This is a genomic window from Streptomyces yangpuensis (assembly GCF_001005295.1).
In the GTDB taxonomy this organism is placed as follows: domain Bacteria; phylum Actinomycetota; class Actinomycetes; order Streptomycetales; family Streptomycetaceae; genus Streptomyces; species Streptomyces yangpuensis.
Window position 1 is genome coordinate 88737 of the sequence record NZ_LBMK01000004.1, and the last position, 54927, is coordinate 143663.

54 protein-coding genes, 3 pseudogenes and 1 riboswitch (1 of these 58 cut by a window edge) are annotated in these 54927 nt (G+C 72.4%); of the genes and pseudogenes, 31 read left to right on the plus strand and 26 right to left on the minus strand.

What is annotated here, in order from left to right:
• Positions 1-167 precede the first annotated feature (167 nt).
• From AAT21_RS21825 to AAT21_RS21840, 4 genes and pseudogenes are all read left to right on the plus strand, one after another.
• The gene (locus tag AAT21_RS21825) at positions 168-518 is read left to right on the plus strand and encodes an aminoglycoside phosphotransferase family protein (protein ID WP_052757938.1); all 351 of its coding nucleotides are present in this window, start codon (positions 168-170) and stop codon (positions 516-518) included.
• Positions 515-994 (plus strand): GNAT family N-acetyltransferase, encoded by a 480-nt coding sequence (locus AAT21_RS21830; protein WP_046778662.1) that lies wholly within the window; start codon positions 515-517, stop codon positions 992-994. The genes AAT21_RS21825 and AAT21_RS21830 overlap by 4 nt, the downstream gene beginning before the upstream one ends.
• A gap of 79 nt (positions 995-1073) precedes the next feature.
• On the plus strand, positions 1074-1748 hold the full coding sequence (locus AAT21_RS21835; RefSeq protein WP_079025870.1) for a pentapeptide repeat-containing protein: 675 nt from the start codon (positions 1074-1076) through the stop codon (positions 1746-1748).
• 223 nt (positions 1749-1971) lie between these two features.
• Positions 1972-2964, plus strand: a pseudogene (locus AAT21_RS21840) (glycoside hydrolase family 26 protein); the annotation flags it as partial.
• A gap of 12 nt (positions 2965-2976) precedes the next feature.
• Here AAT21_RS21840 and AAT21_RS21845 read toward each other — a convergent pair.
• Genes AAT21_RS21845 through AAT21_RS21855 form a run of 3 tightly spaced genes read right to left on the minus strand, consistent with a single transcriptional unit; the run spans position 2977 to position 5348 of the window.
• A complete protein-coding gene (locus AAT21_RS21845; RefSeq protein WP_030961920.1) occupies positions 2977-3480 on the minus strand; it encodes a hypothetical protein in 504 nt (167 codons plus the stop codon).
• A gap of 54 nt (positions 3481-3534) precedes the next feature.
• Positions 3535-4158, minus strand: coding sequence for a response regulator (locus tag AAT21_RS21850; protein WP_046778663.1), 624 nt, complete (start codon positions 4156-4158; stop codon positions 3535-3537).
• Positions 4155-5348, minus strand: a complete 1194-nt coding sequence (locus tag AAT21_RS21855) for a sensor histidine kinase (RefSeq protein ID WP_046778664.1) — start codon at positions 5346-5348, stop codon at positions 4155-4157. Before AAT21_RS21855 ends, AAT21_RS21850 begins: the two co-directional genes overlap by 4 nt.
• Positions 5349-5875: 527 nt before the next feature.
• Between AAT21_RS21855 and AAT21_RS21860 the strand changes: the two genes are divergently transcribed.
• Positions 5876-6436, plus strand: a complete 561-nt coding sequence (locus tag AAT21_RS21860; protein ID WP_046778992.1) for a GlcG/HbpS family heme-binding protein — start codon at positions 5876-5878, stop codon at positions 6434-6436.
• A gap of 32 nt (positions 6437-6468) precedes the next feature.
• On the plus strand, positions 6469-7887 hold the full coding sequence (locus AAT21_RS21865) for a M1 family metallopeptidase (protein WP_046778665.1): 1419 nt from the start codon (positions 6469-6471) through the stop codon (positions 7885-7887).
• Between the two features lie 67 nt (positions 7888-7954).
• Here the strand turns inward: AAT21_RS21865 and AAT21_RS21870 are convergent, their stop codons facing one another.
• Together AAT21_RS21870 and AAT21_RS21875 are read right to left on the minus strand one after the other, a co-directional pair.
• Positions 7955-8479 (minus strand): GNAT family N-acetyltransferase, encoded by a 525-nt coding sequence (locus AAT21_RS21870; protein WP_046778666.1) that lies wholly within the window; start codon positions 8477-8479, stop codon positions 7955-7957.
• A 93-nt stretch (positions 8480-8572) separates the two neighbouring features.
• Positions 8573-9148 (minus strand): TerD family protein, encoded by a 576-nt coding sequence (locus tag AAT21_RS21875; protein WP_030854704.1) that lies wholly within the window; start codon positions 9146-9148, stop codon positions 8573-8575.
• A 157-nt stretch (positions 9149-9305) separates the two neighbouring features.
• Between AAT21_RS21875 and arfB the strand changes: the two genes are divergently transcribed.
• Positions 9306-9731 carry an alternative ribosome rescue aminoacyl-tRNA hydrolase ArfB gene (gene arfB, locus AAT21_RS21880; RefSeq protein ID WP_046778667.1) on the plus strand — a complete coding sequence of 142 codons (426 nt, stop codon included), beginning with the start codon at positions 9306-9308 and terminating at the stop codon, positions 9729-9731.
• Between the two features lie 116 nt (positions 9732-9847).
• Here arfB and AAT21_RS21885 read toward each other — a convergent pair whose 3' ends face one another.
• On the minus strand, positions 9848-10414 hold the full coding sequence (locus AAT21_RS21885; protein ID WP_079025873.1) for a flavin reductase family protein: 567 nt from the start codon (positions 10412-10414) through the stop codon (positions 9848-9850).
• A 301-nt stretch (positions 10415-10715) separates the two neighbouring features.
• Between AAT21_RS21885 and cdgB the strand changes: the two genes are divergently transcribed.
• Entirely contained in the window at positions 10716-12446 is a 1731-nt protein-coding gene (gene cdgB / locus AAT21_RS21890; RefSeq protein ID WP_046778669.1) for a diguanylate cyclase CdgB, read from the plus strand.
• Between the two features lie 68 nt (positions 12447-12514).
• Positions 12515-13537, plus strand: a complete 1023-nt coding sequence (locus tag AAT21_RS21895) for a CBM35 domain-containing protein (RefSeq protein ID WP_046778670.1) — start codon at positions 12515-12517, stop codon at positions 13535-13537.
• 21 nt (positions 13538-13558) lie between these two features.
• On the opposite strand, the gene AAT21_RS21900 is transcribed toward AAT21_RS21895, so the two are convergent.
• The 3 genes from AAT21_RS21900 to AAT21_RS21910 all read right to left on the minus strand — a co-directional run bounded on the left by AAT21_RS21900 (position 13559) and on the right by AAT21_RS21910 (position 16675).
• Positions 13559-14479, minus strand: a complete 921-nt coding sequence (locus tag AAT21_RS21900; RefSeq protein ID WP_046778671.1) for a 1-phosphofructokinase family hexose kinase — start codon at positions 14477-14479, stop codon at positions 13559-13561.
• A gap of 100 nt (positions 14480-14579) precedes the next feature.
• Positions 14580-15743: an N-acetylglucosamine-6-phosphate deacetylase gene (nagA, locus tag AAT21_RS21905; protein ID WP_046778672.1), complete on the minus strand. Its 1164-nt coding sequence runs from the start codon at positions 15741-15743 to the stop codon at positions 14580-14582.
• Positions 15743-16675 (minus strand): ROK family protein, encoded by a 933-nt coding sequence (locus AAT21_RS21910; protein WP_046778993.1) that lies wholly within the window; start codon positions 16673-16675, stop codon positions 15743-15745. The genes nagA and AAT21_RS21910 overlap by 1 nt, the downstream gene beginning before the upstream one ends.
• Positions 16676-16851: 176 nt before the next feature.
• Between AAT21_RS21910 and AAT21_RS21915 the strand changes: the two genes are divergently transcribed.
• The 3 genes from AAT21_RS21915 (at position 16852) to otsB (ending at position 19369) form a co-directional block, all read left to right on the plus strand.
• Positions 16852-18150 (plus strand): extracellular solute-binding protein, encoded by a 1299-nt coding sequence (locus tag AAT21_RS21915; protein WP_235439082.1) that lies wholly within the window; start codon positions 16852-16854, stop codon positions 18148-18150.
• Between the two features lie 79 nt (positions 18151-18229).
• Positions 18230-18466 (plus strand): DUF3263 domain-containing protein, encoded by a 237-nt coding sequence (locus AAT21_RS21920; RefSeq protein WP_030031449.1) that lies wholly within the window; start codon positions 18230-18232, stop codon positions 18464-18466.
• A gap of 39 nt (positions 18467-18505) precedes the next feature.
• Entirely contained in the window at positions 18506-19369 is an 864-nt protein-coding gene (gene otsB / locus AAT21_RS21925) for a trehalose-phosphatase (protein WP_046778673.1), read from the plus strand.
• A 94-nt stretch (positions 19370-19463) separates the two neighbouring features.
• Here the strand turns inward: otsB and AAT21_RS21930 are convergent, their stop codons facing one another.
• Together AAT21_RS21930 and AAT21_RS21935 are read right to left on the minus strand one after the other, a co-directional pair.
• A complete protein-coding gene (locus tag AAT21_RS21930; protein WP_046778674.1) occupies positions 19464-20822 on the minus strand; it encodes an alpha,alpha-trehalose-phosphate synthase (UDP-forming) in 1359 nt (452 codons plus the stop codon).
• Between the two features lie 46 nt (positions 20823-20868).
• Positions 20869-21846: a glucosyl-3-phosphoglycerate synthase gene (locus AAT21_RS21935; protein ID WP_046778675.1), complete on the minus strand. Its 978-nt coding sequence runs from the start codon at positions 21844-21846 to the stop codon at positions 20869-20871.
• Between the two features lie 185 nt (positions 21847-22031).
• Positions 22032-22189, plus strand: a riboswitch (SAM riboswitch).
• Between AAT21_RS21935 and thrC the strand changes: the two genes are divergently transcribed.
• The 7 genes from thrC to AAT21_RS21970 all read left to right on the plus strand — a co-directional run bounded on the left by thrC (position 22183) and on the right by AAT21_RS21970 (position 28524).
• Entirely contained in the window at positions 22183-23481 is a 1299-nt protein-coding gene (gene thrC, locus AAT21_RS21940) for a threonine synthase (RefSeq protein ID WP_046778995.1), read from the plus strand. (Overlaps the previous riboswitch by 7 nt.)
• 36 nt (positions 23482-23517) lie before the next feature.
• Entirely contained in the window at positions 23518-23796 is a 279-nt protein-coding gene (locus AAT21_RS21945) for a MoaD/ThiS family protein (RefSeq protein ID WP_030027575.1), read from the plus strand.
• Positions 23797-24181: 385 nt separating this feature from the next.
• Positions 24182-24388 (plus strand): cold-shock protein, encoded by a 207-nt coding sequence (locus AAT21_RS21950; protein ID WP_030009783.1) that lies wholly within the window; start codon positions 24182-24184, stop codon positions 24386-24388.
• Positions 24389-24705: 317 nt separating this feature from the next.
• Positions 24706-26325: a chaperonin GroEL gene (groL, locus tag AAT21_RS21955; RefSeq protein ID WP_046778676.1), complete on the plus strand. Its 1620-nt coding sequence runs from the start codon at positions 24706-24708 to the stop codon at positions 26323-26325.
• Between the two features lie 328 nt (positions 26326-26653).
• Positions 26654-27247, plus strand: coding sequence for a hypothetical protein (locus tag AAT21_RS21960; protein ID WP_046778677.1), 594 nt, complete (start codon positions 26654-26656; stop codon positions 27245-27247).
• Between the two features lie 85 nt (positions 27248-27332).
• A complete protein-coding gene (locus tag AAT21_RS21965) occupies positions 27333-27809 on the plus strand; it encodes a hypothetical protein (RefSeq protein ID WP_046778678.1) in 477 nt (158 codons plus the stop codon).
• 112 nt (positions 27810-27921) lie between these two features.
• Positions 27922-28524 carry a phosphoribosylanthranilate isomerase gene (locus AAT21_RS21970; protein ID WP_046778679.1) on the plus strand — a complete coding sequence of 201 codons (603 nt, stop codon included), beginning with the start codon at positions 27922-27924 and terminating at the stop codon, positions 28522-28524.
• Positions 28525-28647: 123 nt separating this feature from the next.
• On the opposite strand, the gene AAT21_RS21975 is transcribed toward AAT21_RS21970, so the two are convergent.
• Both AAT21_RS21975 and AAT21_RS21980 read right to left on the minus strand, forming a co-directional pair.
• Positions 28648-30336 (minus strand): serine/threonine-protein kinase, encoded by a 1689-nt coding sequence (locus tag AAT21_RS21975; protein WP_046778680.1) that lies wholly within the window; start codon positions 30334-30336, stop codon positions 28648-28650.
• Between the two features lie 105 nt (positions 30337-30441).
• The gene (locus AAT21_RS21980) at positions 30442-30861 is read right to left on the minus strand and encodes a protease inhibitor I9 family protein (RefSeq protein ID WP_046778681.1); all 420 of its coding nucleotides are present in this window, start codon (positions 30859-30861) and stop codon (positions 30442-30444) included.
• Between the two features lie 399 nt (positions 30862-31260).
• Here AAT21_RS21980 and AAT21_RS21985 point away from each other — a divergent pair, with 399 nt between their 5' ends.
• Entirely contained in the window at positions 31261-32442 is a 1182-nt protein-coding gene (locus AAT21_RS21985; RefSeq protein ID WP_046778682.1) for a S8 family peptidase, read from the plus strand.
• An 86-nt stretch (positions 32443-32528) separates the two neighbouring features.
• Positions 32529-33929: an outer membrane protein assembly factor BamB family protein gene (locus AAT21_RS21990; RefSeq protein WP_046778683.1), complete on the plus strand. Its 1401-nt coding sequence runs from the start codon at positions 32529-32531 to the stop codon at positions 33927-33929.
• On the opposite strand, the gene AAT21_RS21995 is transcribed toward AAT21_RS21990, so the two are convergent.
• The gene (locus AAT21_RS21995; RefSeq protein WP_046778684.1) at positions 33916-34131 is read right to left on the minus strand and encodes a DUF397 domain-containing protein; all 216 of its coding nucleotides are present in this window, start codon (positions 34129-34131) and stop codon (positions 33916-33918) included. The two genes, AAT21_RS21990 and AAT21_RS21995, sit on opposite strands and share 14 nt — an antisense overlap.
• A complete protein-coding gene (locus AAT21_RS22000) occupies positions 34124-34951 on the minus strand; it encodes a helix-turn-helix domain-containing protein (RefSeq protein ID WP_046778685.1) in 828 nt (275 codons plus the stop codon). The genes AAT21_RS21995 and AAT21_RS22000 overlap by 8 nt, the downstream gene beginning before the upstream one ends.
• 115 nt (positions 34952-35066) lie before the next feature.
• On the opposite strand from AAT21_RS22000, the gene AAT21_RS22005 reads away from it, so the two are divergent.
• Both AAT21_RS22005 and AAT21_RS22010 read left to right on the plus strand, forming a co-directional pair.
• Entirely contained in the window at positions 35067-35285 is a 219-nt protein-coding gene (locus AAT21_RS22005; RefSeq protein ID WP_046778686.1) for a hypothetical protein, read from the plus strand.
• Positions 35282-35587, plus strand: a complete 306-nt coding sequence (locus AAT21_RS22010) for a hypothetical protein (RefSeq protein ID WP_046778687.1) — start codon at positions 35282-35284, stop codon at positions 35585-35587. The genes AAT21_RS22005 and AAT21_RS22010 overlap by 4 nt, the downstream gene beginning before the upstream one ends.
• A 412-nt stretch (positions 35588-35999) precedes the next feature.
• Here the strand turns inward: AAT21_RS22010 and AAT21_RS22020 are convergent, their stop codons facing one another.
• From AAT21_RS22020 to murQ, 3 genes are all read right to left on the minus strand, one after another.
• The gene (locus AAT21_RS22020; protein ID WP_046778689.1) at positions 36000-36587 is read right to left on the minus strand and encodes a GNAT family N-acetyltransferase; all 588 of its coding nucleotides are present in this window, start codon (positions 36585-36587) and stop codon (positions 36000-36002) included.
• Positions 36588-36761: 174 nt separating this feature from the next.
• Entirely contained in the window at positions 36762-38336 is a 1575-nt protein-coding gene (locus tag AAT21_RS22025; RefSeq protein ID WP_079025876.1) for a PTS transporter subunit EIIC, read from the minus strand.
• Positions 38337-38366: 30 nt separating this feature from the next.
• Positions 38367-39296 (minus strand): N-acetylmuramic acid 6-phosphate etherase, encoded by a 930-nt coding sequence (murQ, locus tag AAT21_RS22030; RefSeq protein WP_046778690.1) that lies wholly within the window; start codon positions 39294-39296, stop codon positions 38367-38369.
• A gap of 609 nt (positions 39297-39905) precedes the next feature.
• On the opposite strand from murQ, the gene AAT21_RS22035 reads away from it, so the two are divergent.
• Both AAT21_RS22035 and AAT21_RS22040 read left to right on the plus strand, forming a co-directional pair.
• A complete protein-coding gene (locus tag AAT21_RS22035; protein WP_046778691.1) occupies positions 39906-40280 on the plus strand; it encodes a hypothetical protein in 375 nt (124 codons plus the stop codon).
• 7 nt (positions 40281-40287) lie between these two features.
• Positions 40288-40557, plus strand: coding sequence for a DUF4031 domain-containing protein (locus AAT21_RS22040; RefSeq protein WP_030961872.1), 270 nt, complete (start codon positions 40288-40290; stop codon positions 40555-40557).
• A 113-nt stretch (positions 40558-40670) separates the two neighbouring features.
• On the opposite strand, the gene AAT21_RS22045 is transcribed toward AAT21_RS22040, so the two are convergent.
• Positions 40671-41996, minus strand: a complete 1326-nt coding sequence (locus AAT21_RS22045; RefSeq protein ID WP_079025877.1) for a serine hydrolase domain-containing protein — start codon at positions 41994-41996, stop codon at positions 40671-40673.
• 400 nt (positions 41997-42396) lie between these two features.
• Here AAT21_RS22045 and AAT21_RS22050 point away from each other — a divergent pair, with 400 nt between their 5' ends.
• Together AAT21_RS22050 and AAT21_RS22055 are read left to right on the plus strand one after the other, a co-directional pair.
• Complete coding sequence (locus AAT21_RS22050; RefSeq protein ID WP_079025878.1) at positions 42397-43290, plus strand: helix-turn-helix domain-containing protein; 894 nt, start codon at positions 42397-42399, stop codon at positions 43288-43290.
• A pseudogene (locus AAT21_RS22055) lies at positions 43291-43602 on the plus strand (hypothetical protein); the annotation flags it as partial.
• A gap of 9 nt (positions 43603-43611) precedes the next feature.
• Here AAT21_RS22055 and AAT21_RS22060 read toward each other — a convergent pair.
• Positions 43612-44838 carry a Cmx/CmrA family chloramphenicol efflux MFS transporter gene (locus tag AAT21_RS22060; protein WP_167350616.1) on the minus strand — a complete coding sequence of 409 codons (1227 nt, stop codon included), beginning with the start codon at positions 44836-44838 and terminating at the stop codon, positions 43612-43614.
• A gap of 79 nt (positions 44839-44917) precedes the next feature.
• The gene (locus AAT21_RS22065) at positions 44918-45616 is read right to left on the minus strand and encodes an HD domain-containing protein (RefSeq protein WP_046778695.1); all 699 of its coding nucleotides are present in this window, start codon (positions 45614-45616) and stop codon (positions 44918-44920) included.
• Positions 45617-45771: 155 nt separating this feature from the next.
• Between AAT21_RS22065 and AAT21_RS22070 the strand changes: the two genes are divergently transcribed.
• Positions 45772-46461: a copper homeostasis protein CutC gene (locus tag AAT21_RS22070; protein WP_046778696.1), complete on the plus strand. Its 690-nt coding sequence runs from the start codon at positions 45772-45774 to the stop codon at positions 46459-46461.
• 178 nt (positions 46462-46639) lie between these two features.
• Here the strand turns inward: AAT21_RS22070 and AAT21_RS22075 are convergent, their stop codons facing one another.
• Positions 46640-48613 carry a HelD family protein gene (locus tag AAT21_RS22075; RefSeq protein ID WP_412180334.1) on the minus strand — a complete coding sequence of 658 codons (1974 nt, stop codon included), beginning with the start codon at positions 48611-48613 and terminating at the stop codon, positions 46640-46642.
• Positions 48614-49028: 415 nt separating this feature from the next.
• Here AAT21_RS22075 and AAT21_RS22080 point away from each other — a divergent pair, with 415 nt between their 5' ends.
• Positions 49029-49214, plus strand: coding sequence for a hypothetical protein (locus AAT21_RS22080; protein WP_030662445.1), 186 nt, complete (start codon positions 49029-49031; stop codon positions 49212-49214).
• A 79-nt stretch (positions 49215-49293) separates the two neighbouring features.
• On the opposite strand, the pseudogene AAT21_RS22085 reads toward AAT21_RS22080, so the two are convergent.
• Positions 49294-49467 (minus strand): annotated as a pseudogene (locus AAT21_RS22085) (serine hydrolase); the annotation flags it as partial.
• A 232-nt stretch (positions 49468-49699) separates the two neighbouring features.
• On the opposite strand from AAT21_RS22085, the gene AAT21_RS22090 reads away from it, so the two are divergent.
• The gene (locus tag AAT21_RS22090; protein WP_046778699.1) at positions 49700-50476 is read left to right on the plus strand and encodes a glycosyltransferase 87 family protein; all 777 of its coding nucleotides are present in this window, start codon (positions 49700-49702) and stop codon (positions 50474-50476) included.
• On the opposite strand, the gene AAT21_RS22095 is transcribed toward AAT21_RS22090, so the two are convergent.
• Positions 50442-52082: a DNA repair helicase XPB gene (locus AAT21_RS22095; RefSeq protein WP_046778700.1), complete on the minus strand. Its 1641-nt coding sequence runs from the start codon at positions 52080-52082 to the stop codon at positions 50442-50444. The two genes, AAT21_RS22090 and AAT21_RS22095, sit on opposite strands and share 35 nt — an antisense overlap.
• A gap of 27 nt (positions 52083-52109) precedes the next feature.
• Here AAT21_RS22095 and AAT21_RS22100 point away from each other — a divergent pair, with 27 nt between their 5' ends.
• A complete protein-coding gene (locus AAT21_RS22100; protein WP_157879766.1) occupies positions 52110-53858 on the plus strand; it encodes a recombinase family protein in 1749 nt (582 codons plus the stop codon).
• Positions 53859-53927: 69 nt separating this feature from the next.
• Here AAT21_RS22100 and AAT21_RS22105 read toward each other — a convergent pair whose 3' ends face one another.
• A complete protein-coding gene (locus AAT21_RS22105; protein WP_046778702.1) occupies positions 53928-54593 on the minus strand; it encodes a class I SAM-dependent methyltransferase in 666 nt (221 codons plus the stop codon).
• A gap of 183 nt (positions 54594-54776) precedes the next feature.
• Positions 54777-54927, minus strand: partial view of a TetR/AcrR family transcriptional regulator C-terminal domain-containing protein gene (locus AAT21_RS22110; RefSeq protein ID WP_046778703.1) — the 3' portion only. It continues 467 nt past the right edge of the window; only the last 151 of its 618 coding nucleotides appear in the window; the start codon falls outside the window, past its right edge — the gene reads right to left on this strand; the stop codon is at positions 54777-54779.

The window sequence follows — 54927 nt, forward strand, 5'->3', positions numbered from 1 at the left end:
CGAGGAGACCCTCGTGCGGGGCACCACCCCACACCCGCACACCACCGCCCGACTCCACTCCCGCACAGGACACCGCCGAGCACCGCAGTGCCCCGTGCCCGGGCGCAGCCCGACCCGCACACCACCGAGCAACCCCGCAGGGGCACCGCAGGGGCTAGGTTTGGGGGGTGGACATCCTTGAGGTTCCCCGGGAGTTGGTCGAGGCTCAGGTTCGGTACAACGGGGATGCCGGGCGGGAGTTCGTCGCGGCGTTGCCCGCGCGGGCCGCGGAGTTCCTGGAGCGGTGGCGGCTGCGGCGGGTCGGGCCGGTGATGCACGGGGTGACCGCCCTGGTGCTGCCGGTGCAGCGGGCCGACGGCAGTGGGGCCGTGCTGAAGCTGGTGTCGCTGGACGAGGAGTGCGTGGGGGAGCCGGTCGCGCTGCGCGCCTGGGACGTGGAGGACGGCGAAGAGCGGCTGGACGAGGAGCAGTTGGCGGTGGTGGACGTGCTGCTGGGGCCCCCTGGGGTGCGGGGATGATCCGTAGGGCTGAAGTCACCGATGTTCCTGTCGTCTGCGAGATGATCCGCGAGCTCGCGGAGTACGAGAGGGTGCGGCACGAGGCGCGGGCGACCGAAGAGCAGTTGCGGGAGGCGCTGTTCGGGGAGTGTCCGGCGGTGTTCGCGCATGTCGCGGAGGCGGAGGACGGGGAGGTCGTCGGGTTCGCGGTGTGGTTCCTCTCCTTCTCGACGTGGCGCGGGGTGCACGGGATCTATCTGGAGGACCTGTACGTACGTCCGGGCGTGCGTGGCGGTGGTTATGGAAAGGCGTTGCTGCGGGAGTTGGCGCGTACGTGCGTCGAGCGCGGCTACGAGCGGCTGGAGTGGTCGGTGCTGAACTGGAACGCGCCGACGATCGCCTTCTACGAGGCCCTGGGTGCCCGGCCGCAGGAGGAGTGGTCGGTGTACCGGCTGACGGACGGGGCGCTGGCGGAGCTCGGGGCCAGCACTAGGTGACCTTGAGTTCGGTCGAGGTCAAGGGCCGGACCGGGACCGGAGCCGGGCCGTTGTCGGTGCTGTCGGCCACGATGGGGGCATGGTGCGAAACGGGCGGGAGCAGTCGGTGAAGGCGGCGCGCAGGCCGGAGCTCAGGCTGCCGGATCTGGCGCCCTGGGAAGGGCGGGAGCTGGAGGCGGACGGGGACTACGACGGGCTGGAGTTCGCGGACCTGGACCTGGCGGGGCAGGAGGGGGTCGGGGCCCGGTTCATGGACTGCGCGGTGCGGCGCTGCGCGCTGGACGAGGCGGGGCTGGCGAAGGCGCGGATCCTGGATTCGGTGCTGGAGGGGGTCCGCGGGGTGGGGACCGACCTGTCGGGGGCGTCGCTGCGGGACGTGGAGCTGGTGGACGCCCGCCTGGGCGGGGTGCAGCTGCACGGGGCGGGGCTGGAGCGGGTGGTGGTCCGGGGCGGCAAGATCGATTACCTGAACCTGCGGAAGGCGCGGCTGCGGGACGTGGTCTTCGAGGGGTGTGTGCTGGTGGAGCCGGACTTCGGGGGTGCGGTGCTGGAGCGGGTGGAGTTCCGGGACTGCGCGCTGCGCGGGGTGGACTTCTCGGGGGTGCGGATGGCGGATGTGGACCTGCGGGAGGCCGCCGTGCTGGAGATCGCGCGGGGGGTGGATGCGCTGGCCGGGGCGGTGATCAGTCCGGCGCAGCTGTTCGATCTGGCTCCGGCGCTTGCGGTTCAGTTGGGGGTGCGGGTGCTTTCGTAGAGGGGCCGTCGGGGGTGGTGCCGGTGCGCTGTCGGGTGCGGCGCCGTTGCGGGGGCGCTGCCCCCGGCCCCCCACGCCTCAAACGCCGACGGGGCTGGGATGGGGGGCGGGGCTGGAGGGTGGGGCTAATGGGCGAGTGCGGGGGTGGTTGGGCGGGCGGTTCCGTGGGGTGGTGCCTAACGTGCTGGCAGGCGCAGCGGTGCGCGAGGCCTGTGGAGGTGTCATGTCCCATCGGGGTCGTTGGCTGTCGGGTGCCTGCGCCGGTGCGGTGGTCGTCGCCCTGCTCGTCGTGGGCAGCGTCCTCGACGCGCGGCCGTCGCGGGAGGGGGCCGGGGGAGGTGCGGGGAGCGAGGCCGCGGGGACGGCCGTGGGCGCCTATCTGCACTACGGCTCGCCCGGCGTCGAGCGGATGGCTGAGCTCTCGCGCTGGCTCGGCGGCACCGAGCTGCGTGCCGGGCACACCTATCTGCCCGGCGACACGTGGGCGAACATCGAGGGGGCACCGGATTCCCTGCGCAGCTGGGCGCGCTGGAGGCGGGAGCGGGCCGATCGGCTGTTCGTCCTGAACGTGCCCATGCAGGAGCGCAACGAGGCCGGTGTGCCCGACGGCCGGGTTGCGGAGCTGATCCGCGCCGGCGCCCGCGGTGCGAACGACGAGCACTTCCGGCGGCTGGCCAGGAGGCTGGTCGGCCTCGGGGTGCCGGACACGGTGATCGTGCTCGGGTGGGAGATGAACGGCTTCGGCTACACCCACCGCTGCCGTCCCGACCCGGAGAACTGGAAGGCGTACTGGCGGCGCATCGTGGCGGCCATGCGTTCCGTGGAGGGGCAGCGGTTCCGCTTCGACTACGCCCCGAACCGCGGGGGTGACGCGATCGCCTGGACGAGCTGCTATCCCGGCGACGACGTGGTCGACGTCCTCGGCATGGACTCCTACGACCAGGAGCCGGGCCGTACCTTCGAGGATCAGGTCCGCCAGCCCTACGGGCTCCAGCAGCAGGTGGATTTCGCGAAGGCGCACGGCAAGCGGATCTCGTACCCCGAATGGGGGCTGTTCCGGCACGGGGACAATCCGGAGTACGTACGGGGCATGCTGTCCTGGTTCGCCGAGCACCGGCCGCTGTACCACAGCATCACCGACTACTGCCCGCACGGCGTGTGGCAGTGCGGGCAGAACCCGCGCTCCGCGGCGGTGTTCCGGGAGTTCCTGTCCGGCGGGCGGCTCTGACTACGCCGGGACGCGCGGGAAGCGGGCCTGGAGGGTCCAGATGGCCGGGTTGTCGGCGAGCCCGTCGTGCATGTCGATCAGGTCGGCGAGCAGGTCGTGCAGGAAGTCGCGGGCCTCGCGGCGCAGCAGCCGGTGGCTGAAGGTCAGCGGGGCCTCCTCGGCCGGCATCCAGTCGGCCTCGACGTCGACCCAGCCGAAGCGGCGTTCGAAGAGCATGCGGTCCGTGGACTCGGTGAAGTCGAGTTCGGCGTACTGGCGGTTGGCGGAGCGGCTGCCGCGCGGGTCCTGGTCGAGCTGCTCGACGATGTCGCACAGCGCCCAGGCGAAGTCCAGTACGGGCACCCATCCCCAGGCTGTGGACACTTCCCGGTCCGAGGCGGTGTCGGCGAGGTAGACGTCCCCGCAGAACAGGTCGTGCCGCAGCGTGTGGACGTCCGCGGAGCGGTAGTCGGTCTGCGGGGGGTCGGGGAAGCGCCGGGAGAGGGAGTAGCCGATGTCGAGCACGTACCCGATGGTGTCACGGGTCCCGGGGGCTCCCCACCCCGGCGTCGGGACGGGTCAGGAGGGCAGGAGGCGCTGTTCCTTCGCGATGGAGACGGCGCCCGCGCGGGTGTCGACGCCGAGCTTGTCGTAGATCCGCCCCAGGTGGGTCTTGACGGTGGCCTCGCTGATGAACAGGGCGCGGGCGATGTCACGGTTGCCGAGGCCGCGGGCCAGCTGGCCGAGGATGTCCAGTTCGCGGTCGGTGAGGGTGGGGCGGCTGCCGCGCATGTGGGCCATGACGCGGCTCGCGACGGGCGCCGAGAGGGTGGTGCGGCCCTGGGCGGCGGAGTGGATCGCGGCGAAGAGCTCCTCGGGGCGTTCCGCCTTCAGGAGGTAGCCGGTGGCTCCGGCGCCGATCGCCCGGGTGATGTCCGCGTCCGTGTCGTAGGTGGTGAGGACCAGGACGTGCGGGGGCCGGGGGAGCGCGGTGATGCGGCGGGTCGCCTCGACGCCGTCGATGCCCTCGCCGAGCTGGAGGTCCATGAGGACCACGTCGGGGTGCAGTTTCGCGGCCAGGGCGACGGCCTCCTCGCCGCTGCCCGCCTCGCCGAGGACCTCGATGTCGGGTTCGCTGCCGAGGAGGGCGAGGAGTCCGGCGCGGACCACCACGTGGTCGTCGCAGAGCAGGATCGTCGTCATGGAGCGGGCTCCAGGGGGATGGCCGCGGAGAGGACGGTGCCCTCGCCCGGCGTGGATTCGATGGTCAGGGTGCCGCCCAGCTGGCGGACGCGGGCCCGCATGGCCGGGAGGCCGTGGCCGCGCCCGTCGGCGTCGGTGCGGGGCTCGGTGAAGCCGTGGCCGTCGTCGGCGATGTCGAGCACCACCTGGTCCCCGAGGAAGCTCAGGGTGAGGGCGGCCGTATGGGCGCCGGAGTGCTCCCGGACGTTGGCGAGGGCGCCCTGGGCTATGCGCAGCAGGGCGGACTGGACGCGGTCCGGGAGCGGGGTGGGGGCGCCTTCGAGGTGGAAGCGGACCTCGATGTCGGGTCCGGCATGGAGGGTGCGCAGTGCGTCGGCGAGGCCTGCGCCGTCGGCGAGCTCGGACGGGGCCAGGTCGTGGACCAGCCGCCGGGCCTCGGCGAGGCCGTCTGCGGCGATGCCGGTGGCGGTACGGACGTGGGCGCGGGCGGTGGCCGGGTCGGTGTCCCAGGTGCGGTCGGCGGCCTGGAGGAGCATCTGCTGGCTGGACAGGTTCTGGGCGAGGGTGTCGTGGATCTCCATGGACAGCCGCTGGCGTTCGGCGAGGGTGCCTTCGCGGCGCTCGGTGGCGGCCAGTTCCCGGCGGGTCCGGATCAGGTCGCCGATCAGCGCCCGCTGGGCCTGGGCCTGGCGTTCCATGTGGACGAAGACGGCGGTGGCGAGGGCGGCGACGGCGGGCGGTGCCAGGAGCAGGTTGGGGTCGAAGGACTTGGAGAGCTGCATCTGGGCGGTCACGACGAAGGCGGTGAGGAGGGCCACCAGGACGATGGCGGCGCGCGGGGGGAGGGTGCGCAGGGATGTGAAGAAGAGCGGTACGGCGCACCAGGCGAAGCTCGGCGCGAGGACGACGAGGACCACCCAGGTGGTGACGACCAGGCCGAGCCAGAGGAGGCGGCGGCGGGTGGGGGCGGCGCCGAGCACCGGGCCGAGTACGTAGAGCAGGGCGAGGGTGACGCTGAGGGCGATGACCCACGGGGTGCGGGGTTCGCCGGGGTGGCGGAGCAGGAAGCGGGCCACGGAGGCGCCGAGGAGGAGGAAGAAGGCGGTGTGGGCGACCGTCGCGAGGGTTCGGGTGTCGTCGCGCGGCGGTGCGGGGGTCACGGGGTGCTCCTTGGTCGGGCGTGCGTCCATTGTCGGCTGCGGCGCGGTGCGGTTGTCTGCGGCGCGGTGCCCTTGCCTGCGGCGCGGTGCCGTTGACGGGTGCGGCGCCGTTGCGGGGGCGCTGCCCCCGGGCCCCCGCGCCTCAAGCGCCGGCGGGGCTGGAAGTGTGGGGCTCCGCCCCGGACCCCGCGCCTCAAGCGCCGGCGAGGCTGGAAGTGTGGGGCTCCGCCCCGGACCCCGCGCCTCAAGCGCCGGCGAGGCTGGGATGGGGCGGCGAGGCTGGGGTGGGGCGGCGGGGCTGGGATGGGGCGGCGGCCCCGATGGGGCGGCGGGGCTGGGCTCGCCCGGTCGGACCAGCAAATACCGCGCCGGAGGCGAAGCGCATCGGCCGATCGGATGACCCCCGGGTCAGCCGGTGCGGTGGGCGGGGCGAGCCGGTACGGGGACGGGGTGGAGGGGGTCCGGGGCCCAGGCTTGGAGCAGTGAAGGAGCCGGTCCGCCCGGCCCGGACCGACCGATCCGACGCCGTCACCGCGGCACCGTTCTCAGGAGCAGAGATGAAGACCCGCACCCGCGTTCTCACCGGTACCGCCCTCGCCGTCGCTCTGGGCGCCGGAACCTTCGGTGCCGTGAGCGCCAGCGCGAGCCCCGCCGGCACCACCGCCCAGGCCGCCGCCGTCGCGGCGAAGAAGGACGGCCCGAGCGACAAGAACTTCACCACGACGACCCACCTGACCGTCGACGCCGCCACCCGCGCCGCCCAGGCCGCGCTCCAGGCCGCCGCGGCGGAGAACCAGAAGGTGTCCGTCGCGGTGGTGGACCGCAACGGCAACACCATCGTGACGCTGCGCGGTGACGGCGCGGGCCCGCAGTCCTACGAGTCGGCTGAGCGCAAGGCCTTCACCGCCGTGTCCTGGAACGCCCCGACCTCGGTGCTCGTGGGCCGGCTTGCCCAGGCCCCGAACCTGAAGGACATCCCCGGCACCCTCTTCCTCGGTGGCGGCACCCCGGTCCAGGTGAACGGCGCTCCCGTCGCCGGTATCGGTGTGGCGGGCGCCCCGAGCGGCGACCTGGACGAGAAGTTCGCCAAGGCCGGCGTGGACGCGCTGAGCAAGTAGGACGGGCGCTTTGCCCGCTTAGGATCGGGTGTGTGGAACACCGCGCACTTCAACTCCCCCGCCTCGCCGCTCCTGCCGTAGCCGCCCTGCTCGCCCTCACCACGGCGTGCACGGGAGGCACGGTGCAGGGGCGGCCGGGTGCGTCGGGGCTGCGCGACCCGTACTTCCCGAAGGCCGGCAACGGTGGTTACCAGGTCGAGCACTATGCGCTGGACCTGGACTACGACCCCGCCGACGGGGTGCTGCACGGCAGGGCGGTGATCACCGCGCGCGCCGAACAGGGGCTCAGTTCCTTCAACCTCGACCTGAGCGGCCTGCACGTCGAGGGCGTGGACGTCGACGGTGAGGGGGCCCGGTTCAACCGGACCGGCAACGAGCTGACCGTGCGCCCGGCCGACGACGTGAAGAAGGGCAGGGTCTTCCGTACGGAGGTCGTCTACAGCGGCAGGCCGAAGGCCCTCACGGACGCGGACGGTTCCCGGGAGGGCTGGATCACCGGTGAGGCCGGTGCGGTCGGTGTCGGCGAGCCGGTCGGGTCGATGACCTGGTTCCCCGGCAACCACCATCCGAGCGACAAGGCCGCCTACGACATCACGATCAGGGTCCCGCGCGGCTACGAGGCGGTGTCCAACGGGGAGTTGCGTTCCCGTACCGAAGGTGCGGACGGGCGGACGCGGTTCGCGTGGCACAGCCCGGAGCCGATGGCCAGCTATCTGGCGACCGCCGTGGTCGGCCCGTACAAGGTGACGACGGGCCGGACGCCTTCGGGAGTGGCCGTCTACAACGCGGTGTCGCCGGAGGAGGCGGCCGCGAGCGAGGGGACGCTGGCGCGGCTGCCGGAGATGGTGGAGTGGGGCAGCGGCCGGTTCGGCCCCTACCCGTTCGGTACGGCGGGCGCGGTCGTGCTGCCCGCCGGAACGCTCGCCTACGCGCTGGAGACGCAGACCAAGCCGGTGTACCCGGGCGCGCCCGGGGACGAGTCGCTGGTGCTGCACGAGCTGGCCCACCAGTGGTTCGGCAACTCGGTGTCGCCGAAGAGCTGGAAGGACATGTGGCTCAACGAGGGCTTCGCGACCTACGCCGAGTGGCTGTGGGACGAGGACCACGGCGGGCCGAGCGCGCAGGAGCACTTCGACGCGCTGCTGGCCGGTGACACGGACGTCGACGAGGCCGCCGATGCCGGCTGGGACGCTTTCCCGCCGGCCGACCCGCCCGGGCCGGGGGACATCTCCGCGAGCCCGGTGTACCAGCGCGGTGCGATGGTGCTGCAGCGGATCCGGCAGGAGGTCGGCGACGAGAAGTTCTTCGCGCTGGTGCGCGGCTGGGCCGCCGACCACCGGCACGGGAACGCGAGTACGGCCGACTTCACCGCCTACGCCGAGGAGCGGACGGGCCACGACCTGAGGAAGGTCTGGGACGTCTGGCTGTACGGGAAGGCCCGCCCGAAGTAGTCCCGCCCGGAGTTGGCCCGGTGGCCCGCCTGGAGTAGGCCCGCGGCAGCCCCGGCACCGGACCCGGCTACGCGGGGCCGAGGGGTTTGCGCAGCACCGTGCAGTCGCGGCCCATGCCGAGATCCTTGGCGCGGCGCACGGGGGAGTACCCCTGGGACCGCCAGAAGGCCAGGCCCTTGGGGTTGTTGTCCAGTACGGCGATCTGCACGCCGGTGCGTCCGGCGGCGCGGAAGCGGTCCTCGACCAGGGTGGCCACGGCGCGGCCGTGTCCTTCGCGGTGCGCGGTGGCGTCGATGAGCAGCAGGCCGATCCAGGGGTCGTCGTCCCCGGGGGCGGCGGCCGGGTGGTGGGCGAGGGTGGCGGCGAGGCCGACGAGGCGGCCGGCGCTGCGGGCGAGGAGGATCTCGGCGCTGTCGTGGGCGAGTTCGTCGGCGAGGGCGGCCGCGACCTGTTCGACCGTGATGCGGTTCGGGTCGGGGAAGTCGCCGCTCAGTTCGAAGAAGGCGTGGTTGGTCGAGTAGAGGGCGGCGATCTCGGTCAGGACCGGCCCGGGGAGGGCGCCGTCCACGGGGACCAGCGGTTGGAGGATCACCTGGGGAACGGTAGCGAAGCCCCCTCCCCGGCCGGGAGGGGGCTTCGCCCGCGTGGGTGTCCGTCAGTGACGGACCCGGCGGACCCGGTGGACTCAGACGTTGACGCCGAAGTCCTGGGCGATGCCGGTGAGGCCGGAGGCGTAGCCCTGGCCGACCGCGCGGAACTTCCACTCCGCGCCGTTGCGGTAGAGCTCGCCGAAGACCATGGCGGTCTCGGTCGCCGCGTCCTCGGAGAGGTCGTAGCGGGCGATCTCGGCGCCGCCGGCCTGGTTCACGACGCGGATGTAGGCGTTGCGGACCTGGCCGAAGTTCTGGCTGCGGCTCTCGGCGTCGTAGATGGAGACCGGGAAGACGATCTTGTCGACGTCGGCGGGCAGGCCGGCGAGGTTGACGTTGATGGCCTCGTCGTCGCCCGCGCCCTCGCCGGTGCGGTTGTCACCGGTGTGGACGATGGTCTGGTCCGGGGTGGACTTGTTGTTGAAGAAGACGAAGTGGCCGTCGGAGACGACCTTGCCCATCGCGTTGACGGCGATGGCCGAGGCGTCGAGGTCGAAGTCGACGCCGGTGGTCGTACGGACGTCCCAGCCGAGACCGACCGTGACGGCAGCGAGGCCCGGGGCCTCCTTCGTGAGCGAGACGTTGCCGCCCTTGGACAGGCTGACAGCCATGGGATTGTCCCTTTCCTCATCCGACATGCACGTACAGGCGGTCAAAGTACCGCTGACCTCTATAACGCGACGAGAGGCCGCTCGGGTTCCCGGTGTGAATTCCGGGTGACGGCAAATGCGGGTGACGCGGGCCGGGCGGGCACGGATCATAGGGGGCATGCCTGGTCCTTATGTCATCCGCGGTTCGGTCGTGCTCCCCGAGGGGGAGCTGTCCTGGCGTTTCTCGCGGTCCTCCGGGCCCGGCGGGCAGCACGTGAACACCTCGGACTCGCGCGTGGAGCTGCTGTTCGACCTGGCGGCGACCAAGGCGCTGCCCGAGGTCTGGAAGGAGCGGGCGCTGGAGCGGCTCGCGGGCCGGCTGGTGGGCGGGGTGGTGACCGTACGGGCCTCCGAGCACCGCTCGCAGCTGCGCAACCGGGAGATGGCGCTGGTCCGGCTGGCCGCGCTGCTGGCCGAGGCGACGGCGCCGCCGCCCAGGCAGCGCCGGCCGACGAAGATCCCGCGGGGGATCAACGAGCGGCGGCTGCGTGAGAAGAAGGCGCGGGCCGAGACCAAGCGGGGCCGGACCGGCCGGGACTGGTAGCAGGCCCGGGAGACGGGAGACGGGAGACGGGAGACGGGAGACGGGAGACGGGACTCAGGGCTCCGGGGGCCGGCCGCGGGTGCCGGGATCGGCCCGGGTTCCGGGTCCGGCCCGGGTCAGCCAAGGTGGCGGTAGCGTCCGCGGAAGTACGTCAGCGGCGAGGAGTCCGGGGACGGCAGGGAGGCTGTCAGGACCCGGCCGATCACCAGGGTGTGGTCGCCCGCCTCGATACGCTTCTCCGTACGGCATTCCAGGGTCGCGAGGGCGCCGCTCAGCAGGGGCGCGCCGGAGGCCTCGCCGCGTTCGTACGGGAGGTCGGCGAAGAGCAGCCGGTCGCTGATGCGGCCCTTCATGGCGAAGCGGCCGGCGGTCTGGAGCTGGTGGTCGGCGAGGACGGACACCGCCCACAGCGGCTGCTCCGCCAGCAGGTCGTCCATGCGGGAGCCCTCGCGCAGGCTCACCAGGACCAGGGGCGGGTCCAGGGACACGGACAGGAAGGCGGTCGCCGTCATGCCGACGTCCTCGCCGCGCGGCCCTTCGGCCGTCAGCGGGGGCTCGTGCGCGGTGATCAGGCACACGCCCGCGGCCAGCCGGGACATCGCGGCGCGGAACTCGTCATTGCTCACCCCCTCAGCATGGGGGTTCGCGGCGGGCGGGGCGGGTACAGGGGTCGTCTTCAGCACACGGAAACGCTAATCTCGCCCTCCCGTACGGCACATCGGGCCCTGGTCCGAGTCGCGCCCCCGCCCCTCGGCCTAGGCCCGGGCGTATCGTTTGCTCACGAGAATGAGGGGGAGCGCTCCCAGTCCGAACCGTCCCAGCGCGCACCGTTGTTCATCTCATGTGACTTGAGTCACAGAGGCCAAGATTTGTTGACCCTGTGTACCTGCCGCACAGCTCACTGTGATTCAGTGGACGGGACACCGCAACGAAACGCCGATGACAAACCTGGAGTTGCTGTCGAGGTCTCGGGGAGAGCGAGCAATGGAGACCGAGTCGGAGCCGTACGTCCGTCTTGCGACCCTGCGGCAGCTGCACCGGGTGGTGGCCGATCTCAACACGGCCCGCAGCCTGGCGGACACTCTGCAGACCGTCGTGGACGGCATCGTCGTGGGCCTCGGCTATGAGCTCGCCTGTGTCAACCTCGTTCGCCCCGACGGGGATCTCGTCGTCGCCGCCTTCGCCGGCGACCCCGCCGCCGAGGCCCTCATCACCGGTCGCGTGGGCTCCCGCGCCTCCTGGGAACGCCGTCTGACGATGGGTGAGTGCTGGGACGGGCTCCGCTTCATCCCGCACACCGAGGGCTGGGTCCTCCTGGAGGACGACGTCCCCCAGTGGCACACCGACGGCCCCGATCCGCGCTTCGAGGACGAGTGGCACCCCGAGGACCGGCTCTACGCCCCCATGTATGCGTCCGGCGGGGAACTTCTGGGTGTCATTTCGGTGGACAGGCCGCGCAACGGCCGCCGGCCCGGCGCCTGGGGCCGCGAAGCGCTCCAGATGTACGCCTTCCAGGCGGCGATTGCGATCAGCAATGCGAGACTCCGCGCGAACATGCAGCGCGCCCTGGTCCGGCTGGAACGCGAGCAGCAGGCGCTCCGCGCCAGTGAAGAGTCGTTCCGCCAGGCCTTCGAGTACGCGCCCAGCGGCATGGCCATCGCCGAGATGGGCGGCGACCAGCACGGCCGGCTGCTGCGCACCAACGACGCGCTGTGCCGGCTCCTCGGCCGCCCCGCCTCCGTACTGCGCCGCTACTCCTTCTCCGACCTGGTCCACCCCGAGGACATCGGCACCCTGCTGCGGACCTCCGCCGAGGGCGGCCGCGCCGAGCTGCGTCTGGGCCGCCGGGACGGCACGTACGTATGGGTCTCGCTGCGCAACTCCGTCGTGGCCGACGCCGCCGACGGGCCGCGTTTCCTGCTCACGCACGTCGAGGACATCGAGGAGCGCAAGCGCCACGAGCTCCAGCTCGCGCACCGGGCCAGCCACGACTCGCTGACCGGCCTGCCCAACAGCGCCGAGCTGCGGGCCCGGCTCGGGGCGCGGCTGTGCCGCAGGCCGCAGTCCGCACGGGCCAGCGCGATCGAGGCCCTGGACGCGGCCTTCGAGGGGCGCGAGGCGCACGGCGGGCACGACGGCCACGAGGTGCGGGCGGAGGCGGGCGGCGGGGGAGAGCACGGCTTCCAGCCCGACGGCCCCGACCGGTACCCGGGGGGTGATCCCTTCGACTTCCCCGGGGCGCCGACCGCCCCGACGGACGGACCGTACGACCACCACGTGCACACGGTGGCGCCCGCGGCCGACGTCGACGACGGGACGAAGGGGCTCGCGGTGCTCTTCTGCGACCTCGACGGATTCAAGTCGATCAACGACCGGTTCGGGCACCACACGGGTGACGCGGTCCTGATCGAGGTCGCCCGGCGGCTGACGACGGGCGTCAGGGACGGTGACACCGTCGCTCGGCTGGGTGGTGACGAATTCGTCGTCCTGGCGGACGGGCTCGGTGCCGCGGACGCGGCGGACCTCGCCGTCCGGCTGCGCAACGCGATCATCCCGCCGATCCGTGTGGACGGCCGTGCGGTGCGTGTCGGCGCCAGTTTCGGCATCGGCTGGGCCAGCTGCGGCATGTCGGCCGACGAGGTGCTGCGCTCCGCCGATCAGCGGATGTACATCGAGAAGAGGTCCCGCTCCAAGGCGCACCGCAGGGCCGGCTGAGGCGGTCCGTCACCCGTGTGTGCACCTGTTCGGGGTAGGCTCCCGGGGGTCGAAAGGAGTGACCTGCGATGACGACGCCCGCGAACAACGGCTCGCACGGTGGGGCGAACAAGCCCGAGGACGATGATCCGTTCGGCTATCTCTACGAGGATGGCCAGGCGGCCGGCGCCACCCCGCCCTCGTCGGGCGGCGGATACGGCTACCCCGGGGCGTCGGTCGGCGGTCACCCCGGTGCGCAGCCCGGTGTCCCCCGTACCTCGCACCACCAGGTGCGGACGGTCGGCGACCGCAGGAACGGCGGCCAGCGCGGTCCCGTCCCCCAGCAGCAGAACCCCGGCTACCAGGCCCAGTACCAGGCGCCCGAGGCGCTGCAGGCGGGCGGCTACGGCGTTCCGCAGCAGCCCCAGTCCGGGCAGCAGACCCAGACGATCGGGCACCCCGGCGGGCACGGCGGGCACGGTGGCGGCGCCTCCAGCCGGCGCGGTCTGCTGATCGCGGCCGTCGCGGTGGTGGGCGCGGTCGTGATCGGCATCGGCGCGGCCCTCGCCTTCGGCGACAGGGACAAGCCCGAGGACAAGGGCAAGGACACCGCGACCGGCGGCGGCCAGCAGTCGGCGGCCCCGCAGGACCCGGCGAGCCCCACCCCGAGCGCGAAGCCCTCGCAGGTCCAGCTGCCGAAGGCGGACTTCGGCGGCAGCGGCATGTCCCTCACGGGCGGTGCGAACCTGCAGAACACGCTGCCGGGCGCGAAGAGCGAGAACGGCCAGTACGTGACGGGTCTGAACGCGGTGGGTGCGGCGGCCACCTGGTCGCTGGAGGTCCCCAAGACGGGCAAGTACAAGCTGAAGATGACCTACGGGGTGCCGGGTAAGGACGCCAACACCACGCTGACGGTCAACGGCGAGGCACAGACCCGGCCGGTGAACATGGCGAACTTCTCCAAGGCTGCCCCCGGCGACTGGGCCAAGGGCTGGACCAACACCTACTCGCTGGTGGATCTCAAGCAGGGCGCCAACACGATCAAGATCTCGTGCGAGGCGGGCAACCAGTGCGACGTCGTCCTCGACCAGCTCTGGCTGGAACAGGGCTGATCCGGCCAGAGCTGCCCGCCCCTAGGCGGCGGGCGTCACCTTCACCGACCCCCGTACTTCCTCGTAGGTGCGGGGGTCGAACTCTCCCGCCGCCGGGGACAGGACCGTGGCCGCCGAGAGGGCGACCGCGCGGGTGAGGCGGTCCGGCCAGTCCAGGCCCTCGGCGAGGCCGGACAGCAGGCCCGCGACGACGGAGTCGCCGGCTCCGGTGGGGTTGCCGGACAGCGGGCGCGGCGGGGCCGCCTGCCAGGTGCCCTCGGCGGTGGCGGCCAGCAGGCCGGCCGGGCCGAGCGAGGTGACCACCGCGTGCGCGCCGCGGCGGCGGGCGTCGCGGCTGGCGGGCAGCGGGTCGCGGGAGCCGGTCAGCTCGGCCAGTTCGGCGGCGTTCGGCTTGATGATCTCGGGGCGGGCGGCGACTGCGCGGCGCAGGGCCTCGCCGCTGGTGTCCAGCAGGACGGGGACCCCGGCCGCGCGGGCGGCCCGTACGAGCACGGCGTACGCGCCCACGGGCACGCCCGGCGGGAGGCTGCCGCACAGGGCCACCGCCCGCACCCCGGCGACCAGCTCCTCGTAGTGCGCGAGGAACCGTGACCACTCCGCGGGTGTGATGAGCGGGCCCGGCTCGTTGAACTGCGTGGTGTCGCCGGAGGCTTCGTCGACGACGGCCAGGGTGCGGCGTGAGGGGCCCTCGCAGGGGAGCAGGGCGTCCACCACGCCGGGGCATGTCGCCAGCTGCCGGCGGACGACGGAGCCGACCGGGCCGCCGGCGAAGCCCGTCGCCGTCACCTTGTGACCGAGGGCGCCGAGGACGCGGGCGACGTTGAGCCCCTTGCCGCCGGGCCGTTCGGTGACGGCGGTGACCCGGTGCGAGGCGTGCGGAAGCAGCCGCGGCACGCGGTAGGTGACGTCGAGTGCGGTGTTGAGCGTCACGGTCAGGATCATGGGCACCCCCGGGTCTGTTGCTGCCGGGATCATGCCAAACACGAGGCGGTCGGCCCAGTCCCACGGGCCGACCGCCGCGGCTGCGCCAGCCGCTTGGCCGTCAGAGCTGCCCTCGGACGGCGGGGCTGACGATCCATTCGCCGCGCCGCATGACGCCCTTGACGTCGAAGGCGGCGTCCAGGACGACGAGGTCCGCGTACTTGCCGGGCTCCAGTGAGCCGACCTGGTCGTACAGGCCGAGCAGCTTGGCCGGGTTGGCGGAGATCGCCTGGACCACGGACTCCACCGGCAGCTTGTCGAGGGTCACCGAGCGCTTGAAGGCGGTGTCCAGGGTGAGCGTCGAGCCGGCGATGGAGCCGCCCTCGACGAGGCGCGCCACACCGTCCTTGACCTCGACCTCCAGCGGGCCGAGGTGGTAGGTCCCGTCGCCGAAACCGGCCGCGTCCATGGCGTCGGTGATGAGCGCCACGCGGTGTGCGCCCGCGTGGTGGAAGGCCAGTTCGAGGGCTGCGGGGTGCAGGTGCGTCCCGTCGTTGATGAGCTCGACGGTGATCCGCTCGTCCTCCAGGAGGGCGGCGATCGGGCCGGGTTCGCGGTGCGCGAGGGCGGGCATCGCGTTGAAGAGGTGGGTGGCCACGGTCGCGCCCGCGTCGATCGCGGCGCGCGTCTGCTCGTAACTGGCGTCGGTGTGCCCGATCGCGGCGATCACCCCGTGCTCGGCCAGCAGCCGTACGGAGTCCAGGCCGCCCGGGAGTTCGGTGGCCAGGGTGACCATGCGGGCGGCGCCGTGGGCCGCGTCGACGAGCTTGCGGACCTCGGCCGGGTCGGGGTCGCGGAGCAGGTCCTCCTTGTGGGCGCCCTTGCGGCAGGGGTTGATGAACGGCCCCTCGAAGTGGATGCCGGCGATCTCGCCCGCCTGCGTCAGTTCGGCCAGCAGCCCGGCCCGGCGGGCCAGTTCGTCCAGGTTCCCGGTGACGGTGGAGGCGACCAGGGTGGTGGTGCCGTGCGCGCGGTGGGTACGTACGCCCTGGAGCACGTCCTCGGCGGTGCCGGAGGTGAACGAGGCGCCGCCGCCGCCGTGGTTGTGCATGTCGACAAAGCCGGGGACGATCCAGTGCCCCGTCAGGTCGACGATGTCCGCGCCCTCGCGGGCGCTCCCGGCGATGCGGTCGCCGTCGACGATGACCCGGCCGCCCGCCACGGTCCCGGTGGGCAGCACCACCCTGGCGCCGGAGAGAACAGTGCCGTGTGCGCTTCCGGACATCAGGCCGGTACCTCCGTGGCGAGTAGGTCCCAGGCGAGCAGCCCTGCGCCCAGGCAGCCGGCGGTGTCCCCGAGGGCCGCCGGCACGATGTGGGGGAGCCGCTGGAACGTCACGCGCTCCTCCACGGCCTTCCGTAGTGGTGTGAACAAGGTTTCCCCGGCCTCGGCGAGCCCGCCACCGATGATCAGAGTGCGCGGGTCCAGCAGGGTGATGGCGGTGACCAGCCCGTCGGCGAGGGCTCCGACGGCGGCCAGCCAGACCTCGCGGGCGCGCGCGTCACCGGACCGGACGGCCTTGGCGCAGTCGGCGGCGTCGGCCTCCGGGTCGCCGGAGGCGGCCGCCCAGGCGCGGCTGACGGCGGCGGCGGAGGCGAGGGTCTCCAGGCAGCCGCGCTGGCCGCAGCCGCAGTCGGGGCCGCCGGGGCGCACCACGATGTGTCCGATCTCGCCCGCGTACCCGTGTGCGCCGGCCTCGATGCAGCCGGCGATGCCGATGGCGCCGGCGATGCCGGTGCCGAGGGGGACGAAGAGGAAGCGGTCGGCGCCCCGGCCGGCGCCGATGCGTCCTTCGGCGAGTCCGCCCGTGCGCACGTCGTGGCCGAGGGCCACGGGGATGCCGCCGAGGCGCCCGGTGAGGAGCGCGCGCAGCGGTACGTCGCGCCAGCCGAGGTTCGCCGCGTAGACGGCGACGCCGTTCTCGGCGTCGACGATGCCCGGGACGGCGACCCCGGCGGCCGAGGCGGCCCGTCCGAAGCGTTCCCGGCCGGTGTCGAGCAGCTCGGCGGCGAAGTCCTGGATCGTCTCGACGACGGCGTCCGGGCCCCGCTCGCGGCCGGTGGCGCGGCGCGCTTCGTGCAGCAGGGTGCCGTCCTCGGCGATGAGGGCGGCCTTCATCCCGGTGCCGCCCACATCGAGGGCGATGACGTGTTTCACGGGTTTCACAGAGACAGTCTCGCGTGCTCGGGGGCGAAAGGTCTAGTCCAATGAGAGGGATTGTTGAGTGACCATACAAATCGGGCGCCCTGGTGGGGAGCCCGATGTGGACGAGCCGCCAAAGTGGTGTAGACCTTACGTGGATCGTACGTACAACAAGGGGTGGATCGATACCTGTGAAGGGCCGTTACCAGAGCCTGGCCGCGTCCGGCGCCGCGCTGTGCCTGACCGCGGTGACGCTGACGGGCTGCGGAGCCGTCGGCGGACTCACCGGAGACAACGAGGTGACCCTGCGGGTCGTGGCGGCCGACTACGGGGACAATCCGCAGAACTCCTCGGCGGCCTACTGGAAGGGCCTCGCCGACGGCTTCGAGAAGGACCACCCCGGCATCAAGGTCGAGGTCAACGTCTACTCGTGGTCCGAGGTCGACGCCAAGGTCGCCGAGATGGTCAAGGCCGGCAAGGCCCCCGACATCGCCCAGATCGGCGCTTACGCCGACTACGCGGCCGCCGGCAAGCTGTACTCCACGGCCGAACTGCTCTCGGTGAAGACCGAGGCCGACTTCCTCGCCCCCCTCGCGGACGCCGGAACGGTCAAGCAGGCCCAGTACGGCATGCCCTTCGTCTCCAGCACCCGGCTGCTCTTCTACAACGAGAAGCTGCTGGCCGACGCGGGCGTGATCGGCAAGGACGCCAAGGGATGGCAGCCCAAGAGCTGGGCCGACCTGGAAGCCGCGGCGAAGAAGCTCAAGGGCGCGGGCGTGCCCACCCCCTTCGCGCTGCCGCTGGGCCGCGAGGAGGCGCAGGCCGAGACGATGATGTGGATGCTCGCGGGCGGTGGCGGCTACACCGACAACGAGGAGGGCTACGCCATCGACTCCGCCGACAACGTCAAGTCGCTGGAGTTCCTGCGGGACAAGATGGTCGGCCAGGGGCTCACCGGGCCGGTCGAGCCGGGCAAGCTGGACCGTCAGGCCGCCTTCGAGGCCTTCACCAAGGGCGAGGTCGGCATGCTCAACGGGCACCCGACGCTGATGAAGCAGGCCGAGGCCAAGGGCGTGAAGTACGGCATGGTGCCGCTTCCGACCTCCGACGGCTCCCCCCAGCCGGCGATGGGCGTCGCGGACTGGGTCATGGCCTTCAAGAACGGACACCGCGCCGAGTCCGGCAAGTTCCTGGACTACCTGTACCAGCCGAAGAACGTGACGGCCTTCACCGAGAAGTACGACCTGCTGCCCGCCACCACCAGCGGCTACCAGGCCAAGCAGGGCGCCACCAGCGGTTCGGCCGTCCAGCTGAAGCCCTTCCTGGCGGCGCTGCCCACCTCGCGGCTCTACCCCGCCGGCAAGAAGTCCTGGGCCGGCGTCAGCGAGGACATCAAGCAGAACATCGGCAAGGCCGTCCAGCCCGGCGGGCAGCCCGCCAAGGTGCTGGAGGAGATCGCCACGGCGGCACGCGCGGCGGACCCGCGCTGACCCGCGGACCCGCCTGCGGGGACCCGCGCCGGCACGGGGGACGCCGCCGTCTGTCAGACGGCGGCGTTAATCTGGCGGTATGACGGACGAGGGGCAGCTGACGGCCACCGAGGCCGCGGTGCTCGCGTACGAGGGACGCACCTGGCCCGGGCCCGGAGCCAAGGAACGGGCCATACGCGAAGGACTGGGGATGACCCCCGTCCGCTACTACCAGTTGCTCAACGCCCTCATGGACGACCCGCGCGCGCTGGCCCACGCCCCCGGCACCGTCAACCGGCTGCGAAGGATCCGCGAAGCCCAGCGAGCCCGGCGATAGCCGTAGCCGTCGCCCCGCCGGGCCGTTAGGGTCGTGCGTATGGGGACCCATCCGCACGACCTGCCGATGCCCGTCACCGCAGCCGGACGGGAGGGACTCGAAGCCCTGCTCCGCGCACCCCGCCGGTCCGTGGTCGCCCTGGACTTCGACGGCACCCTCGCCGACATCGTCCCGGACCCGGACCAGGCCCGGGCCCACCCCGAAGCCGTTCCCGCGCTCTCGGCCCTCGCCCCCGAGGTGGACTCGGTGGCCGTCGTCACCGGCCGGCCGGCCGGTGTCGCCGTCCGTTACGGCGGCTTCGCCGGGATCCCGGGACTGGAACACCTCGTCGTCCTCGGTCACTACGGCGCCGAACGCTGGGACGCCGTGACCGGCATAGTCCACGCTCCCGCCGAGCACCCCGGGGTGGCGGCCGTACGGGCCGAGCTGCCCGGGTTCCTGGACTCGATCGGGGCCTGGCGCGGCACCTGGATCGAGGAGAAGGGCCGGGCGCTCGCCGTCCACACCCGGCGGGCCGAGGACCCGGCGGCGGCCTTCGCGGCGCTGCGGGAACCGCTGACGGACCTGGCCGCCCGGCACGGGCTGATGGTCGAGCCGGGGCGGGCCGTGCTGGAGCTGAGGCCCCCGGGCATGGACAAGGGCGTGGCCCTGACGGAGTTCCTGGCCGAGCGGGACGCGGAGACGGTGCTGTACGCCGGGGACGACCTCGGCGACCTCGCCGCGTACTCGGCCGTCGAGAAGCGCAGGGCCGACGGGCTGCCGGGGCTGCTGGTGTGCAGCGGCTCGGCCGAGGTCCCCGAGCTCGCCGCCCGCGCCGACCTCGTCCTTCCCGGACCGGGCGCCGTCGCCGCCTTCCTGGCCGCCCTGGCCCGAGCCCTTGGAAACTCCAGCCCGTCCGCTTGAGGCCGCGCGCGGCGGGGGTCCGGGCGCTGCCCCCGGACCCCCGCGCCTCAAACGCCGGCGGGGCTGCAAGAACGGGGCGGAGCTCCGGCAGTGCTCAGACCAGAGCGGCGAGCTGGGCCCTGAACCAGGCGGCCGGGGGAAGGGTCGTCGCGGCCGCCGCCAGGCGCTTGGTGCGGTCCGCCCGCTCGGCATCCGGCATGGACAGCGCCGTGTGCAACGCCTCCGCCGTCGCCGACACGTCGTACGGGTTCACCGTCAGCGCGTCCCGGCGGAGCTCCTCGTACGCCCCCGCCCCCGTCGACAGCACCACCGCGCAGCCCGCCTCCGACAGCACCGGGATCTCCTTGGCCACCAGGTTCATCCCGTCCCGCACCGGGTTCACCAGCGCCACGTCCGCCATCCGGTAGACCGCCAGCGACCGTGCGAAGTCGTCCTTCACCGACACCAGCACCGGCTGCCAGTCCTCCGTGCCGAACTCCGCGTTGATCTCCGCGGCCAGCTCCGCGACGGCCGCCGTGTAGTCCCGGTACACCTTCAGGTCCTGCCGCGACGGGTACGCCGAGGCCAGGTGCACCACCCGGCCGCGCCACTCGGGGTGGACCGTCAGCAGCTCCCGGAAGGCCAGCAGGCCCCGCAGGATGTTCTTCGACAGCTCCGTCCGGTCCACCCGCGCGATCGTCCTGCGGTCGCCGATCTCCGCCCGCAGCTCCGCCAGCTTCGCGTCGACCTCCGGCCGGCGCGCGAGGGCCCGCAGCTCGTCGGCGTCCACGCCCAGCGGGTACACGGCCACGCGCCGTTCGTCGTCCAGGTGCGCGGCGCTCATGAAGGCGTCCGCCCATGTCCGGGTGTGGAAGCCCACCACGTCCGCCCCGAGCATTCCCCGCACCAACTGCTCACGCACGTCGGCCGGGAGCATGTCCAGGTACTCCCGCGACGCCCACGGCGTGTGCGTGAAGTGCGCGATCCGCAGGTCCGGCCGCAGTTCCCGCAACTGCCCCGGGACCAGCGCCAGGTGGTAGTCCTGCACCAGCACGTGGGCGCCTTCCGCGGCCTCCTCGGCCAGGGCGCGGGCGAAGGCCTCGTTGTACGCCACGTAACTGCCCCACCGGCGCCGGAACTCCGCGTCGAAGACCGGCTCCCGCGGCACGTCGTACAGGTGGTGGTGGGTGAACCACAGCACCGAATTCGCGATGCCGTTGTACGCGTCGTCGTACATCGTGGGATCGATGTCCAGCATCCGGACGCCCGGCTCGGAGACGTCCCGGCGGACCGCCTCCCGGTCCGCGTCCGACAGCGCCGCGCAGACCCAGAGCGCCCCCGGCTGCTCCGCGAGGGCCGCCGAGAGTCCGGAGACGAGACCGCCCCCGCCGCGCTGGGCGCTGAGCGTGCCGTCGGCGGCGAGGGCGTAGGAGAGCGGGCCGCGGTTCGCCGCGACGAGTACCTGAGAAGCCATGCGCCGAACCTAGCCCGGCCCGCGCTCGCTCAAACGTATGGACACGTCACGCCACGTGGCGCCGGCCGTACTCCTTCACGCCCAGCATCGGCGGCCGCTCCTCGGTGTCCACCGGGTACGTGTGCGGCACGAAGCCCTCCGGCCCCCGCTCGAACTGCGTCAGCTCCGGCCGTACGAGGTGTCCGCGCGACAGCCGTACCTGGGCCGTGCGGTAGATCGCCGCGGCCATCCGGCCCAGCGCCTGACCGTCCTGGTGGCGGTGGAGCCGCACGCCCACGTCCACCTGGGCCAGCGCGTCCAGTCCGACCGTGTGCAGCGCGTCGACCAGCAGACCCAGCTCGACGCCGTAGCCGACGGGGAACGGCAGCCGCTCCAGCAGGGACCGCCGTACGGCGTACTCGCCGCCCAGCGGCTGGACGAAGCCGGCCAGCTGCGGCCAGTGCAGGTTCAGCAGCGGGCGGGCGACCAGCTCGGTGACCCGGCCGCCCTGGCCGGGAGTCCTGCCGGAGGCGAGCCCGTCGGATTCCGTGCCCAGCGGCCGGTCGTACATCGCCTTGACGAACTGCACGCCGGGGTCGGTGAGCAGCGGGCCCACGATCCCGGAGACGAAGGAGGCGGAGAACTCCCGCAGGTCGGCGTCGACGAAGCAGACGATGTCCCCGGTGGTGGCCAGCAGCGAGCGCCACAGCACCTCGCCCTTGCCGGGCAGCGCCGGGATCCTCGGCAGGATCTCGTCGCGGTGCACCACCCGGGCGCCGGCCTTCGCCGCGACCTCGGCGGTCCGGTCGGCCGAGCCCGAGTCGACCACGACCAGCTCGTCCACGAGCGGGACCGGCAGTCCCTCGATCAGCTCACGCCGGATGACCTCGACGATCGCGCCGACCGTCGCCTCCTCGTCCAGTGCGGGCAGCACCACGCTGACCGTGGTCCCGGCCGCCCGTTTGAGGTCGAGCAGCTGGTCGAGCGGTCGGTCGGCGGCGGACCAGGAGCGGTCGGCCAGCCAGCGCTCCACCTCTTCCAGCACCCTCAGTACTCCCTGCGTGTCGGCGATATGGCCGTCTTTGTGATCCATCTCGCGGTTCGGACGGCTGTCTCAACCGCCCGCCCCTTCGGTTACAGTCTTGAACAACGCGAAGGACCACCGCATGCCGGGGTCCCCCGCGTACAAACGCACCGGCGCGCCACAGAGCGCGTGTGCCGGTGCCATACCGCTCATCCAGAGGGGCAGAGGGACACGGCCCGTTGAAGCCCCGGCAACCCTCCAGTCGGTTCTCGCGATCGCGCAGCAGCGCTCGTCGACGAGGTCCCCGGCTAGGGAAGGTGCCAATTCCGTCTCATGGCGAAGTGCGCCATGGGGAAGATGAGGAGAAAGGGCCTCGCCATCATGGCTGCACAGACTGTCGCCACCTCTGTCGATCTCGGACCTGCCACGGGCCTTTCCTGTCGCGAGTGCGGTACCCGCTTCGAGCTCGGTCCCATCTTCGCGTGCGCCGAGTGCTTCGGACCTCTGGAAGTCGCCTACGAGCTGCCGGCCGGCGACCCCGAAGCCCTGCGCGCCGCGATCGAGGCCGGCCCGAACAACATCTGGCGCTACGCGCCGCTGCTGCCCGTCCCCGCGGACGTGGCGTCCAAGCCCAGCCTGAACCCCGGCTTCACCAAGCTCGTCGACGCGGCCAACCTGGCCAAGGAGCTGGGCGTCACCGGCAAGCTGTACGTCAAGGACGACTCCGGCAACCCGACGCACTCCTTCAAGGACCGCGTCGTGGCCATCGCCGTCGAGGCCGCCCGTGCCTTCGGCTTCACCACCCTGTCCTGCTCCTCCACCGGCAACCTGGCCGGCGCCGTCGGCGCCGCGGCCGCCCGGGCCGGCTTCCGCTCCTGTGTGTTCATCCCGCACGACCTGGAGCAGGGCAAGGTCGTCATGGCCGGTGTGTACGGCGGTGACCTGGTCGGCATCGAGGGCAACTACGACGACGTCAACCGCTTCTGCTCCGAGCTCATCGGCGACCCGCTGGGCGAGGGCTGGGGCTTCGTCAACGTCAACCTCCGCCCGTACTACGGCGAGGGTTCCAAGACCCTCGCCTACGAGATCTGCGAGCAGCTCGGCTGGCAGCTGCCCGACCAGATCGTCATCCCGATCGCGTCCGGCTCGCAGCTCACGAAGATCGACAAGGGTCTGCAGGAGCTGATCAGGCTCGGCCTCGTCGAGGACAGGCCGTACAAGATCTTCGGCGCCCAGGCCGAGGGCTGCTCCCCGGTATCGACCGCCTTCAAGGCCGGTCACGACGTGGTCCGCCCGCAGAAGCCGAACACCATCGCCAAGTCCCTCGCGATCGGCAACCCGGCGGACGGCCCGTACGTCCTGGACATCGCGCGCCGCACCGGCGGTTTCGTCGAGGACGTCAACGACGAGCAGGTCGTCGAGGCCATCAAGATCCTCGCGCAGACCGAGGGCATCTTCGCCGAGACCGCGGGCGGTGTGACCGTCGGCGTGACGAAGAAGCTCATCGAGAACGGCCAGCTCGACCCGGCGCTGACCACCGTCGTCCTCAACACCGGTGACGGCCTCAAGACCCTGGAGGCGGTGGCCGCGGACAGCGGGCAGACCGCCACCATCCGCCCCAGCCTGGACGCGTTCCGCGCCGCCGGCCTGGCCTGACCACCCTCCACGTACTACCGGAAAGGCAGTAGCGCCATGAGCGTCAACGTCCGCATCCCCACCATCCTGCGCACCTACACCGGCGGTCAGGCCGAGGTCCCGGCCGAGGGCGCGACCCTCGCCGAGGTCATCGAGTCCCTGGAGAAGAACCACCCGGGCATCGCCGCGCGCGTCCTGGACGACCAGGGCAAGCTCCGCCGCTTCGTGAACGTCTACGTCAACGACGACGACGTGCGCTTCGAGGGCGGGCTGGAGGCGGTCACGCCGGACGGTGCCGGCGTCTCGATCATTCCGGCCGTCGCGGGCGGCTGCTGACCCACCCGGTAAACCGAAATTCCCCCCTCCGGTAAAAGCGGAGGGGGGAATTCTGCTTGATTGGGCACGGTACAGTTGGGGAAGTCCCCTCCGCTGGACTTGCCCGCCGCATATGAACGGGTCGCGTGAGGGTCGACATCGGGTCAATGTGCGGGTGCAGTATGGGGCTTTGGCGAGATATGTCTGGCCCGAGTTGCCCTGGAACATGCCAAATTTTCACTCTATTTCAATGTTTCTCGGTGTCCAGATTTCTCGTCGGATTGACCTGTTGCAGACAGCACTCGCGCAGATACATTCAGCCTCGGTCGAAGCGTTCCGACGCAAGTTCTGACCCGGGAACGCGAAGTGCGTTCCCGCGCAAGGGCCAGTAATAGGGGAGTTAGGCATGGCTCAGGGCACCGTCAAGTGGTTCAACGCGGAGAAGGGCTACGGCTTCATCGCGGTCGACGGTGGTGCGGATGTGTTCGTCCACTACAGCGCCATCCAGATGGACGGGTACCGCACCCTTGAAGAGGGTCAGCGGGTCGAGTTCGAGATCTCGCAGGGCCAGAAGGGTCCGCAGGCGGACATGGTCAAGCTCGCGCTCGGCTAGTCCCGGAGCATCGACCACCGACGCTCGGTCTTCCGTCGAAGACCCGGAAGACCTACGAGGGGCCCACATCCCGCACACGGGATGTGGGCCCCTCGCGTGTCACCAGGGCCTTCGTCGAAGCCGCTTGCACTCTCGGGGGTCGAGTGCTAATCATTGGCGTTAGCACTCTACGAGTGAGAGTGCTACTGAAACGAGGACCGGGTCGGTGAGGCCCGCAGGGTCCGGTGGGAAGGAACCGCCGGGCACGCAGGCCGTCCGTCGCGGGCGCGGGCGCGGTCCTGGGAGCAATCCACCGCTGTCCGGGAGGACCACTTCAGATGGCCAAGATCATTGCGTTCGACGAGGAGGCCCGCCGCGGCCTCGAGCGTGGCATGAACCAGCTCGCCGACGCCGTCAAGGTCACCCTTGGCCCCAAGGGTCGCAACGTCGTCCTTGAGAAGAAGTGGGGCGCCCCCACGATCACCAACGATGGTGTCTCCATCGCCAAGGAGATCGAGCTCGAGGACCCGTACGAGAAGATCGGCGCCGAGCTGGTCAAGGAAGTCGCCAAGAAGACGGACGACGTCGCCGGCGACGGTACGACCACCGCCACGGTCCTGGCCCAGGCGCTCGTCCGCGAGGGCCTGCGCAACGTGGCCGCCGGTGCCAACCCGATGGCCCTCAAGCGTGGTATCGAGAAGGCCGTCGAGGCCGTCTCCGCCGCCCTGCTCGCCCAGGCCAAGGATGTCGAGACCAAGGAGCAGATCGCTTCCACGGCCTCCATCTCCGCCGCCGACACCCAGATCGGCGAGCTCATCGCCGAGGCCATGGACAAGGTCGGCAAGGAAGGCGTCATCACCGTCGAGGAGTCCCAGACCTTCGGTCTGGAGCTGGAGCTCACCGAGGGTATGCGCTTCGACAAGGGCTACATCTCGGCGTACTTCGCCACCGACATGGAGCGCATGGAGTCGTCCCTCGACGACCCGTACATCCTGATCGTCAACTCCAAGATCGGCTCGGTCAAGGACCTGCTGCCGCTCCTGGAGAAGGTCATGCAGTCCGGCAAGCCGCTGCTGATCATCGCCGAGGACGTCGAGGGCGAGGCCCTGTCGACCCTGGTCGTCAACAAGATCCGCGGCACCTTCAAGTCCGTCGCCGTCAAGGCCCCGGGCTTCGGCGACCGCCGCAAGGCCATGCTCGGCGACATCGCCATCCTCACCGGCGGCACGGTCATCTCCGAGGAGGTCGGCCTCAAGCTGGAGAACGCCGGTCTCGACCTGCTCGGCCGCGCCCGCAAGGTCGTCATCACCAAGGACGAGACGACCATCGTCGACGGTGCCGGTGACAGCGACCAGGTCGCCGGTCGCGTGAACCAGATCCGTGCCGAGATCGAGAACTCCGACTCGGACTACGACCGCGAGAAGCTCCAGGAGCGCCTCGCGAAGCTGGCCGGCGGCGTGGCCGTCATCAAGGCCGGTGCCGCGACCGAGGTCGAGCTCAAGGAGCGCAAGCACCGCATCGAGGACGCCGTTCGCAACGCGAAGGCGGCCGTCGAGGAGGGCATCGTCGCCGGTGGTGGCGTGGCCCTGCTGCAGGCCTCCGCGGTCTTCGAGAAGCTGGAGCTCGACGGTGACGAGGCGACCGGCGCCAACGCCGTGAAGCTCGCGCTGGAGGCCCCGCTGAAGCAGATCGCCGTCAACGGTGGTCTCGAGGGCGGCGTCGTCGTCGAGAAGGTGCGCAACCTCCCGATCGGTCACGGCCTGAACGCCGCGTCCGGCGAGTACGTCGACATGATCGCCGAGGGCATCATCGACCCGGCGAAGGTCACGCGCTCCGCGCTGCAGAACGCCGCGTCGATCGCCGCGCTGTTCCTGACCACCGAGGCCGTCATCGCCGACAAGCCGGAGAAGGCCGCGGCCGCTCCGGGCGGCATGCCGGGCGGTGACATGGACTTCTGATCGGCCTGACGGTTGATCGGCTGTTCTCGAACGAGGGCGGCACCCCGACGGGGGTGCCGCCCTCGGGCGTTCCCGGAACCGGAACCAGAGCCGGAACCGGAGCCGGAACCGGAGCCGGAACGGTCAGAACGCGGTGTCGAGCGCGAAGGGTGTGGCCCGCTCGATCATGATCGTCACCGTATTCGTCCGGGATGGCGTGCAGCGCTGAGCCCGTGCCGTTCAAGGCTAGTGTCGCGGCGGGGGCCCCGCCCGGTCCTCGGGGCGGCCCCCTCGATCGGGTGGTGAAAACCGCTGGCCGGGGTGGGCGGGGGCGTGTGAACGTACGGCTATGGGCACCTCCGTCGCTTATCCCGTGCTGCGCACCACCGATCCCGCCGAGGCGTACGCGAAGGCGAGACATCTGTGCGGGCTGCTGGCCACGCGGTACGCGCAGGTGTACGTGGGGGCCGAGCTGCGGACGGTCGCGGACGTGCGGCGGATGGCGGCCCTGTTGCGGGACGCGATCTACGACCATGCGGAGATCCGCACGCACCCCGTGACGGGTGAGCCCGTCTATTTCGGTCTGGATGTACGGACGGCCACCGACGCGGAACTGGCGGGGGAGGTGCCGCTGCGGTTCTCCCACGAGGAGCTGCCGGACCGGGTCCGTGACGAGGACTTCGTGCGTGCCGTGGGCGCCGGACCGGCCTCCGTGCGGTGGGAGGGGTGCTGGCCCGACGAGCCCGAGCTGGGCTCCTTCCCCTCGCCGGCGTACGACGGCGTGCAACTGGTCCTCAACAGCGAAGCGTGCGACTGGTGTGAGCAGGTCGCCGGGGTCCACACGCTCTACGTCCACGTGACCAAGCACGGCGACCCCGGCCGGGCCGAGCGGCTCGCCGCCGCGATCGGCGGGGCCGTGCTGGGCGAGCCGGAGCAGGGCTGAGGTGGGGAGTTCGCGGGCCTACCCCGTGTACCGGACCGATGATCTCGGGGAGGCTCATCGGCGGGCCCGGGTGCTCTGCGCGCGGATGCGGCCGCTCGAACCGGAGATGTGGCTGTGCGCGCAGGCGACCACCGTCACGCAGGCCCGGTCGCTCGGGGCCCTCCTGCCGACCGGCATGTTCGAGCCGTCCTACGACTGGGCTGCGGACACCTGGTACCTGGGGGCCGCCCTGCCCGGCGGCGACCGGGAGCTGGCGGCCGTGCTGCCGCTGACCGTGGACTCGTACGCGGCTCCGGGCCCGGTCGAGGGGGCGCTCCTGCGGACGCTGGGGGAGGGCGCGGCCACCTTGCTCTGGTACGGGGCCTGGCCCTTGGTCCCCGAGATACCGTCCCACACGGCCGACCCGGCCAACCAGCGCGTGGAGCTGGACGTCAACGGGGAGCACCCCGACGGGCGGCACACGGTGTACGTGCACTTCCGGTCCGCCGACGAGGTCGGTGCGGCGCATCTCGCCGCGGCCATCGGAGGAGCGGTGCTGGGGCCCGTACAGATCGGCCGCTGACGCCGGAGCGCGCCCGCGCCGCGCGTGCGGCCCGTGCCGCCGGTGGCGCCCGCGCCGTTCGGCATGCGGGCGGGCCCGGTGCCGGCCGCCGGGGTCGGCATAGGCTGGGCGCATGGCTGACCTCTTCGTCAAGATCTGCGGGCTCAGGACCGCGCCGGACGTCGACGCCGCGGTGGCGGCCGGGGCCGATGCCGTCGGGTTCGTGTTCGCGCCCGGCAGCCCCCGTACGGTCGACGCGGCCACCGCGCGCGAGCTGGCGGCGCGGGTACCGGACAGCGTGCTGACCGTCGGGGTGTTCCGCGGGCAGTCCGTCGAGGAGGTGCGCCGGTTCGCCGAGGAGAGCGGTGTGCGGGGTGTGCAACTGCACGGCGAGGAGGGCCCCGAGGACTTCGCGGCGCTGCGCGCCGAGGGCCGCACCCTGCTGCGGGCCACCGCCGGTCGCGTGCGGCGCTGCGGTGAGTACGGCGAGGACCTGCTGCTGCTCGACGCCCCCGACCCGGGCTCCGGCAAGCCGTGGAACTGGGGGGCGGCGGACTTCACCGCGCCCGAGGGGCGGTGGCTGCTGGCCGGCGGGCTGAATCCGGGCAACGTGCGCGAGGCGCTCGCGGCCACCGCGGCGTGGGGCGTGGACGTGTCCAGCGGTGTGGAGCGGGAGCGCGGGGTGAAGTCGCCCGACCTGATCCGCGCCTTCGTCGACGCGGCCCGCGGCAGGTGACGGGCCGCGTGGTCGACGCCACGGGTGGCTCCGGTCTCTGACCGGCCCGCAACACCGCCGGTGTTGCCACCGCCGTCCCCCTCGACGCGGACGCGCCGCGCGGGGCGGTGTGACGCCTGCGCGTCAGGAGGCCGCGCGCCAGATCGTCATGTCGGCCCTGAGCCAGCTGGGGTCCTTCGACAGGCCCGGGGCCGACTTGATCCCGATGACGAACAGCGCGATGTCCCCGGACGGGTGCTTCACGCAGACCTCGCTGCCGGCCGCCAGGACGTGCAGCGTCAGATCGTTCTGACGGGCGAACCTCAGCTGTTCGCGGCACGTTTCGAGGTTTCCGGTGCCCGCCTTCTGCGGCATGGAGAACACGCTCGCGTCGCTCTCCATCTCGCACCCGCTGGCCATCCCGCACTTCATACGGATGTCGCCCGTCCGGTCACCGTCCTCGTGCTGGACGGGTTCCTTGAAGCTGATGGAGTTCTCCTCGTTCAGCTCCAGCCCGGGGTAGGGCATGGGCTTCGGCGGCTGGGACGCGCTCGGCGTCGGGGTGGGGGCCGGGGCGGAGCCGAGCGCCGCCGGGGCCGGGCCGGACGCCTTGGCCGCCGCCGCCTCGCGGTCGGCCGCCCGGTCCGTGACGTCCATGAGCTTCCAGCCCAGTCCGCCGAGCGTGAGCGCACCCGTGACCGCCGCCACGGTGGCGACCCGCGCGGTCCGCCGCCGCCTGCTCCCCGCCGCCGTTGCCGCCGAGGCGGCTGCTGCGGTCGACGTGGCCGGCGCCGCGGCTCCCGCCGGGACGGGGGTCACGTGCGCCCCGCCCGGCGCGGCGGCGTCCCCGGTGGTGTCCCCCGCGTCCCCGGCGGCGTCCGACGTGGTGTCCGGCGAGGCGGGCCGCGGCTGAGGCCGCGGCTGCGGCTTTGCGACCGGCGCCGGTATCTCCTCGTCCAGGCCGGCGACCTCCCGCCAGACGGCCGGTCCGGCGCCCGCGGCCGCCTCCTCGCCCAGGTACGCGCGGCACCACGCCAGGACCTCCGCCGGGGTGGCCCGTTCCTCCGGGCCGGCGGCCAGGCACAGCGCGAACAGCGGGCGCAGCCGCTCCGGCAGCAGCATCAGGTCGGGCTTGGAGTGCACGATCCGGAACAGCACCGTCATGGAGGGGCCGTCCCCGTACAGCGGCTTGCCCAGCGCCGCGAACGCCGCCGTCTGGCCCAGCGCGAAGACGTCGGTGGCCGGCGTGGTCTCGCCGGCCAGCCCCTGCTCGGGGGCCATGTACTGGGGTGTGCCGATGGTGTGGCCCGTGGCGGTGGCCGTCAGGCCGGAGGCCTGGGAGATGCCGAAGTCGATGACGCGGGGCCCGTCGGCGGCGAGCAGTACGTTGGACGGCTTCAGGTCCCGGTGCACGATGCCCGCACCGTGTACGGCCACGAGTGCCTCGGCCACGCCCGCCATCAGCCACACCACCGCGGCCTCCGGCAGCGGCCCGCGCCGGGCGACGGCCTCCGACAGCGAGGGACCGGGCACGTACACGGTGGCCAGCCACGGCGGTGTCGCCTCCGCGTCGGCGTCGATCAGCTCGGCCGTGTACGCCCCCCGGACCCGCCGCGCGGCCTCCACCTCCCGGCGGAAGCGCCGCCGGAAGGTCGGGTCGTCGGCCAGATCGGGATGCACCACCTTGATCGCGACGGGCCGGCCACCCTGGGTGTGCGACAGGTAGACCCGGCCCATGCCCCCCGACCCGAGCCGGGCGGCGAGGCGGTAGCCGCCCACGGTCCGCGGATCGTCAGCCCGCAGCGGCTGGAAAACTTCGGTCGCGCTGTTCATCGGTCTCCCCCCGACCCACGCCCCGACCAACCGATGGGTTGATCCACGTAACCCTAAGCGCCGGGCGGGAACGGCAACGTGCCGGGGAGCGGGTCCGTGCCCGGGTCAGGGCCGGTGGTCCGGCCGGCCCGCGGTGCCGAACGAGGACACGCCGCCGTCCTCCTGGACGGACTCCACACCGGGAAGGACGTGCAGGGCCATGACCTGGCCGGGGGTCAGCCGGGCGGAGAAGCCGTGCAGGGCGGTGCGGAAGACGTAGTCCGGGGAGGCCCCGACCATCCTGGCGACCGCCCTCGGGTCGGCGTCCTTGTGGACGGTGACGATGTACGGGGCTTCGTCGCCGGCGACCGCACGGGCCACGGGCACGGACACGGGAGCGGGAGCGGTTGCGAAGGCAGTCACGGAGGCGGCGACGGGAGCGGCGAGGGCGGCCGAGGCCGCGGGGAGGGCGGTGACGGCGGCCAGCGCGGCGGCGGTCGCGACCAGGGGCAGGGCTCGGCCCGCCCGGCTCAGGAGGATGCGCATGCAGGGAGGGCATCACGTGCCGCGCGGCGGGTCAAAGACGTCCCGGGGTGTGGCGGGGGCACAGGCGGCGCGCCCGCCGTGCGCCCCCTGGAGTGGTGGCGGCCCGTACGGGTGATCTTGCCGCGACGGCCATCGGAGGCACGGCCGGGCGGGGCAGGCCCGGCGGCAGAGGTGGTTAACCCTTTCTGCAGCGTTCAGGGACGCCGAACCGACAGGACCGCGGGCCGATCGGCCGGCCGGGGGCAGCGGTTCAAGCCGCGCCGAGCAGCCGCCCGATGCAAGGAGGGGCCGCTCCCGCGGAGGTGTCCGTCGCCGCGGGCGCGGCTTCACCCATGCCACCCATGCCACCCCTCCGTCCCCGCACCCCGCACCCCGCACCCCGCAAGGGAGTCCCCTTTCATGCGCATGCTCGCCCGCCTCGCCACCGCAGCCCTCCTCACCGTCACCCCGGTGGCGGCCGGTACGGCCTCCGCCGCAGGCCCTGAGCCGACCCCGGCGCCGCTGATCACCTCCACGAACGCCATCGCCGGCAGCTACATCGTCACGCTCGCCAAGTCCGTCGATCCCGCGAAGGTCGCGGAGTCCGTCGGCGCGACGGCGAAGTTCACCTACGAGACGGCGCTGAACGGCTTCGCCGCGCCCCTCACCGAGAAGCAGCTGAAGATGGTCCGGCACACCCGCGGCGTGTTGTCCGTGGCCCAGGACGGGCAGGTGACCGGTCCGCCGGCGCCGCCCAGCGGAGTCACGACCAAGGCGCCCTCGAACTCCTGGGGCCTGGACCGGATCGACCAGAGATTCCTGCCGCTGGACAACACGTTCAGCCCCAACACCAACGGCCAGGGCGTGACCGCGTTCATCCTCGACAGCGGCATCGACTACCGCCATCCCGAGTTCGGCGGCCGGGCGCTCTTCGGCTTCGACGCCATCGGGGACGGCCGCAACGGCCAGGACTGCCACGGCCACGGCACGCACGTCGCGGGCACGGTCGGCGGCACCAACGTGGGCGTGGCGCACAAGGTGACCCTCGTCAGCGTCCGGGTCCTCGGCTGCGACAACAGGGGTTCCTGGTCGGGGATCATCGCCGGCCTGGACTGGGTGGCCGCGAACGCCCGCCAGCCCGCCGTCCTGAACGGCTCGCTGGGAGGGGACCGCTTCGAACCGGTCAACAACGCCACCGCCGCGCTGTTCGACCGGGGTGTGCTGCCGATCGTCGCGGCCGGCAACGACAACCGGGACGCCCGCTTCGTCTCGCCCGCCTCCACCCCCAACGCGGTGACCGTCGGCGCGACCAACCGCTTCGACCAGGAGACGGACTTCTCCAACTGGGGCGAGCTCCTCGACCTCTACGCCCCCGGCCAGGACATCGTCTCCGCGCGGATCGGCGGCGGCACGGTGTCGCTGAACGGCACCTCCATGGCCGCCCCGCACGTCACCGGTGTGGCCGCCCTCTACAAGGCCGCGCACCCCAGCGCCCGCCCGGCCGAGGTCGCGAACTTCCTGAAGAACGAGGCCACCGAGGACGTCATCCAGAACCTCAGCGACAACGGCCCCGACAAGCTGCTGTTCACCAACGGCCTCTGATCCGCGCCCCGATGAGCTGATGCCCCGACGGACCATGACCCGACCCCTGTCGGCGCGGCCGGTTAGGCTCGCCGCCAGGGGGGATCATGGACGACCACACATCTCGGGCTGCTCGGTGGCTGCCGCGCGCCCTGTTCGTCTCCGGCACGGCCGTCGCCGCCGTGACCGTGCTGTACCTGCTGCTGCTCGGCTGGATGACCACCGTCGAGTGGACCCGGGGCCGGGAGCTGCTGCTCCTGCTCACCCCCGCCTTCGGCGTCCTCGCGTACGTCCTGCTGGCGCGCGGGCGCGGCGGCAGCCGGGGCGCGCCGGTCCGCTGGCTGGCGGCGGCCGTCGCACTGGCCGCGCTGTGGCCGGCCTGGCAGGGGTACCAGTGGATGCGCGGCCCGCAGGCGTACGCGTGGACCTGGTGGCAGGCGGAGAAGCCGGAGGCGGCACCGCCGATCGGTGCCTGGCAGCGCCCCGGGCAAGGCCTCGTACGGGTCCGCACGGACGCCCTGTTCCTCTACAACGGCGAGGGCCGCAGCGCGGGAGGCCGCGCCGCCCCCGAAGGCACCACCTTCTGCGCGCTGAGCCGGACCATCGCGGACGACATCGGGCTCCTCGCGGCAGCGCGGCCGTCGGGCGGCTGCGGCGCCCGGGTCTCGGCCGTGGACCTGGAGCAGGGCAAGGAGCTGTGGGCCAAGGACTTCCCGGCGGCCCCGCCCGCCGACGGGACCTCCCCGCCGGTCGCGGTGGTGGACGCCACGGCCGTCGTCGTGACGGAGGGCGCCCTCCTCGGCGTGGACCTGCGCGGCGGCGGGGAAAGCTGGCGGACCCCGGTCCCGGCCGGCTGCCGGGCCCGCGCCCTCGACGGCGCCGCCGACCGCGTCCTGTACGTGGAGGACTGCCCCGGCGCCGGTTCGGCGCGGCTGGTCTCACTGGACGCGCGGACGGGCGCCCCGGCGTGGCAGACCACGCTGCGTGTGGGCCCGTCGGCGGAGCTGCGCATGCTGTCGGCGCGCCCGGTCGCGCTGCGCGCGGGCGACACGGTGCGGCTGTTCGACGATGCGGGGCGCGAGCGGGGCGCGGTGCCGGTGGTGGGCCCTAAGGAGGACCTCCTCACGGAACCGGGCCCGATCGTCAGCGGTGACCGGCTCGTCCTCCCGGTGAGGGGCAAGGCCCCGGGGGTCTCGGCGTACTCCCTGCTGGACGGCCGCCGCGTATGGCACGCCGGGCTCGACGGGGCCACGGTCCTCGGGCTCGCGCAGGGCCGCGCCCCGGGCGGGGTCGACGTGGTGACGTCGACCGCCGCCCGGACGCACCTGTGGCATCTGGACGGCACCACGGGCCGGGCCGGTGCCGAGCCCACGATCCTGCGGGACGTCCCGCTGGGCCGGCGGTTCGAGATCTACCCGACGGGTGTCGAGGGCTACACGTTCGTGAACCTGGACCCGTCGGGTGAACTGCCGTCGTACGTGGCCCTGAAGCGGGTCAGAGACTGGTGAGGAACGCCTCCCAGGCGGGCCCGCGGAAGGTGAGGTGGGGGCCGTCCGGCACCTTCGAGTCCCGGACGGGAACCGTGATGCTGCCGCTGGCCCCGCTGTGGTCGGACCTCGGCCAGGTGGCCATCTCCAGGCACTCGCCGCCGTCACCGCCGCTGTAGCTCGACTTATGCCATATGGCCGCCGACAGGTCGTATTCAGGCATGCTCGTAATCCTTCGCCGCGGACTCGATCATGGTCAGTGATTCCCGAGGTGGGAGCGCACTGGCCGTGAGCAGATCGTAGTTCAGCACGTGGCGGGCGACCGTGGCCGGATCGTCGAACAGCCGCCCGGTTCCGTTGCCTTCGGCGTAGGAAAGCTGTGGGGCGTCCTCGAACGACATCAGCTTGAGCAGCCCCATCATCCCCGCATGCGCGCCGGCGCTGAACGGAATCACCTGGACGATGATCCGGTGGGATCGGCCCAGGGCGATGATGTGCCGCAGAGCTTCGGCCATTACCTCCCGACTGCCGACTTCGCGGCGAATGACCGCCTCGTCAAACACGCACCACAACAGTGGCGTAGTTGGATCAACGAGGAGCGAGGCGCGAGCCAGACGGCTTTCGACCAGCTCGTCGATCACCTGCTCCGTTGCGGTCGGCTGGTAGGCGCGACATACCGCGCGTGCGTAGGCCTCGGTCTGGAGCAGGCCAGGGATGAGCTGCGGTGCGTAGTCGCGGATGGTCTTCGCCAGAGCCTCCGCTTCGGCCGCCTCGGCGAAGTGGTCCGGGTACTTGGACTTGGCCGCCGCCGCGCAGTTGCGGGCGAAGAAGCCGTTCGTGTCGAGGAGTTCGTCTATCTGGCGGGCGAATTCGAGGTGCATCCGGCGGGTGCCCGATTCGAGCTGGCCGATGAACGAGCCGCTCACGAAGAGCGGTTCGCCGAGCTCGGCCTGGCTCATGCCCGCACGCTCGCGCGCGACGCGCAGTTCGGCGCCGAGCAGGGCGCGGGGTGAGGAGGAGGGGTCGAGGTTCTTACCGGCCACGGCAACTCCAGCGCCAACAGGTGGGGTTGTTCAGGGTGCTTCCTTGAAAGGCTAGCCATCCGGTCACCACGCTGTGTGCAGAACCCGACCACTCAGAGTAGAAAGGTGACATGTCATGGTGCTCACGCCCACGGAACGGATCCAGGCGGCCGAGGAGGCCGTACGGGAGCTGAAGGAAGCGCTCGACGGGGTGGGCGTCGTCTTCCCCTCCCTCGGCGTGGAACGCGTCACGGCGGCCGGTACGTACGGCCTGCCGCTGGTCGACCTGGGCCGCTGCAACCTGGACACCGCGCTCCGGCTGGCCGCCGTACTCCACGAGCGGGCGCATCCGTGAGCGGGTGCGACCGGGAGCGGGCCCGCTGCGAGGCGGCCCTGGAGGGCTTCTTCGAGGTGGCGCAGAGCTGGGAGTTCGAGCTGGCCTGGAAGCTGTGCTGGCTTGAGAAGGATCTCGCCGACGCAGGGTGGAGGGGCGGACCGCCGGACGATCCGCGCCGCGATGCGGTCAGGGACGAACGTGCGCTGCTGATGTCAGGGCCGGGCGCCGACGGCTCCCGCAACCGGGACGCACCGTACTCGGCGGACGATCCGGCCGGCTTTTCGCGGTCGGTCGGCGGAGTGGCCGATGCCGGAGTGTGAGCAGCGGACTCGCCCGCTCGGGGGTGGACGGCACGACTACGAAGCGAGCGACCGCCAATGGAGCGTTGGCTGAATTCGTGGCCGGTGCCCGGCGGCGGCGCTTCGTGGAACTGATGGATGAGGGCGTCTTCGACGACCTGCGCGACCCGGACGTGATGCGGGGTGCGTGGCGGTGACCACGTACCTGGTCGACAGGAGCGTGTGGGCCCGGATGCGTCTGCCGGCGGTCCGAGACCGCCTGATACCGCCTCTTGAGCGGGGCCGTACGAGGCTTCGACCGGCTGGCCCTCACTGACGAGGTCGGCGAACGTGCCTGAGGTGCCGAAGCATCCTCGCTCGCCGAGCTGCTGATCGCTGTGACCGCCGAGCGACGGCATCGTCAAGGCCACGCGTCGGAGGTGGGGCCGGGGCGCTATGGGGCGGTGTCCGTGCGGAGGCGGGCGTGGAGGTGTTCGTCGTGCCAGCCGTCCGCGTGCAGCAGGGCGCCGCGCATGGTGCCCTCCAGGGGGAAGCCGGCCTTCGTCGCGACGGTGCAGGAGGCCGGGTTGGCCACGGAGTGGGTGATGCGTACGCGGTGCAGGCCGAGGTCGTCGAAGGCCCAGCGGGCCAGGCGGTCGGTGGCCTTCACCATGACGCCGGTGCCGCGTCCGGCGGGGAGCAGCCAGTAGAGGATCTCGCCGCTGCCGCCCGCCAGGTCGATGTCGGCGATGCCGATCAGGCCGACGGCCCGGCCGCCGTCGGGGGCGACCGCCCAGGTTCCGGCTTTCTCCGCCTGCCAGCGTTCGTGCCAGCGGGCGATCCGCGCTTCGGCGCCGGCCAGGTCCAGCCGGCTGGGGCGGTTCCAGTGCCGGATGTCCGGGTCGAGGTGGGCGGCGACGAGCGCGGGCGCGTCGTCCGGGGTCCAGGGGCGCAGCAGCATCCCGCCGGGGAGGGGGAGTTCCGGCTGGGTGAGGGCGCGCATCCGGCCGGCCGGGACCACGGGGGGTATGGAGTCGATCATGGTCTGATCATGCCCGCGGCCTCGCGGAAGCGCAGCGGGAGGTACTGGGCGTTGGGGGCCGGCGGAGATGCGGACGATGTCGAGCCGGGCGGTGGCACCTACGGCGCCGGCGGGCAGCTTCAAACGACCACCATCGCCCAGGTCGCGCCCCGCCCGGCCGGCCGGCGGCCCTCTCTAGTGCTGTGTCAGGGCCGCTTCCTTCGAGGGGCCCGTTACGGGGTCCGGGGCGGCCGGGTCCGGGTCGGTGTCGAGGTCGGCCAGCATCCGGCCCGTGAAGCCGAAGAAGTAGGTGGCGGCGAAGCCGACGAGGTAGCCGGTCAGCAGGCCGCCCGCGTAGATCGCGACGGTGACGCCCAGGCCGGAACCGCCGTCCAGCAACGGGAAGAGGGCCCAGCCGGAGGGGCCGATGGCCGTCGAGCCGAAGGCCATGCCCAGCTGGTTGAAGAGGCCGACGAACGCGCCGCCGGCCGCGCCGCCGACGCAGGCCGTGACGAAGGGGCGGCCGAGCGGCAGGGAGACGCCGTAGATCAGCGGTTCGCCGATGCCCAGGAAGCCCGCCGGGAGGGCCGACCTGATGGTCGCGCGCAGCGAGCCGTTGCGCGGGAGGCGGCAGTGGACGGCGAGGGCCGCGCCGACCTGGCCCGCGCCCGCCATGGCGAGGATCGGCAGCAGGACGGTGTGGCCGGACTGCTCGATGAGGGTGGTGTGGATCGGGATCAGGGCCTGGTGCAGGCCGAGCATCACCAGCGGGAGGAAGAGCCCGCCCAGGACCAGGCCCGCGAACGCGCCGCCGGTGGACAGCAGTCCGTCGGCGAACGTGCCGATGGCGGCGGAGGCCTCACCGGCGAGGAACATCAGGCCGAAGAGGGTGACCAGGCCCGAGATCAGGACCGTGAGGGTGGGGGTGACCAGGACGTCCAGGGCCTCGGGGACCAGCCGCCGGCAGCGCTTCTCCACGTACACGGCGAGCAGGGCGGCGGCGAGCGCGCCCAGGACGCCGCCTTGGCCGGGCCTGAGCTCCGTACCGAGGACGGTGATCTTCGCGACGCCCGGGAAGACGATGATCGCGGCGACCGCGCCGCCCAGGATCGGTGTGCCGCCGAACTCCTTGGCGGTGTTGTGGCCGACGAACACCGCGATCAGCGACATGAAGCCGGACGCGATCGCGGCGAGCGCCGGGACCACGGACGGCAGCAGGCCCAGGTTCATGAGCAGGCCGTTCAGGCCCGCGATGATCCCGCAGCCGATGAGGGCCGGGATCAGCGGCACGAAGATGTTCGCGATCCGGCGCAGCATCAGTTTGAAGGGGGTGGCGTTGCGTGCCTTCTGGGCCTCCTTCAGGGCCGCGCCCCGGGCGGCGAGTTCGCCGGCGGTGCCGGGGGGCGCGGTGGGGGGCGCGGCTGAGCGGCCCTCCTCGACCAGGGCCTCGAACTCCGGGGTGATGCGGGCGACCGCGCCCGGGCCGAGCACGATCTGGTACGTCGTGTCGTCCTCCACCACGCCCAGGACCGCCGGGAGGGACCTGAGGGCCTCGTCCTGTACGAGGGCGCGGTCGCGCAGCGAGATACGCAGGCGGGTCATGCAGTGCGCGACCGCGCTGACGTTGTCCGGGCCGCCGACCAGGGGGAGGATCGCGGCGGCCGTGGCGCGGTTCTTGTCGGTCGGCTTCGTCGGCTTCGCCGGCTTCGTCGGCTCGGCGGGCTGGGCGGGCTCGGTGGGCTTGTTGGGCTCGGGGGGCTCAGTGGACATGGTGGTGGTCGCCTTGCCGTAGGGGGTGGGTCAGCGGGTCCGGGCCCGGGCGAGGGCCGCGCGGAGGTGGCCGTGGGAGGCGGCGAGGAGCCCGGCGGCGGCCGGGCCGTCGACCTCGCCGAGGACGACCAGGATGGCGTTCTTGACCTCGCCGCCGGTGGCGGTGAGCGCGGCCTCGATCTCCTCGTCGGGGGCGCCGGTGGCCAGCGCCACGATGCGGCGGGCGCGGGCGCGCAGCTTCTCGTTGGAGGAGCGCATGTCGACCATGAGGTTCCCGTAGGTCTTGCCCAGGCGGATCATGGTGATGGTGGAGATGAGGTTGAGGACGAGCTTCTGCGCGGTACCGGCCTTGAGGCGGGTGGAGCCGGTGAGGAGTTCCGGGCCGACGACGACCTCGATGCCGTGGTCGGCGGCGGCGGCGAGTGCGGAGCCGGCGTTGCAGGACAGGCCGACGGTGAGCGCGCCGCGGTCGCGGGCGGCGGTGACGGCACCGATCGCGTACGGGGTGCGGCCGGAGGCGGAGATGCCGATGACGGTGTCGTCCGGCCCGATCCGCAGTGCGGCCAGGTCGTCGGCGGCCAGTTGCGGGGAGTCCTCGGCGCCCTCGACGGCCTTGACCATGGCGGAGGGGCCGCCGGCGATCAGGCCGACGACGTCGGCCGGGTCGGTGTTGAAGGTGGGCGGGCACTCGCTGGCGTCCAGGACGCCCATCCGGCCGGCGGTGCCGGCGCCGGCGTAGACGAGGCGGCCGCCGCGGGCCATCCGCTCCGCGATCGCGTCGATGGCGGCGGCGATCCGCGGGAGCTGTGCGGCGACGGCGGCCGGGACGGTGGCGTCCTCGGCGTTCATGGTGCGGGCGATGTCGAGGGTGGACAGCCGGTCGATCTCGGCTAGTTCGGGGCGGAAGGCCTCGGTGGTCAGCGTCTCCAGCTGGGCGCGGAGTTCGGCGTACGCGGTCATGGCGGGGGCCTCCGGCGGTTCGGCGGTTCGGCGGGCGGTTCGGCGGTGCGTGAGGGCGTGAGGGCGTGCGGTGGCCGACGGGCGGAGCGGTGGGCGGGCCGGGCTGCGCCGGGTACCGGTACGGGGCCGTCGCGGCGGCCGGCCCCCTTGCCCGGGCGTCCGCCCCGGGCGCTGTTCCGACGAAGTGCGGCCCGGCCGCGCGACCCGGCCCGGCCGCGCGCGTGCCCCCGCCGGGTGGCGGGGACGGGCGGCGAGCCGGTGCGCCGCAGCTTGGGGGCGCGGTCGCGGCCGACGGTGCCGAAGGGACCCCCGTTGTACCGGTCCCCGCCCACGGCCCCCGTGCCTCCGGCGCACCTGCCGCTGCGGCGACGTGCACGACTGGTGGCGGTGACGGTGACGGTGGCTGTGGCCGCTGCGGTTGCGGCAAGGGCCGGTGGCGCGGGTCGGCCGGCGGAGTTCCGGCGGGCGGGTGGCGGGCCCGCGGGGGTCGCTTTCGGCTTCTTGCGCACCTCTGAAAGCTATTTTCGGGCGGGGTGGTGGTCAATCCGCCATTGGGCCCACGACGGGCGGCCCTTCTTCAGGGGCGCCCGGGAGGTCCACAATGGCCTCATGGACCGTACGACCCCCCTGGAGCAGGCGCTGCACGTCGCCCGCGCACTCGTGCTCGCCGATCTCGCCGCAGGCAAGGTCGCCGATGCTGACGTCGTCTCCCTCGTCGAGGACTCGGTCACGCACCGCCGGTGGTGGGTGGAGCAGTGGCCGGAAGGGGTCGACTACCTTCCGGGGCTCGTCGCCCAGGACGTGCAGGACTCGCTGCTGGAGAAGTACGGGCGCTGGCCGCTCTGCCCGGTCTGCGCACACGGCGAACCGCACGCGCTGGACGTGGAGCCGGAGCTGGGAGCCGACCCGCACTGGGTGTGCTCGGAGGCGGGCGTGAGAGTGGCCGCGGTCGGCGGCCTCGGGCCCGTCCTCGGCCTCGGGTGAGCCGCCCGTGACCGTCTACATCGACCCGCCGACCTGGCCGGGCCACGGCCGTATGTGGTCCCACCTGGTCAGCGACGTCTCGTACGAGGAGCTGCACGCCTTCGCGGCGTCCATCGGCTGTCCGCCGCGGGCCTTCGAGCGGGACCACTACGACGTGCCCTCGCACCGGTACGCCGACGCCGTCGGCGCGGGTGCGGTGGAGATCGGCAGCAAGGAGCTGGTGCGCCGGCTCACGGCGGCGGGCCTGCGCCGCCCGAAGGGCCGCCCGGCGGCCTGAACCAGCACAGCGGGACGTCAGGACCGGGACGTCCCGGTCGCCTCCCCGGTCGTCCCAGGTACCGTCGGCGGTGGCCGGCGTGGTGGGGGCGGCGACGGCCGCGCAGGCCGGCCCTACGGCTGCGGCGACGCGGGCGGTGCGGGCGACGCAGGGGATGCGGGCGGTGCGGGCGACGCAGGGGATGCGGGCGGTGCGGGCGACGCAGGGGATGCGGGCGAGGCGGGCGGTGCGGGCGACGCGGACGGTTCCGGGACCGCGTTGGGCTGGGCCGCCTTCGGGAGGGACCAGACGTGCTCCGGGGTCACGATCTCGGTGACCTTGTTGGCGACGAGGGAGCTCAGGTTGCCGAACTTCCCGTCCACGTCGGAGTTCACGACGATCACCAGGGTGGCCCGGTCCTGCGGGAGGCGGACGGCGATGGTCTCGTAGCCGGGCAGCTCGCCGCTGTGGCCGACCCAGCCGTCGATGGCGGCGATGCCGAGCCCGTAGCCCACCTCGGGGTGCCCGGTGGGCAGCATGCGCAGCCGCTGGGCCTGCGTGCCCGGTTCCAGCAGTCGGCCGCCGTCGGGCAGCCGCCCGCTGACCAGGGTCGGGACCCAGGAGTGCAGGTCGTCGACGGTGGAGATCATCGCGCCGGCCGCCCAGCCCCAGGAGGGGTTCCACTGCGAGGCGTCGACGGTCGCGCCGTCCGGGGTGAAGTTCGTGTAGCCGTGCACGTATGGGCTGGTGATCTCCGCGCCGGTCGGCAGCGAGGTCGAGTCCAGGTCGGCCGGTTCGAAGACCTCCTGCTCCAGGTAGGTGTGCAGGGGCTGGCCGCTGATCTTCTCGACCAGCAGGCCGAGCAGGACGGTGTTGGTGTTGGAGTACTCCCAGCGCGCGCCCGGCGGGAAGTCCGCCGGGTGCCGGAAGGCGATGTCCAGCAACTGCTGCGGGGTCCAGGAGCGGTAGGGGTCGGCTTTGAAGGCGGCCAGCCAGCGTGGGTCCTCGGTGTAGTTGTAGAGGCCGCTGCGCATCTCGGCGAGCTGCCGGACGGTGATGCGGTCGCCGCCGGGCACCCCGTCGAGGTACGTCGAGATCGGCGCGTCGAGCCGTACCGTCCCGTCGTCGACGAGCTGGAGGACGCCGGTGATGGTGAAGGTCTTGGTGACGCTGCCGATGCGGGTGTGCATGTCGGTCTTGATGGGGGTGCCGGTGGCTTTGTCGGAGGTGCCGAAGGCGCGTACGTAGGGCTCGTCGCCGTCGATCCACAGGCCGACGGCCACACCCGGGATGCCGGCCTCGCGCATGGCCGCGGTGACCGCGTCGTCGAGCTTCTCGGCGATCACGTCGTCGATGCCGACCCGGCCCGGCGGGGCGGCGGCGGGGGCCTGGCCCGCGCACAGCGCGGTCAGCAGCAGGGAGGCGGCGGCCAGGACGGTGGGCGTGCGGTACCGGCCCATGCAGGATCACCTCTGACGCACGTCCCCGAGCGGTATCCGGATCCCCGAGCCGACCTTCCCATCGTAGGAAGGCGGGCCCGGGGCGGCGACCGGGACCGGAGCCCGTGGGGTGGGACGCCGGTGCAAGGGACGATCCCGATACTCAGAACACGAGAGAGAAAGCACCCCACCAAGCCCCACCCCTCCGCCCCCGGCTCCGGCCCTGGCACCGGCCTGGCACCGCCTTCGGCGCACGCTCACTCGCTTGAGTGAAAAAGGCCAACTTGGCTGGCTTCGAGGCGGGTTGCCTGATCTACGCTCAGCGCGACAGAGCACAACACCGCTGACATGCGTCGGCCCCCGCCGGGAGTGCGAATCCCGGTGCGGGGGCCTGACCACCGAGGAAGACAGCACCTTCCTGATGGATACCCAGAACACTAGCGTGCGCCCGCCCGCCCAGCCCCGTAACGGCAAGGAAAACCACCCTTCCCGGGGCATCCGCGCGAACAACCGCTCCGGCGGCGTCATCCACGACAACTCCCGCCACACCAGCCGTTTCACGGTGATCGGCAACCACCTCGCCCAGCATGCCGAGCTGTCGCTGCTGGCCATCGGCCTGTCCGTCCACATCCAGTCACTGCCCGGTGGTGCGCTCATCGACATCAGGACCCTCGCGGCCCGGTTCCCCGAGGGGAAGACGCGGATCGCCGCGGCCCTGCGCGAACTGGAGACCCACGGCTATCTGCGCCGCACCTGCGAACGCACCAGCACCGGCCGGGTCGTCACCCGCACGGTCTCCTGCAACCAGCCGGGCCGGTCCGGCGCCGCGGACGGGCCGAAGCCGAAGCCGAAGGTCCGGCGCCCGCCGCGCCGGGAGGGCGAGCCGCCGCGCCGCGCCCTGCCCGCCGTGCCGCAGCCCGCGTACCGGGCCCCCGACCTCCTCCGGTCCGCCGTCGAGGTCCTCACGGGCCTGCGCCGCTGGGATCCCCGCCTGCTGCTGTCCGCCACGGAGGTCGAGCACCTCGCCCCCGGTGTCGTGGCCTGGCTGGAGCGCGACCTGCCGCCGAGCGCCGTGCGCCACGCCCTGACGTCCGGCCTGCCGGCGGAGCCCCTGAACCGTCCGGCCGCCATCGTGGCCCACCGCCTCGCCGCCCAGCTCCCGCCCATGCCGCGGTTCAGCGCCCTGGTAACACGCGATGTCGTCAGACACCCGCTCCGGAACTGCGACGCCTGCGACCGCGCCTTCCGCGCCGCCGAACCGGGCCGCTGCCACGACTGCCGGCCCGAACCGCCCGGGTCTCACCCGTCCGGATGACCCCGCGTCGCATTCATCGCACAAGGCATGGGCAAGCACCCATCCGCAGCACTCTGGAGGAAGCTGGTGGCCGTGGACCTCTCTTTCTACAAGTCGCCCCTTTCCGAAGAACTCCGTGACGAGGGCCGAGCCGAGGGCGAGGCGCGGCGTGCTGTCGAGGACGTGCTGGCCGTGCTTGCCGAAAGGGGCCTCGACGTTCCCGAGGCGGTGCGGGAGCGGGTCACCGGGTGTGGTGACGCCGAAATCCTGGGCCGCTGGCTCCGGCGGGCCGTCACCGCGCCGTCCGCCGACGCGATCTTCGGGGACGGGTAGCGGGCGTGGTCAGGCGCGGGCGGCGGCCTCCGCGGGAGCGGGGGCGGGGGTGGTGCCGCCTGCGGCGACCACACGGGTCACGCGGGGTGGCGTACGGCGGTCCAGGCGCAGGGCGGCCACGGCGAGGCCGATCGCGGTGACGGTCATGGCGGCGCCCGCCCAGGCGGTGGCGGAGAAGCCCAGGCCGGCGTCGATGACGGTGCCGCCGAGCCAGGGGCCGCCGGTGTTGCCGAGGTTGAACGCGGCCGTGGTGGTCGCCCCGGCCAGGGTCGGGGCGGCGCCGGCCACGTTGAACATGCGGGCGTTGAGCGCCGGGGCGGTGAAGAAGGCCGAGACGCCGAGCAGGAAGGACAGCGCGATCGCGGCGACCGCGGCCGAGGCCAGCAGGGCGAGGGCCGTCAGGAAGACGGTGGAGGCGGTGATGCCCCAGATCATCACGCCGAACAGGTGCGCGTCGGCGACCCGGCCGCCGATGGTGGTGCCGACCAGCGCGCCGACCCCGAAGAGGCCGAGGATCCACGGGACCCACGCGGAGTCCAGCCCGGCGACGTCCGTGAGCAGCGGTGACAGGTAGCTGAAGGCGCAGAAGACACCGCCGGCGCCGAGTGCGGTGATGCCGATCGCGAGCCACACCTGGCGGTCGCCGTAGATGCGCAGCTCGCGGCGGAGCGTCGGCCTCTCGGCGGGCAGCGGGATCCTGGGGATGAGCGCCAGGATGCCGACGAGGGCGACCGCGGAGGCGGCGGCGACCGACCAGAACGCGGAGCGCCAGCCCAGGTGCTCGCCGAGGAACGCGCCGGCCGGTACGCCGAGGACGTTGGCGATGGACAGGCCGCCGATCATCACGGCCATGGCGCGGGCCCGCTGGTCCTTGTCGACCATGGCGATGGCGACGGCCGCGCCGACGGCCCAGAAGCCTGCGCAGGCGAGGGCCGCGACCACGCGGGAGGCGAAGAGGAACGCGTAGGAGGGGGCCAGCGCGCCCGCGACCTGCCCGAGGCCGAAGACACTGATCAGGGCGATCAGGGTGGTGCGGCGGGGCAGCCGCAGGGTGGCCACGGCCAGCAGGGGTGCGCCGACGACCATGCCGATCGCGAAGGCCGATATGAGCAGGCCCGCCTGCGGGATGCTGACGCCCATGTCGTCGGCGATCGGTGGCAGCAGCCCGGAGAGCATGAACTCGCTGGTGCCGAGTGCGAAGACGGACAGGCCGAGGACGTAGACGGCTACGGGCATGCGGGAGCGGGGGCGTGCGGCATCTGCGGGCATGACTGTCACCAACCCGTGTGAACGCGGTCGAATTCCCCCGTGTATGTCAGTCGGGTGAATCCCCGGCGGTCAGGGCGGCCAGTTCGGTGGCGAGGTTCGCGCGGGCCGGGGCCTCCCAGTGCGCGGTGCCGTAGGGGGTGCGGAAGAGGCGCGGCAGGTCGAGGAGCTGGCGCAGGACGGCGGCGCGGCCGGTGCGGAAGGCGTCGTCGGGGACGAAGCCGTACTCGTCGCGGACGGCGGCGGCGTAGGCGGCGTACTCCTGCGGGGTGCCGGCCAGGACCGCCAGGTCGGCGTCGCAGAGCACCTCGCCGTCGGTGTCGCCGGGGGCGGGGTCGTGGGTGACGGTGAGCCGGACCAGGCGGGCCACCTCGGCGGTGCGTGCGGCGTCGATGCCGAGCTCGGGGAGGGCCCGCTCGGCGAGGGCGGCGCTGCGCTCCTCGTTCTCGGAGCGGTCGGGGCGGTAGACGGCGTCGTGGAACCAGGCGGCCAGCCGGACGGCGGCGGGGTCGGCGGCGTGGGGTGCGAGTACGTCGATCCGGGCGAGTACGTCGGCCAGGTGCGCGGTGGTGTGGTAGCGGCGCTGGGGCTCCGCCCAGGCGGTGAGGAGGCGGTCGGCGTAGGGGGCGGGATCGCGGTCGGCGGGGGCGCCGGCGGCGGTGACGGCCGCGTGCCAGCGGGCGCGCAGATCCGGGCGGAGGTCCGGGCGGAGGTCCGTGGTGTCGGTGCGCGGGGTGCCTATGTCCATGGGCACATTGTGGGGGTGGCGTGATTGTGCTGGTGGAGCCCGGCCGGAGGCCCGTACCCTGGATATTGGACTAGACCTGTTGTGGGGGCTCTGGCCTTGCGCGAGCTCCCCCGACCCCTCGCTCTCCCGAGCGTTCTTCCGAAGGATGGGATCGAATGAGCAACCGTGCGCTCCTGGAGGTGATCGCCCTCGACGTGGAGGACGCGGTCGCGGCCCAGGCAGGTGGGGCGGACCGCCTGGAGCTGGTCACCGACATGGCTGCCGACGGCCTCACCCCGGCGCGCGAGACGTTCGCGGCGATCCGCGCGGCCGTCGACATCCCGCTGCGCGTGATGATCCGCAAGGCGGACGGCTTCGCGGCGGGGGACGTCTCCCTGCTGGCCGCGACGGCCCGGGAGCTGCGGGCGGAGGGGGCGCGGGAGTTCGTCCTGGGTTTCCTCGACGCGGACGGCAGCCCCGACCTGGCCGCGGTCGAGGCGGTTCTCGCGGAGCTGGGGGGCTGCGCGTGGACCTTCCACCGGGCGATCGACCGCGCGGCGGACCGGGACCAGCTGCGCAAGGCGCTGGCCGACCTGCCCGGCCTGGACACCTACCTGACGGCCGGGGCGGCGGCCGGGGTCGAGGAGGGGCTGCCGGTGCTGCTCGCGGAGGTGGCGCGGGGTGGTGAGCCGGGGTACGGGGCGCGGATTCTGGTGGGCGGGGGGCTGGGGCTGGCGCACGTGCCGGTGCTGCGCGCGGGCGGGGTGGACGCGTTCCACATCGGCGGGGCGGCGCGTCCGGGCGGGTGGGATCGGCCGGTCTCGGCTGCCGCCGTCGCCGAGTGGCGAGCCGCACTGGACTCCTGACCGGCCGATCCACCCTGCCGGGCCAAGCCAGCCCGGCGGGGCCAAGCCGGCCTTGCCGGGCCAGATCAGCCCCGCCGGCGATTGAGGCGCGGGGTCTGGGGCGGAGCCCCAGGAGGCCGGCGGAGGCCGGGCCCCGCAGTCCAGCCCGGGGCGCCACCCGGCGGTGGCGGACGAAAGGTCAGGCCAGGGCCTGGGGGAGGGGGGCGGAGTGGAGGGCCGTCAGGCCTGAGACGGCTCGGGTGAGGCAGACGTACAGGCGGCGCAGGCCAGTCCGCTCGTCCGGTTCGCCGTCGACGATCGCCGCGGGCTCGTCGAGGACCACGTAGTCGTACTCCAGGCCCTTGGCCAGCGAGGCCGGGACCAGCGTCAGGCGGGACTCCGCGGTCGTCTCCTCGCCGGGCGACAGGTACGGCAGGCCCGCCGCCAGCAGGGCCTCGGCCAGGGCGGGGACGCGGGCGTCCGCGGCGATCAGGCCGATGGAGCCCTCGTGGGCCAGGGACTCGCGGCAGGACCTGATCACCGCTGCTGTCAGGTCGTCGGTCTCGGTGACCCGGAGCGATCCCGGGGTTTCGCGGACGGAGGAGACCGGGGCCAGGCCCGGGGAGATCGCCGGCAGCAGGCGGGAGGCGTAGGCGATGACCTCGCGCGGTACGCGGAAGCCGGCCGTCAGTTCCTCCAGTACCGCCTGCGGCTTGCCGAGGTGGGTCAGGGCCTCGTCCCAGCTGCGCGTGGCCCACGGCGTGGTGCCCTGCGCGAGGTCGCCCAGGACCGTCGCCGAGCCGGTCGTGCAGCGCCGGCCCACCGCGCGGTACTGCATGGGGGAGAGGTCCTGCGCCTCGTCGAGGACGACGTGGCCGAGCGAGTGGGTGCGTTCCACCAGGTCGGAGGCCTCGTCGATGAGGACGAGGTCGGCGGCGGACCACTTCGCCGACTTCACGCTGCGGAACGGCTTCGGCCACAGCAGGAGCTTCTGTTCGTCCGCTGTCAGGACGTCCTGCGCGTGTTCGGCGAGGAAGTCGGGGTCGGAGAGGAGGCGCAGGACCAGCTTCGCCGGTTCGACGGGCGGCCAGATCTCCTTGACCGCGGCCTTCACGGCCGCGTTGCGGGCCACCGCGTCCTGGACGCGGTCGTCCGGGGCCTCGCCCGCTTGTTCCATGCGGACCAGGACGGCGTGCGCGATGCGCCGGGGCAGGGCCTCGCGGGCGGCGCCGTAGCGGATGTCGCGGTTCTGCAGCTCCTCGACCATCTCCTCCAGCTCGTACGCCGGTACGCGCCAGCGGCGCGAGCCGCGGACCACCATCAGCGGTTCCGTGGGGCGGCCGACGTGCGAGCGGACCGCGCGGCGGAGCACCTCCGCCATACGGGCGTCGCCCTTGACGACGGCGGTCTCGGCGGGGTCGGTGCCGCGTACCTCCAGGCCCTCGCGGGCCACCAGGTCGTCGACGGTGGCCTGCTTGACCTCCAGCTCGCCCAGTGCGGGGAGGACCTGCTCGATGTAGTGCAGGAAGGAACGGTTCGGGCCGATGACGAGGGTGCCGGTGCGGGCGAGGCGCTCGCGGTGCGCGTACAGCAGGTACGCCACCCGGTGCAGGCCGACGGCCGTCTTCCCGGTGCCGGGGCCTCCCTGTACGCAGACCGAGCCGGACAGGCCGGAACGGACGATCTCGTCCTGCTCCGGCTGGATGGTCGCCACGATGTCCCGCATGGGGCCGACGCGCGGGCGCTCGATCTCCTGCTGGAGCAGCTTGCTGACGGCGGCCGCCTCGGCCGGGTCGGACAGGTGCTCGTCCTCGTAGGCGGTCAGTTCGCCGCCGGTGTAGCCGAAGCGGCGGCGCAGGGCGATGTCCTGCGGGTCCTTCTTCGAGGCCCGGTAGAAGGGCTGGGAGACGGGTGCGCGCCAGTCGATGACCATCGGGTCGCCGTCGGCGTCGTGGACGTGGCGGCGGCCGATGTAGAACTGCTCGCCCTCCGCGCCCTCGGCGAGCTCGGCGCCGGGGGAGTGCAGGTAGTCGAGGCGCCCGAAGAACAGGGGGGTGTGTGCGAGGTCGGCGAGGGCCTTGATGCGGTCGTCGATCTGGGCCTGCAGGACGATCGCGTTGACCCAGTTCGCGGTGACGTCGCGGATGTCGAGGGCCTCGACGTCCTCGCGCATGGCGCGCAGGGCGGAGCGCGAGGCGGTGAGGTGGGCCCGTTCGCGGCCCAGCGGGTCGGCGGGCGTCGCGTCGTCGGGGGTGGTCTGGGGGGCGTGCGCGGGCACGGGACTGCCTCCAGCTGCTGGAACGGAACAGAAGCCCCCGGTTTCCGGCCGGCGGGCGGCTCTCCCCGGTGAGGCGGTGGGAGGCGGCAAGAGCGGAGATTCTAGCCAGCGGGGCGCGCCCGCGCGAACGGATTCTCCGGGCCCGGAGTCCGTCGCGGGCGGGACCCCCGTACGGGTGTCGTACCGGGGAGTGTCAGACCTTCGGTAGGTACCCCGAGGGGTGGCATGCGACGGAAGGAGGAGGTCGGGGGCCCGGCGATTAGGCCTGCAGGGCGATGTGGATCCGGTGGCGGCGGCGCACCATGGATTCATGAGCACCGCAACCTTCACCCCGATCCAGGGCGGCCGCCCGAGCGGCGCCACCGCCATCTCCGACTCCACGCCCCGCCACCGCCTCGGCAGCATGCTGCACGCCGCGAAGGTGTTCGCGGCGGCCGCCGTGAGTGTCGTCGTGCTGGGCGAGTACGCGGAGGACGCGGGCGTCATACGCCGCTGAGGCTCCGGCCCGCGCCCCGCGCCCCCGCGGCCGGGTGTCAGGCGTCGATCGCCTGGTAGGCCGTGGTCCAGAAGTCGCTCATCGGCGCGCCGCCGTCGTGGCGCATCGTTCCGACCGCCTCGACGTGCGTCTCCCCGCCCCGGCCGACGAGGGCGACCACTGCGGGGATCTTCCCGGAGTCGACGTACCGCGTCAGCACGTCGCGCACCGTGCGCAGCCCCGCTTCGGAGAAGCCGCCGTTGCTCCTGCCCATGAATCCCCCCGTGGTGGTCGGTGTTCGAGAATTGCTGAACGACTCCGAAGCTGCATTGCGTTCACAGATCGGTCAACGAGCATTCAGGGCTCGATTCGGCTGCTGAACAAGCCAGTTCTGTCGGTCTGTGCAATGGAGTTGAAGGTGAATGCAACATGCGGCTCACCCTTTCGTTGCAATGGCCTGAGGGTGAACGCATAGCCGTGTCGACTGATCCACTAGGGTCACGCGCGTGACCTTGAGCCCCGCCCCCAGCCGCTCGCCGTCCTTCCCCGCCGGTGCGCTGGTGACGGGCTCGCTCCTCGTCCTGGGCGTGCTCTGCATCGCCCTGCGCGTCCCCGTGGCCGATGACCTCGTCGAGGGCTTCTCCGCCGCCGAGTGGCACCCGCCCACCGGATATCCGCCGTTCGCGGCGATCCTGTTCACCCCGGCCGCCTGGCTGCCCGCCGGGTTACTGAAGGCCGTGCTCGTCCTCGGCAACGCCGGACTGCTCGCCCTGCTCATCGCCCTGTCCTGCCGGCTCGCGGGACTGCCGGCCCGGACCAGGCCCGTCCTGGCCGCCACCATCGCCGGGCTGTGGCTGGAGCCGCTGTTCCAGGCCCCGCTCCCCGGCCAGATCAACCTCGCCCTCGCCTGCCTGGTCCTGTGGGACCTGGCCCGCCCCGGCGCCGCGCTCGGCAAGGGCTTCGCCCTGGGCATCGCCGCCGGGATCACCCTGACCCCGGCGGTCCTCGTCCCCTGCCTGCTGGCCACCCGCCGGGTGCGGGCCGGGCTGACGGCACTGGCCGCCCTGGCCGGGACCGCCCTGCTCGGCCGCCTGGTCCTGCCCGAGGAATCCGCCGCCTTCTGGTCCCGGCACCTGGCGGCCACCGGCCGCGCCCTCGTGCTGGACGGGCCGGGCCTGTGGGTCTGGGGCGTCCCCCTGCTCGCCGTGGCCGCCGCCCGGATCCGGGCGGCGGCCCACGGACGGTCGGTCAGTCGTTCGCCAGCAGCTCGTCGGCGTCCATGATCCGGTAGGCGTACCCCTGCTCGGCGAGGAACCGCTGGCGGTGCGCCGCGAAGTCCTGGTCGATGGTGTCGCGCGCGACGACCGAGTAGAACCGCGCCTCGTGACCGTCCGCCTTCGGGCGCAGGACACGGCCCAGACGCTGCGCCTCCTCCTGGCGCGAGCCGAAGGTGCCCGACACCTGGATGGCGACCGTCGCCTCCGGCAGGTCGATGGAGAAGTTCGCGACCTTCGACACGACCAGCACGTTGATCTCGCCCTCGCGGAACGCGTCGAAGAGCTTCTCGCGCTGCGCGTTGGAGGTCTCGCCCTTGATGACGGGCGCGTCCAGGTGCTCGCCGAGCTCGTCGAGCTGGTCGATGTACTGCCCGATGACGAGGGTCTGCTCGCCCCGGTGCTTGCGTACCAGCGCCTCGGTGACCTTCCGCTTCGTCGCCGTCGTCGCGCAGAAGCGGTACTTCTCCTCCGTCTCGGCGGTCGCGTACGCCAGCCGCTCGGACTCGGTCAGGTTGACCCGTACCTCCACGCAGTCGGCCGGCGCGATGTAGCCCTGCGCCTCGATCTCCTTCCACGGCGCGTCGAACCGCTTCGGCCCGATCAGCGAGAAGACGTCCGACTCCCGCCCGTCCTCGCGCACCAGCGTCGCGGTCAGGCCGAGCCGGCGCCGCGCCTGGAGGTCGGCGGTGAACTTGAAGACCGGCGCGGGCAGCAGGTGCACCTCGTCGTAGACGATCAGGCCCCAGTCCCGGGAGTCGAAGAGCTCCAGGTGCGGGTAGACGCCCTTCCGCTTGGTCGTCAGGACCTGGTAGGTGGCGATCGTGACCGGCCGGATCTCCTTGCGGGTACCGGAGTACTCGCCGATCTCGTCCTCCGTCAGCGACGTCCGCCTGACCAGCTCGTGCTTCCACTGGCGGGCGGAGACGGTGTTCGTCACCAGGATCAGCGTGGTCGCCTTCGCCTTCGCCATCGCGCCCGCGCCGACCAGCGTCTTCCCGGCGCCGCAGGGCAGCACGACCACACCGGAGCCGCCGTGCCAGAAGCCCTCGACGGCCTGCTGCTGGTACGGGCGCAGCGCCCAGCCGTCCTCGGCCAGGTCGATCGGGTGCGCCTCGCCGTCGACGTAGCCGGCGAGGTCCTCGGCCGGCCAGCCGAGCTTGAGCAGCGTCTGCTTGATCTGCCCGCGCTCGGAGGGGTGCACGGCCACGGTGTCGGGGTCGAGCCGCGCCCCGACCAGCGGGATGATCTTTTTCGACCGCAGGATCTCCTCCAGCACCGGCCGGTCGGTGCTGGTCAGGACCAGTCCGTGCACGGGGTGCTTGGAGAGCGTGAGGCGGCCGTAGCGGGCCATGGTCTCGGCGACGTCGACGAGCAGTGCGTGCGGCACCGGGTAGCGGGAGTACTCCACGAGCGCGTCGACGACCTGTTCGGCGTCGTGCCCCGCGGCCCGGGCGTTCCACAGCCCGAGCGGGGTGATCCGGTAGGTGTGGATGTGCTCGGGTGCCCGTTCCAGCTCGGCGAACGGAGCGATGGCGCGACGCGCGGCTCCGGCGAGCTCGTGGTCGACCTCGAGCAGGAGGGTCTTGTCGCTCTGGACGATCAGGCAGGACACACATACCTCCGGAAGTAGGATCGTCCCGTGACAGACAGCACACCCGCCATGGCTCGGGCTTTGCCCCGTGCCAGACGCTCTAAAGGCGTCTCGGCCAGTGCGCCGGGAATGCGCGCTGCCATCTACGTACGACTTTCACGCGAAACAGAAGAGTCTACCTCGCCCGAGCGTCAGCGGGCTGCGTGCGAGGCGTTGTGCCAGGCCAGAGGCTGGAACGTCGTTGCAGTAGAAGAAGACATCGACGTGTCCGGCTATTCCCGGGGGCTGGACCGCCCGGGGCTGCAAAGGGTCCTTTCCCGTCTCGCCGAGTTCGATGTGATCGTCTTCTTCAAGATCGACCGACTGGCGCGGTCCACGGTGGACTTCGCCGAGATCATGAAGATCACGCAGAGCGCTAGCGTGGCCCTGGCGTCGGCAAGCGAACCGCTGGACCTCACGTCGTCCATGGGCCGCGCCATGGCGAAGGTGATCGCGGTCTTCGCGGAACTGGAGTCGGACACCATAGGCATGCGCGTCTCCAGCGCCCATGAGCACCTGCGCCGGGAAGGGCGCTATACGGGCGGCAGAGTGCCGTACGGCTATCGGGTGGTCCCGAACCCCGACGGGGCGGGGAAGGTGCTGGAGATCAACCCTGAGGAAGCCGAGACGATCCACGGGATCGTGGAACGCGTCCTCAACAAGGACTCCCTCCTCAAGATCGCATCCGACCTCACCGCCTCGGACAAGCCGTCACCCGGCCACTCGTCCCGCCAGACGACGGGCAAGCGCAGCGATTCGAAGCAGTGGTACACGTCCACGCTGCGCAGTCTGCTGACCAACCCCCAGTTGCTGGGGCAGGTGATCGAGGACGGAAAGCCGATCCTGATGACGGACGGCCTCCCGCTGGTCAACCGCACGCCCATTCTCGACATGGACACCTGGCAGGCGTTGCAGGACGAGTTGGGCCGGCGGGCCAACCCTGGTGACCGTCGTCGGGAAGGCACGTCGCTGCTCCGGGGGATCGTCTACTGCGCGGTGTGCCGGACGCGGATGTACACCTACATCGCCAAGGGGCGGACCCGGTACCGCTGCATCGGCCGGTTGAAGGCGCGGCAGGCTGGTGTGGAGAGCACCTGTTACGGCGTGAGCATCGCCGGTGAGGGCATGGAGCAGCACGTCACGGACATGTTCCTCAAGGCGTTCGGTGCGTTCCCGGTCGTGCGCATGGTGGAGCACGCTGGGGAGGACTTCCGCCCGCAGATCCGGCAGGCCCGTGAGGCGCTGGAAGACCTGGAGAGAGACCGCTATGACCGTGGCCTCTTCAAGGGCGAGGAAGGCGCGGCAAGGTACGCGGCGCAGTACGCCAAGCTGGAAGACCGGTTGGCTTCGCTGAACGAGAAGCAGCGCACCGCCAAGCCTGCGGGCGTTGACGCAGTCCCGACGGGCCGCACCAACGGTCAGCAGTGGAAGGACGCCGACACGGCGGGGAAGCGGGATCTGCTGCTGAATGCCGGGGCCTACGTCGAAGTCGGCATGTCCCGCAAGGGTGGCCCGAGACTCGACACGTCCCGCCTGGCGGTCCACTTCGGCGAGGACGGCGAGATCCGTCGTGCGGACGCTGACGGCAAGGACGTGAAACCCGGCGGCGGGCCGTTCGGCGCTCCTGCTGTGCTCGCCCGGAGCATGGGCACGACGACCGGGAAGCGTGCCCTGTTCGCCGCTATGGACAAACGGTTCGGTGCACGCACGAAGTCGGCCGGGTACGAGGGTTGGCCTGGGGTGAGCCTTCCCGGCTGACGAACGACGTAGGTGAGCCGGCGGCGCCGCCAGTACTGCCGCCGGGTCCCGTTCGATTCGCAGGGCTGTCTACCGCGGGACGGTCTGCGTGACACGCCACAGTCGGCGCGGCAAGCCGCCCTCCTCGAACTCGTGTACTTCGGACAGCTCCCACCCTTGGGCAAGGGAATCGACCAACTCGCGTGGAAAGAAGTGCACAGCGAATCCGCCGTGCTCCCAGATGTCGTCGCCGTGGCCGATCCCGGCGCCGTAGTGTGCGTCACCGGTGTGCCGAACCGTGTAGACGAACGCTCCACCGGGCCGCAGGACGCGACGGACTTCCGAGACCAGAGAGTGGATCTCGGCGGTGGACAAAGCCATGCACAACAGCATGTGTGCGTACACGGCGTCCACAGATGCGTCAGGGAGGGGAAGGGGCTCCCGGACGTCGTGCACGGCAGTGATAACACGATCGGCGACACCTGCGGCCTCCGCCGCTCTGGAGAGTTGGTCAAGCCCCATCGGACTGAAATCCGTGGCTGTCACCGCAAAGCCCGACCGGGCGAGGTAGAGGGCGTCACGGCCGTGCCCGGCACCCAGTTCCAGGACTCGAGAGGCGCTGACACCCCGAAAGACCTCAACCGCGTGAACGGCTGGGGCCGATGGCTCGTCGCCGTACATGCCAGGGTGCGCGTCGTAGGTCTGCTCCCAGTGCTCACGCTGTGCTCTGCCCAAGCCGTGGTCCTTCTCGTTCATCGCGCCAGTCCTCCCGCGCCTCTCTGCTGCCAGGGAGCTCAGGGCTGCGCCACCCAGGCGGGAGCCCCACCCCGGATCCCGCTGTGAGCGGCAGGGAGGCGAGTGTCTCCGATGGCTCATTGAAGCGTTCCCGTGGGGTGGGCTCCCGGGGAGTATCCCCCGGCTGGACGACGCCGGGCCGGGTCAGCCGCCCAGACCCGCCAGCAGCAGGGCGAGGCCGCCGTGGAACTCCCGGTCCGGGGTGAGGGAGCGGGCGCTGCGGGCCGCCTCGGTCAGGTACGGGTACTCCTCCGCCGGGAGCGCGGCGATCGCGGTGGTGCCCGCACCGGAGAGG

Excerpts from the sequence above, each read along its gene's own strand:
- AAT21_RS21995 (WP_046778684.1), bottom strand. The coding sequence starts at position 34,131 with ATGCCTGAATACGACCTGTCGGCGGCCATATGGCATAAGTCGAGCTAC.
- AAT21_RS21990 (WP_046778683.1), top strand. The coding sequence starts at position 32,529 with ATGGACGACCACACATCTCGGGCTGCTCGGTGGCTGCCGCGCGCCCTG.
- AAT21_RS22045 (WP_079025877.1), bottom strand. The coding sequence starts at position 41,996 with ATGGGCCGGTACCGCACGCCCACCGTCCTGGCCGCCGCCTCCCTGCTG.
- AAT21_RS21850 (WP_046778663.1), bottom strand. The coding sequence starts at position 4,158 with ATGACGACGATCCTGCTCTGCGACGACCACGTGGTGGTCCGCGCCGGA.
- otsB (WP_046778673.1), top strand. The coding sequence starts at position 18,506 with ATGGGGACCCATCCGCACGACCTGCCGATGCCCGTCACCGCAGCCGGA.
- AAT21_RS21930 (WP_046778674.1), bottom strand. The coding sequence starts at position 20,822 with ATGGCTTCTCAGGTACTCGTCGCGGCGAACCGCGGCCCGCTCTCCTAC.
- AAT21_RS21970 (WP_046778679.1), top strand. The coding sequence starts at position 27,922 with ATGGCTGACCTCTTCGTCAAGATCTGCGGGCTCAGGACCGCGCCGGAC.
- AAT21_RS21980 (WP_046778681.1), bottom strand. The coding sequence starts at position 30,861 with ATGCGCATCCTCCTGAGCCGGGCGGGCCGAGCCCTGCCCCTGGTCGCG.
- AAT21_RS21875 (WP_030854704.1), bottom strand. The coding sequence starts at position 9,148 with ATGGCTGTCAGCCTGTCCAAGGGCGGCAACGTCTCGCTCACGAAGGAG.
- groL (WP_046778676.1), top strand. The coding sequence starts at position 24,706 with ATGGCCAAGATCATTGCGTTCGACGAGGAGGCCCGCCGCGGCCTCGAG.
- AAT21_RS21900 (WP_046778671.1), bottom strand. The coding sequence starts at position 14,479 with ATGATCCTGACCGTGACGCTCAACACCGCACTCGACGTCACCTACCGC.
- AAT21_RS22050 (WP_079025878.1), top strand. The coding sequence starts at position 42,397 with ATGGATACCCAGAACACTAGCGTGCGCCCGCCCGCCCAGCCCCGTAAC.
- AAT21_RS21945 (WP_030027575.1), top strand. The coding sequence starts at position 23,518 with ATGAGCGTCAACGTCCGCATCCCCACCATCCTGCGCACCTACACCGGC.
- AAT21_RS22025 (WP_079025876.1), bottom strand. The coding sequence starts at position 38,336 with ATGTCCACTGAGCCCCCCGAGCCCAACAAGCCCACCGAGCCCGCCCAG.
- AAT21_RS22065 (WP_046778695.1), bottom strand. The coding sequence starts at position 45,616 with ATGGACATAGGCACCCCGCGCACCGACACCACGGACCTCCGCCCGGAC.
- AAT21_RS21895 (WP_046778670.1), top strand. The coding sequence starts at position 12,515 with ATGACGACGCCCGCGAACAACGGCTCGCACGGTGGGGCGAACAAGCCC.
- AAT21_RS22070 (WP_046778696.1), top strand. The coding sequence starts at position 45,772 with ATGAGCAACCGTGCGCTCCTGGAGGTGATCGCCCTCGACGTGGAGGAC.
- AAT21_RS22005 (WP_046778686.1), top strand. The coding sequence starts at position 35,067 with ATGGTGCTCACGCCCACGGAACGGATCCAGGCGGCCGAGGAGGCCGTA.
- murQ (WP_046778690.1), bottom strand. The coding sequence starts at position 39,296 with ATGACCGCGTACGCCGAACTCCGCGCCCAGCTGGAGACGCTGACCACC.
- AAT21_RS22105 (WP_046778702.1), bottom strand. The coding sequence starts at position 54,593 with ATGAACGAGAAGGACCACGGCTTGGGCAGAGCACAGCGTGAGCACTGG.
- AAT21_RS21975 (WP_046778680.1), bottom strand. The coding sequence starts at position 30,336 with ATGAACAGCGCGACCGAAGTTTTCCAGCCGCTGCGGGCTGACGATCCG.
- nagA (WP_046778672.1), bottom strand. The coding sequence starts at position 15,743 with ATGTCCGGAAGCGCACACGGCACTGTTCTCTCCGGCGCCAGGGTGGTG.
- AAT21_RS22020 (WP_046778689.1), bottom strand. The coding sequence starts at position 36,587 with ATGATCGACTCCATACCCCCCGTGGTCCCGGCCGGCCGGATGCGCGCC.
- AAT21_RS22080 (WP_030662445.1), top strand. The coding sequence starts at position 49,029 with ATGAGCACCGCAACCTTCACCCCGATCCAGGGCGGCCGCCCGAGCGGC.
- AAT21_RS21860 (WP_046778992.1), top strand. The coding sequence starts at position 5,876 with ATGAAGACCCGCACCCGCGTTCTCACCGGTACCGCCCTCGCCGTCGCT.
- AAT21_RS22035 (WP_046778691.1), top strand. The coding sequence starts at position 39,906 with ATGGACCGTACGACCCCCCTGGAGCAGGCGCTGCACGTCGCCCGCGCA.
- arfB (WP_046778667.1), top strand. The coding sequence starts at position 9,306 with ATGCCTGGTCCTTATGTCATCCGCGGTTCGGTCGTGCTCCCCGAGGGG.
- AAT21_RS21855 (WP_046778664.1), bottom strand. The coding sequence starts at position 5,348 with ATGGACGCACGCCCGACCAAGGAGCACCCCGTGACCCCCGCACCGCCG.
- AAT21_RS22060 (WP_167350616.1), bottom strand. The coding sequence starts at position 44,838 with ATGCCCGTAGCCGTCTACGTCCTCGGCCTGTCCGTCTTCGCACTCGGC.
- AAT21_RS21985 (WP_046778682.1), top strand. The coding sequence starts at position 31,261 with ATGCGCATGCTCGCCCGCCTCGCCACCGCAGCCCTCCTCACCGTCACC.
- AAT21_RS21920 (WP_030031449.1), top strand. The coding sequence starts at position 18,230 with ATGACGGACGAGGGGCAGCTGACGGCCACCGAGGCCGCGGTGCTCGCG.
- AAT21_RS21965 (WP_046778678.1), top strand. The coding sequence starts at position 27,333 with ATGCGGCCGCTCGAACCGGAGATGTGGCTGTGCGCGCAGGCGACCACC.
- AAT21_RS21835 (WP_079025870.1), top strand. The coding sequence starts at position 1,074 with ATGGTGCGAAACGGGCGGGAGCAGTCGGTGAAGGCGGCGCGCAGGCCG.
- AAT21_RS21830 (WP_046778662.1), top strand. The coding sequence starts at position 515 with ATGATCCGTAGGGCTGAAGTCACCGATGTTCCTGTCGTCTGCGAGATG.
- thrC (WP_046778995.1), top strand. The coding sequence starts at position 22,183 with ATGAGGAGAAAGGGCCTCGCCATCATGGCTGCACAGACTGTCGCCACC.
- AAT21_RS21950 (WP_030009783.1), top strand. The coding sequence starts at position 24,182 with ATGGCTCAGGGCACCGTCAAGTGGTTCAACGCGGAGAAGGGCTACGGC.
- AAT21_RS22075 (WP_412180334.1), bottom strand. The coding sequence starts at position 48,613 with ATGCGCGAGGACGTCGAGGCCCTCGACATCCGCGACGTCACCGCGAAC.
- cdgB (WP_046778669.1), top strand. The coding sequence starts at position 10,716 with ATGGAGACCGAGTCGGAGCCGTACGTCCGTCTTGCGACCCTGCGGCAG.
- AAT21_RS21960 (WP_046778677.1), top strand. The coding sequence starts at position 26,654 with ATGGGCACCTCCGTCGCTTATCCCGTGCTGCGCACCACCGATCCCGCC.